Genomic DNA, 57,671 nt, shown 5'->3' with positions numbered 1-57,671 from the left:
TCTGGCCGAATTATTACAAGTTCAGAGGATGTAAGATCAGGTGATATCCTAGTGACTCGCCTCAATGATGGTGAGATTCGATCGACAGTCTCATAAACATTATGTCTTAACGAGTACGAACCGCACTTTAGATTTGGACTTTAGCTCGTTACACTGGTTGCAAAAATAATTACTTGCACCGCAAGCCAAAAGCTTTTCAAGCTGAGATTGGCAATCTGGGCAATATGCCTGTTTGTCAAACTCCATTTGACACTGCTCACAGTGATATTTCCCCTTCCATTTTAGCTCAACATCACAATCAGGACATTGAATCATAGATACACCTTTAATCTTGTCTAATCACCATTGTCCATCTTAACCTCAAAGATTAATCTACCGAATGATCCATATCACGCAAGGACAGGATCCTTATCCGATCGTAGGCTAAATCCATTTTGATCAGCGATCTGGCCATAAAAGAATATTTATATCACCACACACCGAAAGCATAAGTTACATATCCTGTTTTTGGATTTAAAATAGAATAAAAAACCAAAATTTAATATTTAAATGGCTATTATTAGAATATTAAAAAATGATCTAATAATTACTAAGTGGAAGTTACGTGTGTGAGCATTTCAATATTTTGTTCGTCTACCTGGGTTAAAGACACTTGAATCTGCTTATATTCCTGCAAGTTTCGCACATGTGTTCCTCCACAAGGTATCTCGGCAATACTACTCTCACCTAGATCGCATTGCCAATAACGAGAGTCTGTCAAAGTGTCACCACAGCATTTCATGCTGATATCAGCCTTAAAATTTAGCCATTGTGCTATTTGGTGGTTTACTGCTGCTTCAATATCTTTAAGATTGTCGAGAAGCTCTGCACTATTTAGCCCTCTTTTACGTAACGTCTTGCCCAAACGATACGTATCATGGCACTGCTCTGGTGTAACAAAACTTGACTGCTGAGCGTAACTATTAAAATCACAATATCCATGAGTATCTTTACGTTCTGCATCTTTACGCCAATATCTTTGCACAGCGAGAGCTTTATTAAGAGCAAGAGAGGCAAGATGACCCGCACTGTGTCCGCGGCTAAGCGCTTGCTGATACGCTTTATCCACCTTTAACGACACTGGCTGACCTATGGATAAATCCACCTTTTTCTTCTCCAAGCAATGAACCACAACAAAACTCCAACCATCTTCGTCACGTCGTACAGGTATCTCAGTGCCTACAAATAATTCTCCGCTCAATGAATCAACCGCTCCAACAAGACAATCAACAACCGGATATTCTTCTAACCACCCTCTGTCTGCTGGGTGATCAGGCCAAATATGGCTAACTGGATGGAAAGGCGTTGCTTGGGTTACGACATAGCAATAGTTTTCATCACTTTCTATCATCTGAACCGCTGAGCTCAAACTCCAAATATCATGGCAAAAGTGAATGACTGTGGGTGTGACTGACATAGGGTCTCCTAAATAAAAAAAGCGCCTCTTGTATTAGGCGCTTCTCACTATTTCTTTCGATTTTTCATCATGCCCACTAGGCGTTTGCGTTTACGCTCTTGAGATAATGTCATCTTATTCGATTTACCCTCGAAAGGGTTTTCACTGCTTTGGAACTGGATGCGAATTGGCGTACCCATGATCTCGAGTGACTTACGGTAATAATTCATCAGATAACGTTTGTAAGAGTCTGGAAGCTCGTTCACTTGGTTACCATGAATCACAACTATCGGTGGGTTGTATCCGCCTGCGTGGGCATACTTAAGTTTTACTCGACGGCCACGAACTAAAGGCGGCTGATGATCTTCAGTCGCCATCTTCATGATACGCGTCAATACTGAAGTTCCGACACGTGTCGTTGCTGATTTGTAGGCTTCTTGAACCGACTCAAATAAATGCCCAACGCCCGTACCATGAAGTGCAGAAATAAAATGAATACGCGCAAAATCAACAAAACCTAAACGGCGATCAAGCTCTTTTTTCACATGCTCTTTCACATCCGATTCTAAGCCATCCCATTTGTTTACCGCGATAACGATTGAGCGCCCGGCATTTAACGCAAAGCCCAATAAACTTAAGTCTTGGTCAGAGATGTTTTCACGCGCATCGATAATTAATAAAACGACGTTCGCATCTTCAACGGCTTTCAGGGTTTTAACCACAGAGAATTTTTCCACCGTTTCATTGATACGTTTGCGACGACGAACACCTGCCGTGTCAATTAAAACGTATTCACGATCATCACGCTCCATAGGGATATAAATCGAATCACGAGTCGTTCCCGGCATATCGTAAACAACCACACGTTCTTCACCCAAAATACGGTTAGTAAGAGTCGACTTACCTACATTGGGGCGGCCAATAATCGCTAACTTTATGGGCTGATCTTGAAGGCGTTTAAACTCTTCTTCTGCTTCTTCTTCGGTATAATCCAGCTTCTCTTCATCTTCGTCGATAAAGTCAGTCAGATCCTCGATTTCCCCGTTTACTTCCTCTGCCATTTTTTCTGCAAATGGATTTAGAGCACGGTCGATCAAAGCCCCAACACCGCGACCATGAGCTGCTGCAATTTGATACATTTGTTCTACACCGAGTTGCCAAAAATCAGCCGAAGCAGCATCAGCATCGATACCATCGACCTTATTGACTACTAGCATTGATGGCTTTTCAATTTTTCGCAAATGGTTTGAAATAGCAATGTCAGCTGGGGTTAAACCAGCTCTACCATCAACCATAAACAGCACTACATCAGCTTCATCAATGGCCGCTAGTGACTGCTCAGCCATCTTAGTTTCCACGCCTTCTTCAGTGCCATCGATACCACCAGTATCGATCACAATAAATTCGTGTTCACCAAGCTTGGCTTGCCCATATTTACGGTCACGAGTTAAACCAGGGAAATCCGCAACCAAAGCATCGCGAGTACGTGTTAGTCGGTTAAACAACGTTGATTTACCAACGTTTGGACGCCCTACTAGAGCAACTACAGGTACCATAACAACCTCTACAATATTCTTTTCTTTATGTAGTTATAGGTAACAACTCAAGGCCAACACCTTCAATGAGACTGTTACCTATAACCACATTAATCTACCAATCTCTAAAACAAACAAACGGCTCCAAACTGTCGCCAGAAAGGAGCCGAATGTGAATTGTATCACATGATCACTTGGTCAGGGTTAGTTTCTTTACTTGACCATTTCTAGTCACAACAAGATACCCGTCATCAACCTTAATCGGTGCCACAGCAAAGCCACTACTATTGATTTTCTGCTGCGCAACAAATTCTCCAGATTCTCTATCTAACCAGTGCAAGTACCCTTCGGTATCACCCACAACTAAGTAGTTTTCTATGATAACAGGAGCCGTTAACAGACGGTTTTCCAATTGTTCATTGGTCCACAACTCAGTACCGCTTCTTGCATCCACAGCAACAAGATGATCTTTGGCCGTGACTAAGTAAATACGCCTTGTGTCACTCGCTAAATCAGTTGATGAAGAGTACTTACGTTTCCATACTGGTTTACCCGAGCGTAAATCCAAAGCCGTCAATTGGCCGTTATAACCCACAATATATAAGGTACTACCCAAAATAAGTGGTGATGCATCCACATCCACTAAGCGATCAATTTCTGTCGCACCTAAAGGCGTGCCTATCGGTTGCTGCCAAATCAACTGACCTCGCTCTACAATGGCAGCGGCTAAACGCCCACCAGCTGTACCCCAAAAAACACCACCGGACACAGTCACAGGCTTACTATTGCCACGCAAAGTCAAATTCGGCACTTCGGTACTTATCGTCCACTTTACATCACCAGTTGATTGTTCGAGGGCGATCAGCATACCTGTCGTAGTATGGACCATAACTAGGTTGTCATCCGTTGCAGGAGCCGCTAATACTTCCCCTTCTACATCGACTCGCCAGTTTACTGCACCGGTTTCTTCATCAAGCGCGATAACTTGACCATTTTCACTACCGATGAAAATTTGGCTGTAACCAGCAGTAATTCCACCCGATAAGCGAGATGGTACATCTTGCTCGAGATCTTGCTGCCACAGAGTACGACCATTTTCAGGGTTAAGTGCTTTTACCAAGCCCTCTCGACTGGCAACGAACACCTTGTCATAAGCGTATTCAGGAGTAAGTTTAGAAAAGTAGTGTTCAACGCCATCACCAATACTGGCACTCCAAAGGCTTTTAGGAGTAAACTCACTATTTACCTTGGGCACTGGCGCCATTATGACAGTATCTTCTTCACTAGCACAACCAGCGAGGATGCCGACAATTGCTGCAGATGCGATTGCCCGCTTAAGCATTTTTTTCATGCATTGATCCTTATTTCGCCAGATCGTCCAGTTTCATTTGTAATGTCTGGCTAACATCTTCAGCCTGCTGAGCTTCTACATAGGCCGTATAAGCGCCCTCTGAATCACCTTTACGAAGCAGGATATCTCCTTTTAATTCAGCCACTCTTCCAGACCAACTATCATCGGTAATGGAAGAAAGCTCAGCCAAAGCAGCATCAAAATCACTTTGTTCCAACTTTAAACGAGCAAGGCGGAAGGTAATCACAGAAGATAAAGCTTGGTCTTCAGTCGCCGATTTAGCCCACTCTAGTTGAGCCAAAGCCTCATCGAATTCTCCCGCTTCTACTTGGACTTTAGCCAGTTGAAGCGCTGCTAGAACTGCGTATTGGCTGTCGTTATTGGCATCAATAAAAGTTTGTAAAGCAGCTTCACCTTGAGTATTGTTCTCTGTTAACTGCTGAACAGCTTTGGTATAACTCTCAGAAGCAGTCTCTTGTGCAGTTGTCACTGAGTCTTGATAATAGCGCCAACCAAATAGGCCGCCCAGACCAATGACTGCGCCTAAAATGACTGATTTTCCATTCTCTTTCCACCAGTCTTTAATCGCTTCAACCTGTTGTTCTTCAGTATCGTAGAGTTCCACTTCCTGCCCTCATAAATCTAAAAAATGGCGACATCAGCCGCCACTTTTAATGTGAAATTGTATTTAAATTAGCTCTGCCAATTTAGCAGCGACATCACTTTGCTTGCATGTCTCTTGAGTGCCGCCAAGTAAATCTTTGAGAACGACTGTGTCTTCTGCTACCTCATTCTCACCCAGAACTAAAGCAACCACAGCACCGACTTTATCAGCCCGTTTAAACTGCTTCTTAAAATTACCGCCGCCAAAATGGGTCATCACTCGAAGACCATCAATACGTTCGCGAAGATCTTCAGCAAGCTTCAAACCAGCTATCATGGTTCCTTCACCCGCAGTGACCATATAGACATCGACAGCACGACGTACATCCGTAAGCTCAAGTGTCTCTAGCATTAGAACCAATCGCTCTAACCCCATAGCAAAACCAACGGCTGGAGTCGACTTACCGCCTAACTGCTCAACAAGGCCATCATAACGGCCACCGGCACATACTGTTCCTTGAGCACCCAGATTCTCGGTTACCCATTCAAATACGGTACGGTTGTAATAATCCAGTCCACGAACCAAACGTTCATTGACTCTGTATTCGATGCCTGCTGCGTCAAGAAGTTCACACACACCTAAAAAGTGTTGTTTGGATTCATCACTTAGATAGTCAGACAGTCTTGGAGCATCCGCCAACATCGCTTGTACTGCCGAGTTCTTACTATCCAGCACTCGAAGTGGGTTAGTATGCATGCGGCGCTTACAATCGTCATCTAAAACATCGATGTTTTGCTCCAAAAACGCGACCAAAGCCGTACGGTAATTTGCGCGATCTTCTAATGAGCCAATTGAGTTAAGTTCTAAACGTACATGCTTATCAATACCTAACTCTCGCCATAAGCGGGCAGTCATCATAATGAGTTCAGCATCGACATCAGGGCCGTCTAAGCCAAAAATTTCCACACCACACTGGTGAAACTGACGATAGCGCCCTTTCTGCGGTCTCTCATGGCGGAACATTGGCCCCATATACCAAAGGCGCTGTTCTGAGCGGTCAATCAAACTATTTTCAATACAAGCTCTCACACAACCCGCAGTCCCTTCTGGACGAAGAGTCAGGCTGTCACCATTGCGGTCATCAAAGGTATACATTTCTTTTTCAACTACATCGGTCACTTCACCGATTGCTCTACTAAAGAGATGCGTCATCTCAACAATTGGCATACGTATTTCAGTACACCCGTAAGAGCTAACGACTTTCTTGACTGCGTTTTCTAATTTTTGCCACAACGCAGACTGGGTCGGAAGGCAGTCATTCATGCCTCGAATTGCTTGGATTTTTTTTACCACAATATTTACCGTAATTTAGGTGATCTGAGATTAATCTTTGACTTTCACATCAATGCGATTTTGTGTATCCATAACAGAAGCTTTTGCACGAATTTTTGCTTCCAATTGATTAACTAAATCATCGTTATCAAAGCGCTCTTTTTGACGTTTACCGTCTTCGTAAAAGGCACTCTTTTTGTTACTGCCAGCAAGGCCGAGATGGGAAACTTCTGCTTCACCTGGTCCGTTAACCACGCACCCAATAATGGAGACATCCATAGGGGTAATTATGTCCTCAAGTCGCTCTTCTAATGCATTCACCGTGTTAATAACATCGAACTCCTGACGAGAACAACTTGGGCAAGCGATAAAGTTAATACCTCTGGAGCGAATTCGCAGCGATTTAAGTATATCGAATCCAACTTTGATCTCTTCAACAGGATCAGCTGCAAGAGAAATACGTAACGTATCGCCGATGCCTTCAGCCAACAACATCCCTAGTCCAACAGAAGATTTTACTGCTCCCGCTCTAGCACCACCCGCTTCTGTAATCCCTAGATGAAGCGGCTGATCGATTTTTTTCGCTAACAAGCGATATGAATCGACTGCAAGAAAAACATCCGATGCCTTCACACTGACTTTAAATTGGTCAAAGTTAAGACGATCTAAAATATCCACATGACGCATGGCTGACTCCACCAATGCTTCTGGCGTTGGTTCTCCATATTTCATTTGGATATCTTTTTCTAACGAGCCGCCATTGACACCAATTCGAATCGGAATATTTTTATCACGTGCACAGTCTACAACAGCTCTGATGCGGTCTTCCTTACCAATATTACCCGGGTTAATGCGTAAACAATCCACACCATATTCTGCAACTTGCAAGGCAATGCGGTAATCAAAGTGAATATCGGCGACTAATGGAACAGATACTTGCTGCTTTATTTGTTTAAATGCTTCCGCCGCTTCCATGGTAGGAACCGAAACGCGTACAATATCTGCACCCACATTTTCTAAAGATTTAATTTGGGCAACAGTCGCTTCAACATCTGTTGTTCTTGTGTTTGTCATCGACTGCACAGCGATTGGAGCGCCATCACCGATGGGTACATCGCCCACATAAACACGGGTGGACGGGCGACGTTTGATAGGAGATTGGTATTGCATAGTTACTTCTAGGGTAAGGTGAACCTTGCTACTTTACCAGAAGTATACCCAGAGAGGTCAATAGGTTCACTTGATAAAGTTATTGATACATTTTCCGGCGCTCCCAAAATGACTTTATAAGGAGGATTGCCGCTGAGCTGGATACCTTGGCCTGCTTTTTTAATACCAGTTGCCAGCGTCTTGCCAGTTGAGTCTTTGACTTGAATCCAGCAGTCATCACTAAAAGACATTTCCAGTAAGTTAGCGACTATGTCAGCTGCTGCTTGCTCAGGCTGGGGCTGCTTTTCTTGTTCCTTCGAGGAAGTTTTTGCCGTTTCCAAGGTATTAGTTTCAGGTTTAGAAGATGTCTCTACTGGTGTGTTAGAAACGACTGGCTCAACTGGTGTGTTAGAAACGACTGGCTCAACTTTGCTTTGTTCTACAGGAGTTTGCTCCTTCGAGCTTTTGATTGCCTTGACGACTTTCTCGGGCTCCACTTGCGAGGCAACTTGAGTGGTCACCTCTTCTAAGGGCTGCTCGACAAGCTTTGACTCTTGCGGTTGAATTTCACTTGAAGGTTGTGATTCAACCACAGTAAAGTCCAACTCATTTTTTTCCGCCAGCTCTTTCTCTATTTTTTGTTCTTGTTCAGTAGTCGAGGTCAACTCAACTGCCGTATTTTCTTGATTTTGCCACCACCAGACACAGGAAATACCAACAATAATTGCAGAAATACCCCATGTCAGTATCATTATTCGATTATCGTGCTTCTCTTGACTAGTTTTTTGAGAAAAACTTTGCATTTCATGCTCTTGATGTTGGGCTTCTCCATTATCATCAAGAGCACATAATACAACAGATTCTTCTATGCCAACGACACGCGCATAAGAACGTAAATACCCGCGAGTAAAGGTCGCAACCTGCTCACTTTCAAACTGATTCGATTCAATATTTTCAATAATTGAACGTCGAAGACGTAATCGACTGGCAACCTGTTCCAAGGTTAAACCAAGTTCTTCCCGTTTTTGCTTTAAAATGGTACCCGCTTCAAGCTTTGTCTCTTCTTCCATTTGGGGTGTATGTTCAGCACTCATTGTATAAACGTCTCTTTTTGCAGGATTCCACGCCAAACGCACATTTATTATTTTTCGTTAGTTGCACAGTCTTTAATGAAAATCTTATATTCAGAGGAAAATCCCTCACCAAAATGTGTAAAGCACTTCACCTAGCTCTTAGAAATATTATCTCTAAAGCACTAAAGTTTAATTCTAATAGATATCAGAGATGAAACAACATCGAAAACACGTATAATTCACAACCAGCTCAAGGTTTTTCCATATTTTGACATTATTTAGCTCAATCAGTTTAAAAAAAACCAGAGCTGAGCTCTGGTTTACCATCGACAAAAATCGCATTTAAACCGCTTTAATCGCTATTGTATCACCTTTTGCAGCGCGAATAGCCGCAGTACGCTTAGTTCGGTCAATCACATCTCCAACTAACTGACCACATGCCGCGTCAATATCATCGCCACGTGTTTTGCGCACGGTTACCGTATGTTCATACTGCATTAACGTCTTTTGAAAACGGTCAATGCGCGAATTGCTTGGCTTTTTGTACGGAGAACCAGGATAAGGGTTAAATGGAATCAGGTTAATTTTACATGGTGTATCTTTAAGTAACTCAGCAAGCTCGCGAGCATGATCCATGTCATCATTAACATGATCCAGCAATACATACTCAACTGTGACTTTGCCTCTATTGGCATTAGAAGAAGCAATATAACAGCGCACTGAAGCAAGAAAATCTTCAATATCCCAACGGTCGTTGATCGGCATAATTTCACTGCGCAACTTATCATTCGGTGCATGCAGTGAGATAGCAAGCGCAACATCTATCTGGCCAGTCATTTGATCCAAGCCGGAAACAACACCAGAAGTTGAGACAGTAACTCGACGTTTTGACAAGCCAAAACCAAGATCATCCAACATAAGTTCAAGAGCAGGGATCAGGTTTTTCATGTTGAGTAAAGGCTCGCCCATACCCATCATGACGACGTTTGTAATTGGACGACGACCCGTTTCTTTTTCTAATCCGACTTCCCGTGCAGCGCGCCAAACCTGGCCAATAATTTCAGACACTTTGAGGTTACGATTGAAACCTTGCTGCGCAGTTGAGCAAAATTTACATTCAAGAGCACAGCCCACTTGGGAAGAGACACACAATGTTGCCCTATCATCTTCAGGAATATAAACCGTCTCAACATCCTGATCGCCTACCTTCATTGCCCATTTGATTGTGCCATCAGAAGAGTGCTGAGCTTCAGCCACAACAGGGGCTTTAATTTCGCAACGCTGCATGAGCTTTTCACGCAACTTTTTATTAATGTTGCTCATGTTTTCGAAGTTATCGACACCAAAATGGTAGATCCACTTCATCACTTGATCGGCACGAAATGCTTTTTCACCAAGTTCTTCAGCAAAAAATTTACGCATTCCTTTACGATCAAAATCGAGTAGATTAATTTTTTCAGTGCTCATGGTGCCTCACGAAACGACGTAACATTATTTAAGGGCGCGAATTGTACAGCCTTTACTCAGCAACAACAAGGGCTCTAAGACCCTGTATTTTATAAGGCATTAATATCATTATGATTAAAAATTAACCAAAATTAATTTTCTCGAGTGATCTGCTTAATTTGCTCTACGATAGCTTTTAGACCATTACCGCGAGAAGGACTAAGGTGAGAAATGAGGCCCAAACTGTCAAAGTAATCCTCAAGATCAAAATTTTGGATCTGCTGCGAAGTTTTGCCATCAAAAGGAGTTAAAACAAGCGCAATAAGCCCTCTGACAATACGAGCATCAGAATCAGCACTGAAATGCCAAACATCATCAACCTTTTCGCTCACTAACCATACTTGGCTTTCACAACCCGAGACTTTTACTTGTTCGGACTTAAGATATTCAGGCATGACAGGAAGCTGTTTTCCCCACAGAATCACTTGACGATAACGCTCTTCCCAGCCTTTTAAATTCTGCATTATCGCAACTATGTCCGCGACCGTTATTTCGCTACCGAATGGTGATTTGGGGAAAGAAGACATAACAGGCTCCAAAATTAACACTTACTGGCTGTATTTTTGTATCAGCTTTTCAACAATACGTGAAACGGCAACAAAACCAAATGTCGCAGTAACAACTGTCGCCGCCCCAAAGCCTGTTGCACAATCCATACGTTTGGGTCCCTCAGCAGTCGCTTTCACGCTACACACTGAGCCATCTGGCTGTGGATACTTCAACTGCTCTGTGGAAAAAACACATTCTATACCAAACTTTCGTTGAGGATTTTTAGGAAAGTTATGATGACGTCTCAGCGTATCTTTGATTTTCTTTGCCAAAGGGTCCTGAATCGTTTTGGTTAAATCGGCAACTTGTATTTGGGTCGGGTCAACTTGCCCACCAGCACCACCTGTAGTAATGACTTTAATCTTGTTGCTGCGGCAATAAGCCAGAAGTGACGCTTTTGCTTTCACACTATCGATGGCATCAAGCACATAATCAAAGTCTTTAGTCAAATACTCATGCTGGTTATCAGGCGTAATAAAGTCATCAATTACATTAACCTGACAATCAGGGTTGATGAGTTTGACTCTCTCGGCCATCACATCGACTTTGCTTTGACCAATATTTCCGCTCAAAGCATGAATTTGACGATTAACGTTGGTCACACATATGTCATCCATATCAATCAATGTTAATTGACCAATACCTGTTCGAGCCAAAGCTTCAACCGCCCATGAACCCACCCCACCAATACCGATCACACACACATGTGCCGCGCGGAGAACTTCAACTTGTGAATGGCCATAAAGGCGCCGAGTTCCACCAAAACGTTGGTCGTAGCTGTCTGAAGCTGGTGCATCAAGTTCACGCATGATGTTTTGTTCCGCTAAATGAGGGTTAAACGCAAAGAGTGCGTTTTATACGCACTCTTTGTTAAAAAGTCTAGCCAACAATGACTATTCTAATTTTTCTGGCGGCAGTGCCCACGGAGCCTGAGTTGCCGAGTTCTCGAGTCCTAACTTCCATACACGGCCGAAATGCTTGTAATGGCCTGCTTCGGTTCCTGCTCTAGGGCCCATTCCATGATACAAATCTAAATGGTTCTGCTTAACCGCGCCCCCGGTATCAAGGACTATCAATAGACGCAGTTGATGCGCACCACTCCAGCTACCATCTGCATTGAGTAATGGCACCTCAGCAAGGATTGGTGTTCCCATTGGAAAGAGTGCAGGATCGCCAGCTACCGAAGCCATTGGCAACAATGGGATACCTGCGGTGCCTGTAACAGGAGCATCAGCTCTTGGCTCAAAAAAAACATAAGATGGATTTTGCTCTAATAGCTCACGCACAGTTTCGTCATCATTGGCCATAACCCAATCTTTAATCGCTTTCAGTGACATTTTCTTCCGAGCGACAAGACCTCTTTCAATCAGTACCTTACCTATGCTGACGTAAGCTTTGTTATTTTTACCCCCATAAGCAAAGTATTCCAGCGTATCGTCATCCTCAAAATGAACAAAGCCACTGCCTTGCACTTCCATCATAAATGGATCGATCATATTGGCTGAATAACCAAGTTCCAGCCCTAAGCCATTTAATGCTCCATCATAAATTTGCGCGCGAGTTGGACATTCTGCTTCACAATCAGGTTTGGCATACACTGGGTAGCGATACTTATCATCGGGCTCATGGCGCAGTTCCATCACAGGAGAAAAGTACCCGGTAAATAAGACATTGCCCTTTTTATCCCCTCCACCCAATTGAGCAGCTTGAATACCAAAATTCGCCAGTTGAGCAGGATCTCCACTTTGTAACGCCCATTCATTTAATTGATCGTATAGTGGCTGATACAAACCTGCCATTGAAGGCGAGTTTTCAATAACTTGCTGCGATTGCTTAGCAAACTCTGTGAAGTCCTTAGGTTTATTGGAGGCAATCGTCGTACTTTTATTAAGAGTTGCTGCAAATTCACCATCAAGGTATTGCTGGGCACGATCGGTAGGCTGTGCGCAACCAAACAAAACACTGGCGGCAACAAGAGGAAGATATTTTTTAAACACGAGAAGAATTCCTTATTGAACTGTGACTAAGGATGACAAACTCCAACGACAAGCGCAATCAAGTATGTGTGTAGAAAACGTGATTTTTAATCGCTTCTGACAACTGGACCTGTGTGCTTGAAAAATCAGTAAGGATTCAAGCAATAAAAACCTTGAACAAAAAAGAATATAAATGCAATATTAAAACATATAAATTCACCGCTATATAAGATATGAAAATACGCAACACAGATTTGGTCAAAGGCTTTCGGCAATCTGCTACATATGTAAACGCCCATAGGGGTAAAACTATGGTCATTATGCTTGGTGGTGAAGTCGGTGCAGATGAGAACTTTTCAAACATTATCAATGATATTGCTCTACTTCATAGCTTAGGGGTCAATATTGTTGTGGTCCATGGAGCCAGACCGCAGATAAATCACATGCTGGATCAAGTAAGGCATATCAGCCCATACCACAAAGGCATTCGAATAACTGATCAACAAAGTCTGAATATTGTTATGCAGGCATCAGGTCAACTTCAACTGACTATTACCGCTCAATTGTCGATGAGTCTTGCCAATACGCCGATGGCAGGCACTCAACTCAATGTAGTGAGTGGTAATTTTGTCACTGCGCAACCATTAGGTATCGACGAAGGGGTTGATTACTGTCACAGCGGCCGCATTCGGCGCATAGATACACAGGGAATCAACCGAGCCCTAGAACAAGGTTCCATTGTTCTACTTGGCCCAATTGCTAGCTCAGTGACAGGGGAATCGTTCAATTTGCTCTCTGAAGAAGTGGCAACTCAGGTTGCGATAAAACTCGGTGCAGATAAGCTGATTTGTTTTTGCTCTGAACAAGGAGTAATCGACGCCAATGGACGTGCTGTTGCTGAATTGTTTCCGCGTGATGCAGAGCAGATCCTCGAGCAATTAGAACAAGCAGGCGAAGATAGCTCAGGGACACAACGTTTTTTAAGAGCAGCAACAACCGCATGCCGTGCTGGAGTACCTCGTAGCCACTTAATCAGTTATAAGCTTGATGGCGCATTAATTCAGGAACTCTTTTCTATCGATGGGATTGGTACCCAGATATCGAAAGCAAGCACAGAACAAGTTCGTCAGGCTCAAATCGACGATATTGGTGGTATTTTGGATTTAATTCGCCCTCTTGAACAACAAGGTGTGCTTGTCAGGCGATCGCGAGAACAACTGGAGCAAGAAATCCACCAATTCACCATTATTGAAAAAGACGGTTTAATTATCGGCTGTGCTGCTCTCTATCCTTATACCAATGAGAAAATGGCTGAAATGGCTTGTGTCGCCATTCACCCAGAGTACAGAGATGGCAATCGAGGCATTTTATTGCTTAAACACATTAAGCTGCAATCTAAAACGCGAGGAATAAAACATATTTTTGTCCTTACCACGCGCAGTATTCACTGGTTTCGTGAACAGGGCTTTGAGGAAATGCCCGTTGAATGTTTACCTTCACAAAAGCAAAACCTATATAATTTCCAACGTAAATCGAAGATTTTATCTATCGAGATATAAGCCTGATTTTTGATAATGCCCAGTAAAATGGGCATTATTCGGTAAGCCTATCAACTAAACCACTGGCTCTTTGAGTGCGAACTTTTATACCCCGAGCTATCACTCTATCATCAACAAATAAACTCAATTTCTTCTTAGCTCGAGTTACACCAGTGTAGATTAGCTCACGAGTCAAAATAGGGCTGGGATCTGGCGGTAACACCATCAAGGTATGTTCAAACTCGCTGCCTTGGGATTTGTGAATCGTCATCGCATAAGCAGTTTCATGCTCAGGTACTCGGCTTGGCAACACTGCTTTGATTGAACCATCTGCAAGCTCAAAAAATACTTTCAGTCTCGCCTCACCTTCAGAGCTATCAAGCAAGCACAAACCAATATCACCATTGTAGAGGCCTAGTGCATAATCATTACGCACTATCATCACAGGTCGGCCATGGTACCAAAGCTCATCTTGTACCTTGATGAGTTTACGCGCCTTAAGAGCTCGTTCCACACTATGATTGAGTCCAGTAATACCAAAGTCGCCTTCTCTAACGGCACAAAGCAAGCGACAGTGAGAGAAAAGCTGTAAAGCTTCTCTTGCAACAGCATAAATTGGCTCGTCATCAATCTCCTGCATGGCTGGCTTAATACGATTTAAGTAGTGGCTATATTCTGCCACTAAGGTGTGTATCATCTGCCGATAGTGAAGGGCATCAACGGGAAAGTGAGCGATATCATCGAAGTCTTTTTGCCAAACAAGGTCAACCTTGGTCTTAGAGCCAGAGTTGATTGCCTTAGCTAATTGACCTATTCCTGAACGGGCGTCAAAACGATAGCTTTTTTGTAACATACATAAACTGTCAGCAATACTAGCAGACTGACTATTATGGTTGTTCATGGATGCAAAACCCGTTAACTGACTTATGAGCTTGGCTTGCTCAAAGCTATAGCCATGTTGATTAAAAGAGCAAATATCACCAAGCACAGCGCCCGCCTCAACAGAAGCAAGTTGGTCCTTATCACCTAGTAATATTAATCTTGCATGTCTGGGGAGAGCATCCACCAGTTTATACATCATAGGCAGATCAACCATAGAGGCTTCATCAACTACAAGTATGTCCAGATGAAGAGGGTTTTGTTGGTTATGACGAAACTCCGCACTGTTTGGTATTGCGCCAAGCAAGCGATGTAGCGTACTCGCGCTGCTTGGTATTAAAGCTTTGATACTCGGTTCAACAGGAAGCTTAGCAACCGCTTTTCCTATAGACTCAGTTAAGCGTGCAGCAGCTTTTCCCGTTGGTGCCACCAATTTAATCACTGGTGATTGACCAGCTTGTTGAGCCTGCACATTTAACGCTGCAAGCAACTTAGTTACCGTGGTTGTTTTTCCGGTTCCTGGCCCACCGGAAATCACGGCAAAGCGTCTTGTTAAAGCCACTGCCGCTGCCACCTTTTGCCAATTCACACATACAGATAAAGGTACTAGTTCATCTAACCCATCAAGGTGCGAAACTTTTGTAGCACTCACGAGCTTTTGGTCTATGGTATCCCAATCAAGCCCTTCGCTATTAACCACATCAAGATGGTCGCAGACAAGTTGTTGCCGAGCAACCTGTGGTGACGAGTCAGATTGCGATGAGGCTAAAGCGCTGAAAAGGTAACAGTAGTCTCTAGCAAACAGATGATTTAACCATTGAGCAAGCTTTTGACCATCAGCAAGCTTTATGACCATTGGTGCCCCTAAGCTCTTCAATCGCTTCGCCAACACTGATTCATAATGCCAATAGCGATGAAGATAGAGCCTTTCGCCATCGAAAGTCATAGGTAGATTCTGGTCAGTCGCTCCAACAAAAGAAGAATTCCGTAACTCGCATGACCAATCAATTTTGCGCAAAACATGATGAAGCTGGTCAGCGAAATCACCAAATACACCCAGTTTGACTACCAAATCAGATGGCTGACCAAATTTGTCGATTAAAGGCAGGCAAATATGACCATGTCCTAACTCACAGCTAACAATTGCAGCAATAAAGGCAATATTATCATTGCTACTTTGTTCACGAGCAAATCGAGCAAATTGGTAGTCGATCTGCCTTATTACGCCTTTATCTACCAGTGGTTTTAGGTATGAAAACAGACTTTGCATAACTAGGGTCCTATATTAACTCCATCTGTCCTGAGTCGGTTTGTTTTGGCTCTATCGAATGCCCATCAATTAAACTGTCTAGATCATTCAAAAGAGCCAACGAAGGGCGAGCATAAAAAACCCCATGTTCGCTTTGACCATCCATACCACGTAAAAACAAGTAATAAACACCGCCAAAATGAGCATGATAATCATAATCGGGCAAACGAGAGCACAAGAATCGATGCAATGCCAAAGCATAAATTTGGTATTGTAAATCATATCTATGCTCAGCCATCGCGTTGTTTAACGCATCCCCATGATAGTCACTGACGCTGTCACCAAGATAATTTGATTTCCAATCGAGAATAAAATATTGGCCTTGGTGCTCGAACACTAAATCGATGAAACCTTTAAGCATGCCTTGTACTGAGTGAAAGCCCAGATCGCCCGCTTTGGCTGATAAAGGATCATACCGCTGAATAACACGGTTTAAAGCTGGCGCGGTAAGCACCTCAATTGGTAGTAAAAACTCCATTTCAACAAGGCGCGAAGATGCGCTTTTTTGATTGAGTTTCAGCTTTTTACCATCGAGAGGGGTGGTTAATACTGTGTCCACTAAGCACTGCAATACGGGGAGCCATCCAGAGTCTAATTGCTCACCTTCCATTAAATCAATAATGACTTTAGTGTTTGTAGCACTTGTCGCTAGCTCGGTAAACTCGATATCTTCAAATACAGTATGTAAAAAAGTACCGGCTCTCGCTCCTTTAGGAAAGGTAAAAATATTTTTTTGAGGTTCGAGTTCGCTCTCAACCTCTTTGTCATCAAAAGAGTCCAGATCCAAGGTCAATATGTCTGTTGCAGCCTCATTAAATGCGTGACTAGCCCCTTGTTTAACCAGCCCAGAATAACTGGTAATTCGCCAGTTTCGGTCAATGCTTGCTTGTAATTCTTTGGCTGTTAATTTTACTTGCTCAGCTTGCTCAGGGGTTAACTTTTCGCTATTAAATTCAGGTAAAGAGACAAGCTTGATACAAGGCTGTGTATTGGCTTGTTGATCCAATGCTGCCGTCAACTCAGCCACACCTGCTTGCTGACCATTTTGCAATAGATGACCTATGGCGCTGTGATGAACGCCTGTAGGCTCTTTACTGGAACGACCATCTCGAATTGGTGCCGCGCCAACAAAACAGCCAAAGACAGCTCGCGTCAGCGCAACATAAAGGAGACGTAGATCTTCTGCTAACCGCTCTTTATCAGCTTGTTGAAGTGACGCCTCCTGCGCCCTGATATCGAGTATGGTTTGATCCAGTTGACTATCATAATACTTGGCTTCACTGGCTTGACGATAAGAAAACACAAATGGCAAAAAGACTAGGTCATATTCCAACCCTTTAGATTTGTGGATAGTAATGATTTGTACCAAGTTACGCTCAGATTCCAAACGCTGAATCTGTTCTTCACTACCGCCAAAGCCTGCTTCGGCATCAGTGATGGATTGGGCTAACCAACGTAAGAGCGCATGGTCACTATCTAACTCAATACTCGCTTGTTGCAGTAACTCGCCAATATGCATCAAATCAGTTAGAAAACGCTCGCCACTGTCTTCCTCTAATAAACGCTCCGCAATATGCCGTTTATTGATTACACTGCGAAGCATGGGCAACACACCACGCTGCATCCATAAATGCCGATATTCTCTAAACTCATTGATGATGGTATCCCATTCAATTTCATCATTATTGAGTTTATCTAGCGATCCTGCGTCTAGTGCAAATAACTCCGAAGCAATGCTAGCTCGTAGCGCTCGTTCATTCTCCGGTGTCAGTACGGCTTGCAATAAACGTTGAATATCTTGCGCAACTGGTGAAGTAAACACATTATCACGGTTTGATAGATAGACGCTGGAAATGCCCTTGGCCGCTAATGCTTGCTTGATAAGACGTCCTTCACTACCCGTTCTTACCAATACAGCAATATCTCCAGCTTGAATACCATACTGAGATTTTCCATCATCAAATACCGCGTGTGATTGCTGAGCCAAGGCTAAAATATGATGAATTTCTTGCGCGCATGCTTGCGCCATTGCTTGTTGGTATTCGCCCTTAGTAATAGGGGTGTTTTCGGTTTCTTGTAGCCAAAAAGTCAAAGCAGGTTGCGTCTTACCATTTAACAGCCACTGGCGTTTATCTGCCTTTGGGCTAGCATCAACGGGCAAAAAAGGAATGTCATCATCGTATATAAATGGGCAATCTGGCGTATCAAATAACTGGTTCACCGCAGTGACCATATCTTTACTTGAGCGCCAGTTAGTTCCCAAAGTAAAATGAGACGACACCTGATTACGGGCCTTGATATAAGTAAAAATATCGGCCCCTCGAAAGCCATATATTGCCTGTTTAGGATCGCCAATCACAAACAAACCACATTGTGGTTCATTCAGATAAATACGACTGAAAATACTATACTGCAGCGGGTCTGTATCTTGAAACTCATCGATCATCGCAACCGGATATAATGCTCGTATCCGCGAAGCAAGCTGTTCAGTTTCGTCATCATCTATCGCGGCAGAAAGCTGAGTAAGTAGATCATCAAACGACAACCACTGTTTCTGCTGCTTGGCTTTACTCAGCATTTCGCCGCATTGGTCTATTGCATGAGCCAATATCGGCGCTTCTAAACTGATGGGGTTGGCGAGAAATTGCTCTATCGCAACAAATACGGGGTGGCAAGGCGCATCACTCGGCGTTTTTTGTTGCAAAACATTTTGAGCAAACTTTTCCAGCTTATCGGGATAATCGTAGCCAGTTGTGTCTGTAGATGCCCAAGCATCGACCGCTTCAAGCCATGCAGGCAAAGATTTTTTACTGTAGCTGCGCTTATTAATTCCTGAGTCACTAATTAGAGTGAGGTAATCGTCCTTACCCGACAACCAAAGCGCTTTAAGCTTGTTAAGCTTATTAATATTTTCAGTATGGAGTTCAGCTAAACTGCCTTGCATAACAGGGACAGAAATTCGCAGTGGAGAACCAGTCAAATATGGGCTGATTTTCCTTAATAACTCACTAGGATTGCCCCAAAGACGGCGAACCTCTCCGGCTAAATTCAGCGGTAATGGATAAAAGTTGCGTCGCCAATAATCCGCGACTACCTGAGCTTTGAGCCGGCTTTCATCGGTAATAAATTCGTTGTCAAAACGACTGCCCGATTCAAATGCATTTTGAGTGAGCATTCTCTGACAAAAACCGTGAATCGTAAAAACTGCCGCTTCATCCATTTGTCGTTCGGCTTGTAAAAGAATCTCTGATGCTTGGCGATGGTCGTCTACTTGATTCAATAAGGGTGCGATAACAGGGTCGGTGCTTTTTCCTCTCGAAAACGCGAGCCTAGCATCATGAATACGAGCTCGAATACGATCGCGCAGCTCAGCCGTTGCCGCTTCGGTAAAAGTGACCACCAATATTTGGTCCACCGTCAATGGCTGCTGATGTTTGGTCTCTGCGCTACCATGACCAAGAAGTAGCCTTAGGTATAAGCCAGCAATAGTAAAAGTTTTTCCGGTTCCTGCAGATGCCTCAATTAAGCGAGCGCCATGGAGTGGAAAAATCATGGTATTAAGCGATGTTGCTACCGGTCTAGATGTCACTATTTTCCGCCCTTAACTTGAACATAAAAGAGCCGAGCAGGCTCGTGATAATTGACATTGTTAAACACCTTCACCGGTTACTTCTCGTCATCGGCCTGTACAGCCAATCTCGGAGCTTGGATAACCAAAGCCGCTAACGTCCACACTTGACTTGCAAGCTCATCACTCCACTGGGGCCAAATCCTATTAATATAAGTATTCGCGCCTTCACCTTTGTTGAAGTAGCCATCGTTGAACACCTCAGCCATCTTCTTAAACGACTTTTCTTGGTTTTCAGACCAATTTCCTCGACTAAAGCCTGCTTCGACACAAGCTAAGGCGGTATTTGGAAAATAAGCTAAGGGCGTGGTCATTCCTTGATAATACAGTCGAATCAACTCACCAAGATGAGATTGAGCCAATGACGTGTCAGCGATTGAAGGAAAGTTTAAGTGAACAACACCCTCTTTACGATCATAACCAAGCAGATGGGTGGGCTGGTTTTGGCCCATGGCATTGATGGCTAGATGATCTATCCAAGCGGATAAGTAATCTTGAGCTCTTATGCGGCCGCTGCGAAAGCGTACCAAACCTGAACGATAGTTTTGTGTTAACCAACCACTAAGTTCAATAACTCGTCCCTCACCTAATACGTCAAACGACAATTTTACTTCAAGATCTTCTTTTTCATCACAACAAAGCCAAGCTAGCTTTTCAACTAACTCCTGCGCTTGGACCCGATTGGTTTCAAACTCAATATCTCCAAAAGCGCCCACTGGTAATTTTCCTTTAGCTCTTTGCGCTGCAATAAAATCGTCGATAATAACTTGTTGCTCAAGATCCCCTTTATGTTGCGCCTCGAGTAAAACTTCAAGCAAACTGTCTCGCATTTGATAGCTTTCTAGACCATTAAGGGCAAAAGGTTCTTCGTCTTGGGTTACAGGTAAAGGGGGTTCAAACACCACTTTTAAACGCCGGTTAAAGAAGTATTGCACCGGCAATCGCCAAAAGCGTTGTAATTCAACTAGATCCAAATCTAGCGGATAGACAGCATCAAGCAAATAATCATTTAACTGGCGATTAAACTGACCGCTACTATGGCCTTGACGATTAACAGCCGGAAGCCACTCTTTGGCATAGCTAACATTACCATTGGTAAACGCATTGACGCTAAAAGGCACCATAGGATGTAAACGCCGTATCCATGCCAGCAATTGTTGGCCAGATTGATCGGAGTCCAAGCCTTCATCTCCCGCCAAACAATAATTGTGTTGGCAATATTCCATAAGCTCGGAGACCAAAACTGAGGGAACTCGTTCAGTATTATCTTGAATTGAGCGACCAACATAACTGATGTAAAGCTTTTGTTGTGCAGACAACAAAGCCTCTAAAAAAAGATACCTATCATCATCACGGCGTGAACGGTCACCGGGTCGAGCCCTACCATTCATAAGATCAAAACCTTCTGGCGCGACGGTCCGCGGATATACGCCATCATTCATCCCTAATAGGCATACGATGTGAAACGGAATTGATCGCATTGGCATCAATGTACAAAAATTGACCTGCCCTGCAAGAAAACGCTGGCTGACTCGAGTCGTTGAAAGCTTCTTTTTGAGGTACTGTGAGACAATATTTGGCGTCAAGTCTTGCTGATAGGCAGCCTCTTTAATCTGCTCATGTAACCCAGATAAGGTATCACGAATTGACTTAAGTGCCGCTTCTCCCTCTATATCTACCGCAAAGAAATCATCCAAGGCTAAGGTCAATACTTCACGCCATTTATCAATCGGCTGATATACAGACAACTTGCTGCGATAATCACTAACAGTTTGAATAAAGTGAGCCAATTTTCCCGCAAGCTCGGCATTCATGCCTTGAACTTGATTGTAAGGGGCAAGCAAACCACTTTGAGTTTCTAGTAATCCAGCGGAGTCAGGCATTGCATACCCAAGTAACATACGCTGGATACCGAACTGCCATGTATTTTTTGCCGTTTGAGGCAAATCGAATTCTTCTCCAGTACTGAGGTCTAGCCCCCAGCGAATACCCGACTCCTCTACCCAGAGTTTAGCTTGCACAAACTCCTCAGCACTGAGGCCGAACCGAGCAAGTATGGCGGGTGTTTCCAAAAGCTCGAGTAACTCCGAGGCAAGACAACGGGTATTGGGTAAGTTCACTACTTGCATGAAAGAGTGCAAAATAGGACTTTCTTGATCTGCGGTTCTATCTGAGATCGAATAAGGAATAAATCGCTCTCCCGGCACATTACCAAATACAGCTTGAATCGCTGGACTATAGGCATTGATATCCGCCACCATAACGATAATGTCGCGTGGTTTTAAACTCGGCTGTCGATCAAACATAGACAGTAATTGATCATGCAACACCTCGACTTCTCGCATTGCACTGTGGCAAACATGTAAACTGATAGAGTCATCTTGAGGCTCAACCCTGTGCTTGTGGGCACTAGAATCAATCAATTGATCATTTTGCTGCTCTTCAAGATTGAGAATGTCCGCCTGCACATTATGTAGCAGAGAATCTCTATCGATATCCACAAAGGCTTCAATTTCATGGGAGTCGAGCTGTGATAGCAAAAACATATTGTCTCTGCCAAGTTTCCCCATAGAGGCAAGCAAGCTATTGCCAATAGCATTGGTGTGAAGCTCGTCATCTAAGTTCTGATCAATATCCCCTTTAAGCTGATGCGTTTCACCTTCAAGTTCAGAATGATCCTCTTTCCATACCAAATGTTGGCGGTGCCTAGCAGCAAGGCGAGCAAGATACTTTCGATCACGAACTTCGCCCCAGTAGTAACGACAAGGATTAGTAAACATTAAATGCACATCAATGTGCTTACCCATGGCTTTGAGCGCGTCCATATAGCGCGGTGGCAAAGACGTGATACCAAAGACAAACAAACGCTTAGGTAGCTGTTCAAAATCATGAGTACTATTTTCTAACTTAGAAATAAAATCTTGATAGAGATTCGCTCTATGATAGGGAGATTGACCTAAAGAAGTGGTGTGCTCATATAAAGCTCGCCATAAAATAGGCTGCCAATTATGCTCTCCTTGTAACTCCAGCACCTCGTGTTCCAATTCCCAACTGGCAATCCATTCAGGTCGGTAGACAAGGTAGCCATCATAAATATCTGCAATTTTCTCCGCGAGCTGATAAAGCTTGCTCTGATCGTCATCACCTTGCAGATAGTGTTTTAAGGCAGAAAACTCTGCATTATTTAGCAAACAAGGAAGCGTTTGCATTAACTTCCAAGTCATCGCCTCTTTGTTAAATGCGCTGCGCTGAGGGACATCAGTAAGAGCTTGGGTAAACATATCCCATATAAACGTTGCGGGGAGTGGAAAAGTAATATTTGCCGCAACACCAAATTCTTTAGCTAACTCTATTTTCAACCACTGGGACATACCAGGGCTCTGAACCAAAATCTGTTCTTGTTCAAAGGGATTATCTAAAGGGTTCAGACGAATCAATTCGACAAGTAAGGACTTTAAGACATCAACTTGGTTGGAATGGTAGACAGTAAACAAAGCGCACTCACACTATCATTGCCGCAATTGGCTTCAGATTAGCATAAGTGCATTACTTTCTAGAGCATTAAACACAAATCAATCCACCAAAAGGTTATGCATTACGCACTATCACTTTATGAGGTTGATAAAAGTTAAAGTACCTGATTGCCACATAAGCAATAACACCGGTTGCAACAATCAACTCAAACCCTGCTAGCGTGTGAATTTGATGCACATAGTGACTATCTAATCCAGATGTTTGTATCCAATTGGCAAGCTTAAACAGTGCTGTTGATCCTATTGCCATAGGGAAAGTAAAAGCGGCATAACCAGGGCTAAAAGGCAATCTCAATAGTTTAAAGAAAGCGAGGTAAATAATGGCAGTCATCAGTACCCCAATACCAAATAGCAGCCCTACAATCACGGGCGAGGGTTGAGACACAACCGTTAAATAACCCGCTAATGAAAGACTGGCAGGAGCCGCCATAATCGCAAGCGTTGGTTTAGCAGCATCAGGCACTTGATGAGTAAACATAAAGCGATAAATCATCATAGGCAACATGACAGCATAGGCAAGCATACCAAATAGTAAAGTGCCATTAGCAATGAACAATAAATCTGGGTTACCCGAAAAAGAAACATCAGCAACAATAATGCCTACAGGTGGAACGAACCAACTGGGCACCATATGATGTAGCTCAAACTCTTTTGCTCTGTGGTACACAAAACTGACAAGGAAAATAATATGTAAACCGACAGCGGCAAGCCAGAGCATATCACCAAGCATGGGGGAAAAGTGGCTAAGAGAGTTCGACACCACCATGGTGGCCATTGCAAAGGTAGGTAACACACTGCCAACGACTGGGTGCGCAAGATCTTGCCCAAGCAAATGACCGTGAAAAAGAAATTTCACTGCCAATACCACCAGTAATACAGTTGCGATAACAGCACCAAGTAGCTGACCATAACCATGCAAAGGAGCGAAATTCTCCCAACACCATCCTAAACTGGCAATCCCTAGCGCTAATCCTGCCATTGGTGTGGGTGCTCCCATCACTTTTGCTTTTGTCGCTTTAATCATCATTGCCTCACAATCTTTTTCTGTTTCCTAATAGAAATAATACGCTTGATATTCGTTCGAATATATCTGATTATTTAAAACATACGTTCAGATTAAATTAACAAAAGTCTTATGGCCGCCAATATTTCTCTTAAGCAACTGAAAGTATTTATATCAATTACTCAGCACGACACGCTTACCGCAGCCTCGGAGGCGCTGTTTTTGTCAAAAGCGGCGGTAAGTATGGCGCTTTCCGAGCTTGAAAAGCAGATTGGCCATTCTTTATTTGATCGTGTTAATAACCGCCTTATTCTCAACCAAGAAGGACAAAAACTCTTGCCTCTCGCTGATGAGTTACTGCATCGTGCTCAGGATATTAATCAGCTATTTGATGGAGGTAAAACTCTAACTGGAGTACTGCGTATTGGAGCTAGCGATACGGTCGGTAATCAAGTCGCTCCTTATTTACTAAGTGATTTTCGCAATCAAACCATGCACAAATCTCAGAGCCTTTTTATATCTAACTCTGCTTTGATTTGTGAAAAACTCATCGATTATGAACTCGATATTGCGCTCATCGAGGGAAAAACCAATCATCCTTTATTGATTTCGAATCAATTTAGCCAAGATGAAATGTGTGTCATTTGCTCTCCAGACTCACCTCTGGTAAAGAAAAAGCAAATCTCTCTGGATACATTGGAAGGAAGTGAATGGGCTTTACGAGAACCGGGCTCTGGCTCGCGAGAGTTTTTTCTTCGCATCATAGCGCCAAGACTCGAACAATGGCAGGAAAGCTTTCAACTCAATACAACGGAAGCACTGATTAATAGTGTTGCAGCAGGCTTAGGCTTAAGCTGTCTATCCCGCCTTTCTGCACAGCCCGCCATACAAGATGGTCGAGTCGTTGAGTTAACACTTCCTCTGGATATGAAAAGACGTTTCTGGCTTTTGCTGCACAAAGAAAAATATCAAAGCCCTCTACTTAAGTCCTTTATTGATTTTTGTCATTCATGGCAGAAAAGTAGATAGTTTTAAGCTTTAAACTCATATCCAATCTGGACTTAATAGAGTAAAGGCTGTATAAAAAGACAGTAAACAATTCAACTAATTTTTTTGAGCTAGAGGACCAACCATGGCTGTAATCGTCAAGTACGTGGTAGAACGTAATGGAGAAGAAAAAATGACTTTTACCTCTAAAGCGGAAGCTGATGCCTATGACAAAATGCTTGATATGGCTGATGAGCTTTTTGAGCTATTAGGTAAAAGCGAATTGCTAGAAGATGAAGCTAAGCAAGAAGACTTGGCCATGTTCTTGGCACAACACAAAGAAGATCTGCTATTCGCCCTTGGTGCTAAACGCAAACCAGCGGCAAAGAAAAAAGCGGTAGAGTCGGTCGAAGAAATCAATGAGGCTCCAGCTCAAGACGACGCAGCCTAAGTATTCTTACTTCTCTATCATATGGCCGTGTTGACTTAAGTCATTGATACTTTGAGTTAACACGTCCTCTCCTCATAACTAAATCTGCTTTGGGGAAAACGCGTTTCGCTATTTTTACCCTAATAAATTCCTTGCGCTTCATTTATCATGGTGACTCAATTTTGAGTTTGAGTCAGTAACCATGAGCTATGTTGTTGAAGTTTGTATCGATAATCTTGAATCTCTCCACAATGCAATAGAAGGCGGCGCAACACGCATCGAGCTATGTTCTTCTTTGGCTCTTGGTGGATTAACCCCAAGCTATGGCATGATGAAGCAAGCAGCTAAATTATCCAATATTCCTGTTTTTGCCATGATACGCCCTCGTCAAGGAGACTTTCTCTACGACCAAGCTGATATTGAAAGTATGCTGATGGATATAGAAGCTGCCGCACATGCCGGAATGAACGGCGTGGTATTTGGCGTCTTAAACTCTGAAGGACATGTAAACATGGAACATAGCCGTCGACTGTTCAATAAGGCCAAGCATTACGAGTTAGAGGTTACTTTTCATCGCGCTATAGATCAGTGCGTAGATTATCGACAAGCGATCAATGATATTGCTGAACTTGGCTGCGAACGAGTGCTAACATCAGGTTTAAGCGCCAACGTTGAACAAGGTCTTGATACCTTATGCGACATGGCAAAGCTCGCCAAAGGAAGACTAACCATTATTGCAGGTTCGGGACTCAACGCAGACAATGTCAACACGATCGTCGACAAAGCTCAAATAACCGAAGTTCATTTATCAGGAAAATCCACCCGTGACAGTAAAATGCAAAATTTCTCAAGTAACGCCAGAATGGGTCAGCAAAGCTTGAATGATTTTGTTGTTCCTATCACTAACTCGCTCGCGATTGAAAAGGTAGTAAAAGCTCTCAATTCTTAGTTTCTATTCTCTTGCGCCCATGCTCTAAGTGATAGCCTTTACTGAAAATGTAAACTCATGGACGAAGATAAAATGAATAAAAAACTCTATAAAAAAGAGCTCGCTAGGCTTCAAACAGAATTGGTTAAACTTCAGGAATGGGTCAAACAAGAAGGACTAAAAGTTGTTGTTATTTTTGAAGGTCGCGACGCTGCTGGCAAAGGCGGCGTGATAAAACGTATCACTGAAAAGCTAAACCCACGTGTATGCCGTATCGCCGCCCTACCTACACCGACGGAAAAAGAAAAAACACAATGGTACTTCCAGCGTTACGTTGCTCATTTACCCTCGGCAGGAGAAATCGTCCTCTTTGACCGAAGTTGGTATAATAGAGCTGGAGTTGAGCGTGTAATGAATTTTTGCACTGAAGATCAGTATACGGAATTTCTGCGATCTTGCCCTGAATTTGAGCATATGTTGCAGCGTTCTGGGATTATCTTAATCAAATATTGGTTTTCGGTTTCTGATCAAGAACAAGAAAAACGCTTCCTTGAAAGAATTCATACTCCCATCAAACGTTGGAAATTTAGTCCGATGGATCTTGAATCACGCCAGCGCTGGGCAGAATATTCACAAGCCAAAGATCAAATGTTTGCTCACACAGATACTGAACATTGTCCATGGTGGGTAGTTCCGTCAGACAGTAAGAAACAAGCCAGATTAAATTGTATTAGCCATCTGCTTAATCAGATTGACTATCAGGGTATTCACTATCCCGAAATTCTATTACCAGAGTTAAAAAAAGCTGGGTATGACCGCGCTCCCATAGACGCACAAACCTTAGTTCCACAAACATACTAGCGCGTTGAGTCATCTAACGCAGGGCATCATCAATGCTTTGATCACCCAAGTGGCGTACATCTTTACCCTTAACAAAGTAAATAATGTACTCACAAATATTTTGGCAGCGGTCGCCCACACGTTCGATCGCACGAGCAGACCACATGACTTGCAGTATATGAGGAATATTTTTCGGATCTTCCATCATATAAGTCATTAACTGACGGATCACAGCTTCGTATTCAGCATCAATTTTATCATCCAATTTATGTACCTCAGCAGCCGACTCAACATCCATGCGCGCAAAGGCATCAAGAGCCTGATGCAACATCGCGATTGCCTGGCGACAAAGAGGTTCCAAGGATATTTGAAACTGGCGCTCTTTCGATGACGGGCTTTCAATTGCAACATAAGCCATGCGAGTTGCCACATCACCAATGCGCTCAAGGTCAGTGATGGTTTTGATGATAGCCATGATTAAACGTAAGTCTTTTGCTGTCGGCTGACGCTTGGCAATAATGCGCGTACATGCCTCATCAATCGATACTTCCATTGCGTTAACTTTGTGATCATCTCGCACAACTTTTCGCGCAAGCTCAACATCTTCTTTGTGCAACGCTTGCATCGCAAATGAAAGTTGCTGTTCAACCAATCCCCCCATAGTGAGAACATGGGTACGAATAGATTCTAGCTCGACATTAAATTGACCGGATATGTGACGTCCAAAGTTCATAGCAATCATTTCACTCCAATACTACCCGTAACGACCAGTAATATAATCTTCCGTTTGTTTTTGGCGAGGTGAGGTAAAAATTGAGTCTGTATCAGCATACTCGACCAACTTTCCCATATGAATAAAAGCAGTATGATCACTCACCCTAGCTGCTTGCTGCATGTTGTGAGTGACAATCACCACCGTATATCTTGTTTTAAGTTCACTGATCAATTCTTCAATAGTCAATGTTGATATGGGGTCCAATGCCGATGTCGGTTCATCAAGAAGTAACACTTCTGGCTCAATGGCTATCGCTCTTGCAATAACCAAACGTTGTTGCTGACCACCTGATAAACCAAATGCATTCTCATGGAGACGATCTTTAACTTCATCCCACAAGGCAGCAGCGCGAAGGGATGCTTCCGCCGCATCATCCAGAGTGCGACTATTTTTTATTCCTTGTAGGCGTAAACCGTATACCACATTTTCATAGATGGATTTTGGGAAAGGATTCGGCCGCTGAAATACCATACCAACTCGTCTGCGCAAAGTAGGCACATCCACTTGGGAATGATAAATATTACTGCCATTCAGTTCCACCTTGCCTTCGACACGGCACCCTTCCACTAAATCGTTCATTCGGTTAATACAACGTAATAAGGTCGACTTACCGCACCCAGAAGGACCAATAAATGCGGTAACATGTCCTTTCGGGATCCGCATAGAAATATCCATAAGCGTCTGCGTGTTATGGTAAAAAAGATTTAGCTTTTCAATACTAATTGCGGTCTGCTCATCAGTGAGGTTGTTCACATCAAGTGGCACCGGATAGCCTAAAGTCTGATCAACTGAAAACATAGTTTAATCTTGCCCTAACGTTCGATATTTCTCGCGCAAATTATTACGAATACTGATCGCGGTTAAATTCAATCCAACGATCACACACACCAGCAAAAACGACGTGGCATAAACCAAGGGTCTTGCACTTTCTATGTTAGTCGTTTGGAACCCTATATCATAGATATGGAAACCTAAATGCATGAACTTTCGATCCAAATGCAAAAATGGGAACTGACTATCAAGGGGCAAACTCGAAGCCAACTTAACAACACCTACCAACATTAAAGGTGCCACTTCGCCTGCCGCTCGAGCTACGGCTAGAATCAGCCCTGTGAGAATCGCAGGGCTCGCCATGGGCAATACAATTCTCCACATAGTTTCGAACTGGGTTGCACCCAAAGCAAGTGATCCATTACGCACAGAGTTGGGGATTCTAGTCAGTCCCTCTTCAGTTGACACAATAACAACCGGAAGTGTCAGTACAGCGAGAGTCAATGCCGACCATAGCAAACCTGGCGTACCAAATGTTGGAGCAGGTAGCTTTTCAGAATAAAACAACTCATCAATCGAGCCCCCAAGGGTGTAAACGAAAAATCCTAAACCAAATACCCCATAAACAATCGACGGCACCCCCGCAAGATTAATCACAGCAACTCGTATTAATCGTGTTAAAGTATTGTTCTTGGCGTACTCATGCAAATATATTGCTGCAATGACACCTAACGGCATGACGATCATCGACATGATTAAAACCAACAAAACAGTACCAAATATAGCGGGAAACACGCCTCCCTCGGAGTTAGATTCTCTTGGTTCAGTAGTTAAAAACTTCCACACCTGATTAAGCCAATGGTGAACTTTTTGCCAGATAGACATTTGATTGGGATACCAAACATCTAAAATCTCACTCAGTGAAGTTTGGTATTTTTTACCCTTCATGTCCTCTATAAGCAGGCCTTGCTGTTCTAGCTCTTGCCTAAGCGCATCTAACTCTGCTTCCATTTCTATGAGTTGTTGGCCAAATATTCGAGACTGATTGTCGTAACGTCTAATAAACTCTTCATCAAGCTGACCACTTATTTGACGCTTTTTCTTCTCCAGCTTGAGCTTAGAGTACTGAGCGCTGATCACTCTGATTTGTTTTTCAACCAAGCGATCAATTTTCAATCGCTGATCTTTGGCAAAAAACAGGGCTTGCTCGATCGTTTCTTCAACATTTGAAGTCACCATGTTCTGATTGGCTAAAGTGAAGTAACCTTTGGGCTTGCCGTAAAAATCTCCTCCTTGAGTACGCTCAACCACGGCCCACATTTTAGGCATTGATGGTTCAAGTAGGTCTTTGGTCATAACAGAAATAAAATCGGCGGGATAAATATCGCGGTTGGCAATCTTAATATCCAACCTCTCGATATCACTTTCCTTTTCCATATCAAGCGGCAAATCTGCGTTCATCTGCTTTAAATGGTTAATCGATATTGATTCACGAGCGTAAAGCTGGCCGACAATCATCTCGCCTTGCTGATTGGTCCATTGGTATAGTGGAGAAGGCCAGAAATAAGATAAGCCTTTCCAGCCAATAAAGAGCAGTAAGCCAAGTACTGATAGCAAACTTACACTAACAGCACCACCTGTCAGCCATATCCATGGGGATCCAGATCTGAACCACTTAAATTCCATCAAATATCCCTAACTGAAAGCATTTATAACGCACGGTATTTTTCTCTCAACCGTTGGCGAACCCATTCAGCTAATGAGTTCACAATAAAGGTAAATACCAATAAAATCAGAGCAGCTAAAAATAGAATTCTAAAATGAGAACTGCCCACCTCGGACTCTGGCATTTCAACGGCTATAGTGGCTGACAAAGTGCGCATGCCCTCAAGAATATTCCAGTCAATGAGCGGAGTATTACCTGTTGCCATAAGTACAATCATAGTTTCGCCTACAGCCCTACCCAGTCCCATCATAACCGCAGAAAAAATGCCTGGACTCGCCGTTAATAACACGACATGAATTAAGGTTTGCCAAGAGGTCGCCCCCAATGCCAAAGAACCATCAGACAAATGCTTGGGAACAGAGAAAATAGCGTCCTCTGCAATCGTAAAAATCGTTGGTATAACCGCAAAACCCATAGCAAAACCGACCACCAGAGCATTGCGCTGATCAAAACCAATTCCCTTCTCTGCAAGGTAAACTCGAATATCGCCATCAAATAACAACCACTCAATATTGGTGCTCTGACTCCATATCAAAACGGTAAGTAACACCATTAACGGCATTAAAATCACTACATGTAACCCATTGGATAATCTTGAAGTCCAAACATTAGGAAGCCTGTTCCATAACCCACCGACCATTATGATTGATATGGGGAGTACAAGGATCAGTGCAATGACGGCAGATAGGTGGCTTTCCACCATGGGAGCAAACCAAAGGCCTGCAATAAAACCAATAATAACTGTGGGCAGAGCTTCCATTAACTCTATCGAAGGCTTAACGACTCGGCGCATTGTCGGCGTCATAAAATAAGCGGTATAAATAGCTCCTAAAACGGCTATAGGCACTGCAAACATCATAGCAAAGGCAGCAGCTTTAAGAGTACCAAATGCAATAGGGACTAAACTATACTTGGCTTCAAATTCATCGTCAGCAGATGACGTTTGCCAAACATACTCTGGCTCAGGGTAACTCTCATACCACACTTTTTGCCAAAGCGAAGACCATGACACCTCTGGAAATGCATTATCAACATAGGCTAAACGCAATTCGTTGCCAGACAGCGTTAATAAATAGGTTTCATTATTAGACATGGCGGCTAATTGCGGCGATTTATCATAAATCCGCTGGAAAATAGCCAGTTTCTCACTTGTCGTATAATGGCTTTTTACCGTTCCATTGGTGTAAAAACTGTAGAAACCTTTACGGTACGTGTCAGGAAGCAAGAAAGTCAGTTGAGAAGCTAACTGAAAGTCTCGAACATGAGTCAAGCCCCGCAGGCCATTGGTCACAGTATCAAACCATTGCGCCACCAAGCCATCTTGATAAGTCACAAGCAAAGAGTAACCACCAGCAAGAAGGTTGATGTTTGTAACCACAGCTTTATCTTGGCCAAAGCTCAAATCTACAATTTCTCGAATACTAAAATCCAAGGCTCCTTTTTTAGCTACCACCAACTCAGAACCGGAACGAAGATAAAGTGTGTTCCCATCAGGTGTCATAATGAGTTGATCTAAGTGTTCAAATGGTTGAGGAAACTGATAGGAATGCACAACTTGGTTACTCTCCTGCCAACGCACTCGTACTCGGCGGTCATCATAATAACCTGCTAAGGTGATACTCGAGCCAACCGCATAATCAAAGCTCTTCAGAGAATGCTCGGCGGAAAACTTTAGGTCGAAAGGCTGAGAAATACGGTCAATTTTAGGCGAAAATACACGTTCTTCGTTTTTAATAACATGGCGTAACTGAGGTTTGTACAAAAGCACATCACCAGATGAACTTGCAGCACCTACCCAACCATGAGTAAAACGATTTGAGCGATGTAAACGGTAACGACTGCCTAGTTCATCGGTTTTAAACGGTGTTATCGAGTGACTGCCTAAAGCCCAAAAATCCACATAACCTAACTTTGATACGACGTAAACATGCTCTCCATTATCAGCAACACCAAGAATTACTGGTTTTTCGGTTGTTATCGACTCAATCGATACATTTGGCGTTATTTTCGCATCAGAAAATAACGGAATAACAACGGATAGAAGATAAATAAATAGTAAAACCAGAGCCGCTAATACAGTAATTCCGCCAGCCGATACCAGCCAACGAGCAAATCTGTCTTTCATTAGTCGCTTGCGATCACGTTCTCGCAATGAAAAATCGGCTTTGGCCATTTCACTCACTTATCTAGAAGTCCCCAGATGTATAATATTTCGATTAGGTGACAATTATATTACATAGCGGATTAAACAACTGAAAACAATGTATTAACTCAATTAAGGCAGATCCCTTATCTCCTTAAGTTGCACTTCTTCAGAGTATGACTCGATAAGTCAACTTCGTCAGTCGGTCAATAGGAAAAATCATGAGCACAGAAAAGCTGTATATTGAAAAGGAACTCAGTTGGCTTTCTTTCAATGAACGTGTTTTACAAGAAGCCGGAGATAAAAAAGTACCACTCATCGAACGGATTCGATTTCTAGGTATATTTTCCAACAACTTGGATGAGTTTTACAAAGTACGCTTTGCCGATGTTAAGAGGCGCATCTTAATCAACCAAGAGCGCGGGAGCAATGGCAACTCCAAACATTTGCTAACTAAAATGCAAAGCAAAGCCCTTAAACTCAATGACAAGTTTGATGATTTGTACTCCGAGCTTATCCGAGAGATGGCAAGGCGAAAAATTTTCCTTATTAACGAAGCTCAGCTAAACGCATCACAACAGATATGGGTACGAAATTACTTTCGAAAACAGGTCCAGCCTCATATTACTCCACTTCTTTTAAGAGATGACATCGATGTACTGGAGTTTCTCAAAGACGAATACACCTACCTTACGGTTGAACTTAAAAAAGCCGAGCTTAGTCAATATGCTTTGATAGAAATTCCCACCGGTCACTTACCTCGCTTCGTCATGGTACCTGAAGACAAAGGTAGAGGTCGAAAAACCATTATTCTATTGGACAATATCATCAGATATTGTCTGGATGAGCTTTTCTACGGTTTCTTTGAATACGACCAACTCAAAGGCTACGCGATGAAAATGACCCGAGACGCCGAGTATGATTTAAGCCATGAGGTAGAACATAGTTTGCTCGAACAGATGTCTGAAGGAGTCAGTCAACGCCTAACGGCAATGCCTGTACGTTTTATTTACGAGATGGGAATGCCCCAAGCAATGTTAGTCTTTCTGTGCGACAAGCTCAGAATTTCCAATTACGACAGTCTGATTCCTGGGGGGCGTTACCATAACTTTAAAGACTTTATCGACTTTCCAAATGTAGGCCGAGACTACCTCGAAAACCGACCATTACCCCCATTACAATGTTCTGATTTCGATGGATATGCCAACAAGTTTGACGCCATCAAGCAGCGGGATATTTTACTTTACTACCCCTACCACACATTTGAACACATTACAGAGCTTGTGCGTCAGGCTTCGTTTGATCCTAAAGTGTTGAGTATTAAAATTAATATTTACCGAGTAGCCAAAGATTCCCGCTTAATGAACTCACTCATCGATGCTGTGCATAATGGAAAACAGGTATCAGTCGTTGTCGAGCTACAAGCTCGCTTTGACGAAGAGGCCAATATTGAGTGGTCAAAAGTACTCACAGAGGCTGGCGTTCAAGTGCTTTTTGGCACGCCGGGGTTAAAAATTCACTCTAAGTTGCTTCTCATCAGCCGCAGAGAAAATAATAGTGTGGTTCGGTATGCGCACATTGGCACTGGCAATTTTCACGAAAAAACCGCTCGAATCTATACTGACTTCTCTTTGTTAACTGCGGATCCTGAAATCACCCATGAAGTACAAAATGTGTTTGCTTACATCGAAAATCCGTATCGGCCAGTAAAATTTGAGCATCTTATCGTCTCACCTCGAAACTCACGGATAAAGCTTTATCATCATATAGACGAAGAAATCACCAATGCCAAAGCAGGTAAACGAGCAGCCATCACACTTAAAGTGAACAACTTGGTCGATAAAGCCCTTATTAATAAGCTTTATGAAGCGAGTAATGCTGGGGTCAAAATCAAAATGGTGATTCGAGGTATGTGTTCATTGGTTCCCGGCGTAAAAGGTGTAAGTGAAAATATTCGCATCATCAGCATAGTAGACCGTTTTTTAGAACATCCTAGGGTGCTGATATTCCATAATAACGGGGCTCATAAAGTCTACATATCTTCAGCAGACTGGATGACTCGAAACATAGATTACAGAATTGAAGTTGCCGCTCCTGTTCGCGATCCAAGGCTCAAGCGACGCATTATTGATATAATAAACATTCACTTCACCGACACTGTAAAAGCACGACTCATAGACAAAGAAATGAGCAATAAATATGTACCACGGGGTAATCGCAAGAAAATCCGTTCGCAAATCGCCATATACGACTATCTTAAAGAAGTAGAAAAACAGACCAGAAAACGTAGGGAGCAAGTCCTTATTCATGAAGAAGTCCTCACAGAACCGTGATATTGCCGCTATCGACCTTGGCTCAAACAGCTTCCATATGGTGGTCGCTCGCGTAGTCGAACAGGGACTACAGCTTATTAGTCGCCACAGACAAAGAGTAAGATTAGGTGCTGGCTTAAAAGGGCAAAAATACCTCGAGAATGATGCCATTGAAAGAGGGCTTGATTGTCTCGCTATGTTTGCTGAGAGGCTACATGGCTTTGACCAAGAGAACGTGCGCATTGCAGCAACCCATACATTACGTCAAGCAAGTAATGCTCATCTTTTTCTGCTGCGGGCACGCGAAGTGCTGCCATTTCCCATTGAAATTATTCCTGGGGTCGAAGAAGCAAGATTAATTTACCTTGGCGTCGCCCACACCCAACCCGAATCAGATTCAAAACTTGTGGTCGATATTGGTGGAGGAAGCACAGAAATGATTATCGGCCGAGGTTTTGAGCCTGAGTTAGTCAACAGTAAACAAATGGGGTGTGTCAGCTATACCAAGCAATACTTTTCCAAGGGTAAGCTATCACCGAAAAACTTCGCCAAAGCCATATTGGGCGCTGAGCAAAAGATGGAATCCATAGCCTACCACTATAAGAAAAAAGGTTGGGATATCGCTTTTGGATCATCAGGAACGATTAAAGCAATACGAGAAGTATTAATCGGTATGGGCTTTGAGGATGGGCTGATCACTTCAAGACGATTGGATAAATTGATCGACACTTTGTGCCAGTGGAGCCGAATCGATGACATCAAACTCACCGGGCTCACAGCAGAGCGCCAATCTGTCTTTCCAGCGGGTGTAGCCATTCTAGCGGCGGTACTCGCGAGTCTTAGAGTCAGCGAATTACACGTCTCAGAAGGCGCTTTGCGAGAAGGCCTTTTGTTTCAAATGGAAGACAGCTTCCAGCGCTCAGATATTCGTATGAGGACAACTGAAAACCTCGCCAGTAAGCATGCGGTAGATTTGGAACATGCAGATAGAGTAAAAAAGCAGGCCACTTTGTTTTTACAGCAGATACATCAAAATCTCGGCATCAAGAAACATTCTGAGCTCTTCGATTTACTCCAATGGGGAGCCTTGCTGCACGAGGTAGGGCTGAGTATCAGCCTACAAGCTTTTCATCGCCATTCCGCTTATATTCTTCGCCACACCTATATGCCTGGTTTCAACCGAGAGCAACAATCCGTGATCGCCACTTTAGTACGCTTTCAGAGAAAGGCTCTCAAGTTACATGAGATGGAAGAACTTACCCTGTTTAAGAAGAATCATGTAGTTAGCTTGATTCGCATCTTACGACTTGCCATCTTACTCAATGGCCAACGCAGTAACGATCCCCTTCCTTTATTGCAACTGTCTACCGATGGCCCGATTTGGACCTTAAGTTCACAAGACAGGAGCTGGGTGAGTAACAATAAATTATTACATGCAGACCTGACAACAGAGCAAAAACATTGGCGGAATGCAGGTTGGGATCTTCATTTCTAGAAGAGAGGTCGAATAGTTAGTTAATGCTCAAAACATCAACTTTATTCAATTCAGCACTAGCCATTTCAGCTGATACTGGAACATAACCCGCTTTTTTGACTATGCTCTGCCCTTGTTCAGAGTAGATAAAAAGAATGAACTCTTTCATGATGTTAGACAAAGGCTTCGATGGATTCTTATTAACGTAAAGATAGAGATAACGCGATAGAGGGTATCGACCAGACACTATATTGCTCTCACTGGGATAAACATAATCTTGGCCTTGTCTCGCGATAGGAACAAGCTTGGCTCCAGAGACTTGATAACCGACCCCCGAATAACCGATCGTATTGATGGCGGAAGAGGTCGCTTGAACAACCGAAGCAGATCCTGGTTGTTCATTGACATTATTTCTAAAATCACCGCCACATAAGGCCACTTTTTTAAAGTAACCATAGGTACCTGACACAGAGTTTCGGCCAAACAGCAGCATGCTACGCTTTGCCCACTGATAATTGAGTCCTAAATCGGCCCATGTTGAAGCTGACTGAGTAGAGCCGCAGCGCAGAGTCGAAGAAAATATACTGTCTAGTTGCTCAAAATTAAGCCCTGTTATTGGGTTGTCTCGGTGAACAAACACACCAACTGCGTCAATCGCAATCCGCAGTTCTGTTGGTTTATAACCATGTGTACGTTCGAAGGCTTCGATTTCTCGTTGGCGCATTGGCCGACTCATAGGTCCGAACTGCGCTGTCCCCTCTGTCAAAGCAGGAGGTGCTGTCGAAGAGCCTGATGCCTGCACTTCCCCATTAACGCTAGGATATAAGTGTTTAAACGCTTCGACCCACAAAGTGGTGATTCCCGCTAACGTATCTGAACCAACCGTAGTCAAGCTACCACTCAAGCTTGCTACTTTGTGATAGTGCTGATGACGCGCGTTAGTTTCTTGAGCCGATACAGAAAATGTAAGCAGAAAGCAAACACTGGCAGCGACAAACCTCATCTATCCACCACTAGACGCTGAGGCAAAATAAACGAAAATTTACTCCCCACTCCGACTGCAGACTGAACTTCTAAATGAGAATCGTGATGGGTCAGAGCATGTTTGACAATCGCTAACCCAAGTCCACTTCCTCCGGTATCTCTTGAACGTGCTTTATCCACTCGATAAAAACGCTCAGTCAACCTGTGCAGATGTTGAGGCTCAATGCCTTCACCGCTGTCTTCAACTTCTAGACACGCGCCTTGAGCAGATAAATACCAGCGAACTTTTACATCAGCACCAGCAGGCGTGTATTTCACAGCGTTATAAACCAGATTAGAAATCGCACTACGCAATTGGTCTTCATCACCTAAAACCAATAAGTCACCTTCAATGTCAAAACTAAGCTTATGCTGCTGCTCACCACTCAGGCTCTGAGCTTCTTTTTCAAGCACATCCAACATAGCAGGAACATTCACCACATCTTCCAGCTCATGCATTGGTGCTGCTTCAATCTTGGACAAGGTCAATAACTGATTAACTAAGCCATTCATACGATTAAGCTGCTCAGTCATGACGCCATGTGCTTTGGTCCACATGGGGCCAACGACCATATCAGGGTCTTCGGTCATTTCTAGGTACCCTTGCAACACAGTCATTGGCGTGCGAAGTTCATGGGATACATTGGCAAAGAAGTTACGCCTCATTCCCTCCAATTGTTTTAATTGAGAAACATCACGAACCACCATCAAGTGCTCTCCTTCGGTATAAGGCACAATACGAAGTTCAAGCATACGTTCGACGTTGAGTGGAGAGCGTATTTCTAAAGGCTGAGAAAAGTCGTTTTTACTGAGGTATTTAATAAAATCTGGCGTGCGAAGGAGATTTGAAATAGGCTGTCCAGAATCATCTGGCCAGCGAAAACCAAGTAGGTGCTGAGCTAACTTGTTGCACCATACGATATTCCCCTCCCCGCGAAAAACAACCACGGCATCAGGAAGTGATTCTGCACCATTACGGAAACGGCGGATCAAGCTACTCAGTTCTTTGCGTTTACTGCGATGACGTTGCTGCAAACGATAAATACCATTAAACAGAAACTCCCAATGACCCGTGCCAGAAGGAGGAGTGAGACGCTTTTCATCCCATAGCCAAGCTGAAAGACGCATTTGATTGTGCAGATGCCATATGAGCTGCAATACGGTTGCAGCCAATAAAAGCCATGGCATGTAGCCAAAGATCCATCCGACAATTACCCAAGGGGTGTAAAAAAAAACTAGCTCTTTGGCTAGCTTTTTCCATGTTAACCGTTCAACCACTTACCTCTCCTGATGGTAAACTTGAATCAGGCTTTAGTCGAAAAGCGATAGCCTGCACCGCGCACCGTTTGAACCAACCTATCATGCCCAGCACCTTCAAGCGCTTTTCTCAGACGGCGGATATGAACATCCACAGTTCTGTCCTCGACGTAAACATTGGTGCCCCAAACGTTATTCAGCAGCTGCTCTCGGCTATAGACGCGCTCTTGATGGGTCATAAAAAAGTGCAGCATTTTAAACTCTGTTGGCCCCATGTCGAGTGCTTGGCCGTTGGCCGTCACTCGATGAGACACAGGATCAAGCCTCAACCCTTGCACGTCAATCACATCTTCCAAAGCGGTTGGAGTCACTCTTCGAATGACAGCTTTAAGACGCGCAACCAATTCTTTGGGAGAAAATGGTTTTGTGATGTAGTCATCAGCACCAACTTCCAAACCGCGCACCTTATCTTCTTCTTCACCACGAGCGGTAAGCATCACAACGGGAATATTGCGAGTCAACTCTTCTCGCTTCATATGCTTAATAAAGTTAATCCCACTTCCTCCAGGCAGCATCCAGTCTAGAAGAACCAAATCTGGGAAAGGTTCGGAAAGCTTGGTTACCGCGCTATCATAATCTTCAGCTTCAACCGCATGATAACCTTTCTGTTCAAGGACAAAGCAAAGCATTTCGCGAATTGGCGCTTCATCTTCAACAACAAGAATCCTTCTCGACATAATTGAATCACCTTTGAATAAGTGGAACTTAATCGTGCATTGACCAAGGCATTATCACTATAAATTATGACACTTTTGTGACCCTTGAAAACAAATTTTAATATAAGTTTCATCTTAATGATGAGTTGTTGCAATGGGACAATCTCACTAAAAGTCTTTATGATGAGCAACCAAAGTTTAAGATCAACAGACCCTAGGTATAGAGAAAGCGTATGTGGTTTAAAAACTGTCTAGTTTACCGTTTTAATCGAGATATTAAATTCCAAGCAGATGAATTGGAAAAACAACTTACTGAATTCCGTTTTACTCCTTGTGGCAGCCAGGACAAACAAAAATTCGGCTGGGTAACAGCAATGGGCAAGCATGGTGACATGATGACTCATGTTAGTGAGAACCGCATCCTAATCTGCGCAAGGAAAGAAGAAAAAATGCTACCCGCATCTGTGATCAAAGATTCACTGAGCGCCAAAGTAGAAGCCATGGAAGCACAGGAAGGAAGACCTCTTAAGAAAAAAGAGAAAGATACCCTAAAAGAAGATATTGTCATGGATCTGCTGCCAAGAGCCTTTAGCCGCAGCAGTCATACTCATGTCCTTATCCTGCCCAAAGAAGGCTTTATATTGGTCGATGCCAGTAGCTATAAAAAGGCGGAAGAGGTATTGGCACTCCTGCGTAAAACCATGGGCAGTTTACCCGTAGTACCTGCAATTCCCGAAAAAGCATTGGAAACGACATTGACTGAATGGGTCAAAACCGGCGATACCCCCGTGGGGATGGAGATGCTTGATGAAGCAGAACTCAAGTCAGTTCTTGAAGAAGGTGGCGTGATTCGCTGTAAAAAGCAAGAGCTTACTGCTGATGAAATCCGCAGCCATATCGAGGCTAATAAAGTCGTCACCAAACTTGCTTTATGGTGGCAAGAGCGAATCGAATTTCTTCTTGGCGAGGATGGCAGTATCAAGCGCCTCAAGTTTTCTGATGAGCTGAAAGATCAAAATGATGATATTCCAAGAGAAGACCAAGCAGCTCGATTTGACGCCGATTTCTCGCTAATGTGCGGCGAACTCAGCGCTTTCCTTCCAAACTTGTACCAATCCCTTGGCGGCTTGCCTCACGCAAACGCATAAACTTTCCTCGGGTGCTTAACCTAGTTAAGTACCCGCTGGTCATTACCACATTTATTTCATGGACTTTTTCCTAGTCACAACTCACGTTTTAGCGTAGAATTTTCGCCCCAATTCCATTAGGTGGAATGGACCTGACTTGAGATCAGACTGAGAGAATGAAAACATGACAACTGAGAAAGCATTTGTACCTGAGCTATTGTCCCCTGCAGGCAGTTTAAAAAACATGCGTTACGCTTTTGCCTATGGAGCAGATGCCGTATATGCAGGGCAACCTCGTTATAGCTTGCGTGTACGCAACAACGAGTTCAATCACGAGAACCTGAAAATAGGTATTGATGAAGCTCATGCTCTGGGTAAAAAACTGTATGTAGTATGCAATATCCAACCGCATAACTCTAAGCTCAAGACTTTTATCCGAGATCTCAAGCCGGTCGTTGAAATGGGGCCTGATGCTTTGATAATGTCAGATCCAGGTTTGATCATGATGGTGCGTGAGTCCTTTCCTGACATGCCAATTCATCTTTCAGTGCAAGCTAACGCTGTAAACTGGGCAACGGTTAAGTTCTGGGCTGCGAATGGGGTTGAACGCGTCATTGTCTCTCGCGAGCTTTCTCTAGAAGAAATCGAAGAAATTCGCCAACATTGCCCTGAAACCGAGCTAGAAGTGTTTGTTCATGGTGCACTTTGCATGGCCTACTCAGGACGCTGCTTACTATCAGGCTACATGAATAAGAGAGATCCTAACCAAGGCACCTGCACAAATGCCTGCCGATGGGAATACAAAGTCGAAAAAGGCAAAGAAGACGATTCTGGACAAATTGTCGAAGAGTTCGATCCGGCGCAAGCACAAACGATCGAGGTTCAAAATGAAGCACCTCAAGCAACCTTAGGTCTGGGTCAACCAACCGATGAGGTGGTGCTTCTCTCAGAAAGCCACAAACCTGAAGAGAAAATGGCCGCATTCGAAGACGAGCATGGTACCTATATCATGAATTCAAAAGATCTGCGTGCCGTTCAACATGTCGAGCGTTTGACTAAAATGGGCGTACATTCGCTTAAAATTGAAGGCCGTACTAAATCTTTCTACTACTGTGCGCGCACCGCTCAAGTCTATCGCAAAGCCATTGATGATGCTGTTGCAGGGAAACCATTTGATCAAAGTCTGATGGGAACCCTAGAAAGTCTGGCTCATCGCGGTTATACCGAAGGCTTCCTACGTCGTCATACACACGATACCTATCAGAACTACGACTACGGCTATTCTGTCTCCGACGCTCAACAATTTGTCGGCGAGTTCACGGGGAAACGCCGCGGCGACCTTGCTGAAGTTGAAGTGAAGAATAAATTCCTCTTAGGCGACAGCCTTGAACTAATGACGCCAAAAGGCAATGTTGTTTTTACTCTTGAAGCAATGGAAAACAGAAAATCCCAACCTGTTGACGATGCAAAAGGCAATGGCCACTTTGTGTTTATCCCTGTACCACAAGATATGGACTTAGAATACGGACTTCTGATGCGTAATCTCAATAGTGGTCAGGACACACGCAACCCAACAGGCAAATAACAATGGCACTGTTAATTACAGACAAGTGTATTAACTGTGATATGTGCGATCCCGAATGCCCTAATGGGGCAATTTCCATGGGAGACAGTATCTTTGAGATCGACCCCGATCTTTGCACTGAATGTAAAGGCCATTATGAAAAGCCAACTTGTCAGTCTGTATGTCCAATAACAAAATGTATTATTACAGACCCTAATCATGTGGAAACAGACGAGCAGCTATTGGAAAAGTTCGTCATCATTCAAGGGCTAGCCTAGCCTGATTGGATTAATATAAGCCGCTGACTAATCAAGCGGCTTCCTCTTATCTAGATATTGTTTAGCATTTTCCGGCATTGCGCAGGCATCACTTTGGGCTTTTTTTTGCTCGCTTTTTGCGATGTTTTAGGCTTAGGTTGAAGACGCCAACTGATTAACTCGGCCCCACATCCATCGCCCTCAGGCGGCGCTGCTTGAGGACGGCAAAAGGTATTCTCGTAAGGGCATTTTAATCTGACATGCATGTGGTAATGATGTCCCCACCATGGTCTAACCTTCCTTAACCATTCACGCTGCTCTTGAATTTCGTCGGCGCAGAGTTTCTCTTTAATCACAGGGTGAACAAAAATACGCTCTACTGCGGGATCATAAGCGGCCATCTTGATCAATTCAAAATGCCTCGTATCCCAATTTTTCTTTAACACTTGATACTGCTTTATATTAACCACACTAATCGGCACAGGTTTTTGTAGCTGGCGCTCTGTGAGTCTTTCTCGAGTCAGCCTAAGCCAAATGTCGATGTCCAATCCCGTTTGATGGCTAGTATGGCCAGAAGAAAAGCGCCCACCTTGCGGCAAAGACAAATCACCGACCAGTATATGCGTATTAAGATATTGCTCTGACATTTTGCCCAAGCGCTGAACAAAACTGACAGCGCTCGGGTGGCCATAATATCTCTGACGATCGCTTCTAAGAACTTGATACCCTGCTCCCTCAAGTGGTAATGCAGAGCCACCTGCTAAACAGCCATTTGCATAGCTGCCGATGGCTTGGGGAGAATGGGTTGAAGGTGTATTAACTTTCTCCCAAGGGCTTGCTGTTACAGAGAAGGTTGGGCAGAATGAAACAGCCAAGAATAATATGTGCCATTTCCAACAATCTAGCATCTCCCACACTCCTATCAGTAATCACATCATGTGTTTACCTTTATGAGAGAGGCTTAACACATATTAGTAATGCTCACCATTATCATAGTAGGTGTTCGCTTCAAGAGCGGTAAAGATAACCGCAACATCTACATCCGCTTCCAAGATATGACGAACTTGCTTAGTGATAAGATCAGCTACTGCGTCCTGAGTCTCTTGCCCACGATCAAACCACAGCACCTCGACGAAAGGATAGGCTTGGCTTACTTGCCCCTCATGATAAAAGGTCGTGTAGACGTACTCGAATGTGAAATCTTCTCTTGGACAGTCCATATGAGGCTGCAGAGCATCAATTAAAGACTTAGATAAAGACTGAACACTTTGTGGTTCCATGGCGCGAAAACGTAAATGTGGCATTAATGGCTTCCTAATAATTATGTTTTCACCATAATACCAAGTTAGTGAATAATATCTCGATTATTTCTGCTTCAAGCTTTTAAAGGTGGATTAAAGAAAAAGCCGCTGAGTTATCAGCGGCTTGTATTTTATTGAGGTATTTCGTCAAACTCAGCACCTTCTTTTTCCACCTGAGGTGGCATAAGATGCTCTTTGGTTATCCCTAGCTTGAGAGCGAGTGCAGAGGCAACATAAATAGACGAATAAGTACCAACAGTGATACCCAATAGCAGCGCCGTAGCAAAACCATGGATCATGGCACCGCCCTGAACAAATAAAGCGATGACAACAAACAAGGTTGTACCTGAAGTGATAAGGGTACGGCTCAAGGTTTGAGTAATAGAGCTATCCATAATTTCCGCCGGCTCACCTTTACGCATCTTGCGGAAATTCTCTCGAATTCGGTCAAAAACCACTATGGTATCGTTAAGTGAATAACCCACAACCGTAAGAAGCGCCGCGACGATAGTCAAGTCGACTTCGATTTGCATAAACGAGAACACACCAAGTGTAATAATGACGTCATGAGCAAGAGCAAGCACTGCACCTGCCGCGAGACGCCATTCAAAACGAATGGATACGTATATCAAGATACAAATCAAAGAAACAATGATAGCAAGCCCGCCAGCTTCTGTTAGCTCATCACCAACATTAGGCCCAACAAACTCAATACGGCGCATTTCAACGCTTTCACCTGTGCCAGCTTTAATAGCACTGATAATTTCATTGCCGAGCGTCTCTCCGGCAACGTCCTCACGAGGACGTAACCGAACCATGACATCGCGTGAGCTACCAAAGTTTTGTACCGTAGCATCGCCAAAGCCTTTTGCATCGAGCGCGGTACGAATTTCCTCTAAGTTGGCAGGCTGTTCAAAGCCGACTTCAATTAGGGTTCCTCCGGTAAAATCCAGTCCCCAATTCAGCCACTTAGTCGATAGAGTAAAGATCGAGGCACCAATCATCAAAATCGATAAAAGGAAGGCGAATTTTGACCAACGCATAAAGTCGATCATTTTGTCTGCTTTTAGAATCTGAAACATAATCATCTCCAGCCTTAGATCGACAATTTATTGATGCGCTTTCCGCCATACATCAAGTTAACAACGCAGCGTGTCCCTATGATGGCAGTAAACATGGAGGTCAAAATACCAATAGAAAGCGTCACGGCAAAACCCTTGATCGCTCCTGTACCGACGGCAAAGAGAATAATCGCCGTGATAAGTGTTGTAATATTGGCATCGGCAATGGTACTAAATGCATTGGCATAACCTTGATGAATCGCTTGCTGTGGATTTCGACCGTCACGAAGTTCTTCACGTATCCGTTCAAAAATCAGCACATTGGCATCCACCGCCATACCAACAGTAAGAACGATACCTGCAATACCCGGAAGCGTCATGGTCGCACCCGGTATCATAGACATCACCCCTATGATAAGAACAAGGTTCACCATCAACGCCATATTAGCGATAAAGCCAAACTTGCGGTAGTAGAGCAAAGTAAACAGCATCACAGCAACCATACCCCAGATACACGCCATTACACCCATATCTATGTTTTGTTGTCCCATAGAAGGGCCAATGGTACGTTCTTCAACAATTGATATTGGAGCAATCAAAGCACCAGCACGAAGCAATAGAGCAAGGTTGTGCGCTTCAGCGGCAGTATCGATACCAGTAATACGGAAATTACGACCAAGCGCTGACTGAATAGTAGCTTGATTGATGACTTCCTCATGTTTACTCAGAATCACTTTACCTTCAGGCGTACGTCGACCGCTGTCTTTGTACTCAGCAAATACGGTTGCCATAAGCTTGCCAATATTCTTTTTCGAGAAAGAAGACATCTTACTGCCACCCTCACTATCCAGTGAGATATTGACCTGGGGTCGACCATATTCATCAGTACCAGAGCTTGCATCGGTAATACTTGAACCACCCAAGATCACGCGCTTTTTCAAAACGACAGGGCGTCCATCGCGATCTTGTTTGATCTCACTACCTGCTGGCGCTCTGCCACTTGCAGCAGCAGCTAAGTCCGCTCTGTCATCCACTTCACGAAACTCAAGCGTTGCAGTGGCACCCAAGATTTCCTTGGCACGAGCGGTATCTTGAACACCTGGTAATTCAACGACAATGCGGCTTGCACCCTGACGCTGAACTAGAGGCTCAGCAACACCAAGCTCATTGACTCGGTTACGTAAAATGGTAATGTTCTGCTCTACCGCATAGTTGCGGATTTCAGCCAGACGTTGCTCAGTAAATGTCGCCGTAAGAGTAAATCGCCCACCAGCGTCTGAGTCCACAAACGTCATATCAGGATGATTTTGGGTGAAGAGACGCTTAGCATCGGCAAGTTGCTCTTCATTACGGAGTAAGACTTCAACCGAATCTTGCTCTGAGGGGCGAATTGCTCGATAGCGGATCTTAGCTTCACGCAGCTCGCTACGAAATGCTTCTTCCTGCTGACTGACTAATTTCTCCATCGCAGCGTCCATATCAACTTCCATCAGGAAGTGAACACCACCACGAAGGTCCAGACCTAATTTCATTGGTGCAGCACCAATAGCATCAAGCCAATCCGGTGTCGCGGGAGCAAGGTTTAAAGCAACAATCTTGTCTTTACCCAAGGATTCATTGATAACATCTCTGGCACTTAGCTGAGTATCTGTATCATTGAAACGTACAAGAATGGAGCCATCTTCGAGGGAAATGGATTTTTGAGATAAGCCCTTTTCATTCAGAGCTTGAGTGATGGAGTCCAGCGTCGACATATCGACAGAGGCGCCACGCGCCCCTGTAATTTGAATAGCTGGATCTTCACCATAGATGTTTGGAAGTGCGTATAAAGCAGCAATGGCAATGGTTAGCACCACCATCAAATACTTCCATAATGGATAGCGGTTAAGCACAGCGAGGATCCTTTAGCTGTTTATAGAGATTTAAGCGTACCTTTTGGCAGCACTGCAGTTACAAAATCTTTCTTGATAACGATTTCGTTGTTAGCATTAAGTTCAACAGAAATATAGTCGTTGTCTTCTGCGATTTTGGTAATTTTTCCTACCAAGCCACCACTCGTCAGTACTTCATCACCTTTGCCCATCGATGCCATTAGGCTCTTATGCTCTTTGACACGCTTAGCTTGTGGGCGGTAAATCATGAAGTAAAAGATAACCGCAAACATACCTAGCATGATCAGCATTTCAAAACCACCACCTGCGGGTGCGCCTTCTGCGGCATAAGCTGGAGTAATCAACATTAAAACAATCCTCTATTTACTTTTATTAAATATCCAAGTTGGGCTTGAGCATCAAGGTTTCAAGAGACACTCAAACATTTAGGGAGCCTAGTCTCAAAATTCCCAAGAATTTGCCTAACTAATTCACAAAAGCCTTTGGCGAAATGCCAAAGGCTGTTCATCTTTACTGCTCTTTTGCCAAAGGTGGCACTTCACGATTTCGGCGAGCATAAAACTCTTTAACAAACTCATCAAAGCGATCTTCATCGATTGCTTGACGAATACCTTCCATCACTCGTTGATAGTAACGAAGGTTATGGATGGTATTGAGGCGAGCACCCAAAATTTCATTACAGCGATCAAGATGGTGCAGATACGCTTTTGAATAATTCTGGCAAGTGTAACAGTCACACTCAGGATCCAGAGGTGTTGTATCGGTTTTATGTTTAGCATTACGGATCTTGATCACACCGCCAGTAACAAACAGATGTCCGTTACGGGCATTACGTGTCGGCATCACACAATCAAACATATCGATACCACGGCGAACACCTTCAACTAAATCTTCCGGCTTGCCAACGCCCATAAGGTAACGAGGTTTGTCTTCTGGAAGTTGTGGGCAAGTGTGCTCAAGTACACGATGCATATCTTCTTTTGGCTCACCAACCGCAAGTCCACCAACGGCATAACCGTCAAAGCCGATGTCAGTCAAACCTTTGACCGATACGTCACGTAAATCTTCGTAAACACCGCCCTGTACAATACCAAATAGGCTGTTGGGGTTTTCTAGTTTGTCAAAATGATCACGTGAGCGCTGCGCCCATCGCAGTGACATTTCCATCGACTTCTTAGCTTGATCGTGAGTCGCAGGATATGGCGTACATTCATCGAAAATCATCACGACGTCTGAACCGAGATCTTGCTGAATTTCCATCGACTTTTCTGCGTCCATGAAAATTTTATCTCCGTTTACTGGATTACGGAAATGTACCCCTTGCTCGGTAATTTTGCGGATATCACCCAGACTAAAGACCTGAAAGCCCCCTGAATCGGTTAAGATGGGCCCCTGCCAATTCATAAAATCATGCAGGTCACCATGCATTTTCATGACTTCTTGTCCTGGGCGCAGCCAAAGGTGGAAAGTATTACCAAGCAAAATCTCTGCTCCAGTCCCTTTTACCTCTTCTGGCGTCATGCCTTTCACCGTGCCATAAGTACCAACCGGCATAAAAGCAGGGGTTTGCACGCCACCACGTTCAAAAGTCAGCTGACCTCGGCGCGCCGTGCCATCTTTCTTTTTCAGATCAAATTTTAATTTCACTAAGCCTCCCAATGTCAGAAATACAGTCTGACCAAAAGTGCCGAGTATTCGCATCAAAACCAGCGATTACACTAGCTAAAAACGGCTTAGTATCGGCTGCTTCATGCACCGCGAACACTCTTAAATTTTTATTTAACGCTCAAGCGTTCTCTTACTAATAAACATGGAATCACCATAAGAGAAAAAGCGATACTTTTTCTCTACTGCATGTTTATAAGCGTTCATCGTATGCTCAAAACCAGCAAACGCACTCACCAACATAATCAAGGTTGATTCTGGAAGATGAAAATTTGTGATCAAGCAGTCGACCAATTGATATTCATAACCCGGATAGATAAATATTTCTGTATCCCCAAAGAAAGAGGCCAGTTCTGTGCCTTTTTTGAGCGCATCTTGTGCGGCACTTTCTAAAGAACGAACCGAGGTCGTACCCACGGCGATAATTTTACCACCTCGAGATTTGGTTTGGTTGATCGCATCGACCACCTGCTGAGGAACTTCCACATACTCGGCATGCATATGATGATCGTGAATATTATCGACTTTAAGTGGCTGGAAAGTTCCTGCTCCGACATGCAGTGTCACATAAGCAAGCTCCGCGCCTTTCGCCTGAATCTTAGCAAGTAAAGCATCATCAAAGTGCAGTCCTGCGGTCGGTGCAGCCACAGCACCTGGCTTTTGGTTGTAAACCGTTTGATAACGCTCTTTATCCGAGTCTTCGTCAGGTCTATCAATATAAGGCGGTAAAGGCATGTGACCAATATGCTCTAAAATCTCTAATACCGTTTTATCCGACTCAAACTTCAACTCAAACAAGGCTTCATGCCGAGCCATCATCTTGGCTGAGTATTCATCGTTTTCGCCCAGAACGATTGTCGAGCCTGGTTTAGGAGATTTAGAACAACGAACATGAGCCAGTATACGCTGCTCATCTAACATTCTTTCTACCAAGACTTCTAATTTACCACCTGACTCCTTGCGGCCAAACATACGTGCAGGAATAACGCGCGTATTATTGAACACGACCAAGTCTCCTGCTTGAATCTGGTCTAAGACATCAGTAAATGTGCCATCGCAAACTTGACCTGCATTGCCATCTAACTGAAGTAGTCGGCTAGCAGTACGCTCTGGTTGAGGATAACGAGCAATAAGCTCATCAGGTAAATCAAAGTGAAAATCGGATACTTGCATCTTACTAATCTTTTGTCGTGGTTTCTCTTGCTGTGATCAAAGCCGAACTGATTCTGTCACAAACAGACGACGAGTTTTTCGCAGCCGACTAGTATATGCTGGACGTACTCAATAGCAAGGATTGAGGTGTGAATATTTGTAATCCATGTTGATTTGATTGATAGCTGTAAAGTTGAACCCTATAACTGTACACAATTTACCACATCGATTCTATTGAGATAAAACCAAAAACCTTGCCACCTCTCAAACGCTCTGACTGAAAGCGTCTATAGTAGAAAAGATAAAACAACAACTCAGGAGGCAGCCATGATAAAAGTCGAAGACATGATGACACGTAACCCACATACTCTGTTACGCTCGCACCAACTTTCAGACGCCAAACATACCATGGACGCACTGGATATTCGCCACATTCCTATTGTCGATGCTCATAAGCAGCTGCTGGGTGTAGTATCACAACGTGATGTGTTAGCCGCGCAAGAATCCAGTCTACAAAACATACCGGAAAACCAAGCCTTTACTCTGAATACTCCGCTGTATGAAGTCATGAAAACCGATTTAATGACGGTTGCACCACAAGCGGGATTAAAACAAAGTGCGCTCTACATGCAAAAGCACAAAGTTGGCTGTTTGCCTGTGGTCGAAAAAGGGCAACTCGTGGGTATCATTACCGATACTGATTTTGTGGCCATCGCAATTAACTTGCTGGAGCTACAAGAAGAAATGGAACCTGAGGAAATCGATTAAAACAGCGCACTTTTAATCTTTTGAACAGTAGCGAGTCACCAATCAAACAGTGACTCGCTGTCATGGTCTAGAACTGATCTTCTTCGGTCGAGCCTGTCAAAGCGGTGACAGAAGAGTTTCCTCCCTGAATCGTATTGGTCATTTTATCAAAATAACCCGTACCGACCTCTTGCTGGTGCGCAACAAAGGTATACCCTTTTTCTGCGGCTTTAAACTCTGGGCGCTGAACTTTCTCAACATAATGACGCATTCCCTCACCTTGGGCATAATCGTGCGCGAGTTCAAACATGTTGAACCACATATTGTGGATCCCTGCTAAGGTAATAAATTGGTATTTGTACCCCATATCCGACAGTTCTTGCTGGAACTTAGCAATAGTCTCAGCGTCAAGGTTTTTCTCCCAGTTAAACGATGGAGAGCAGTTGTAGGCAAGCAGCTGCTCTGGATACAGAGCATGGATTGCCTTAGCAAACTTGCGCGCTTCTTCTAGACAAGGCGTAGCGGTTTCACACCAAATAAGGTCGGCATGAGGGGCATAAGCAAGGCCTCGGGAGATCGCTTGGTCAATACCAGCACGCACACGATAAAACCCTTCTTGAGTACGCTCACCTTGGATAAAGTCTTTATCATACGGATCGCAGTCTGAGGTCAAAAGATCCGCCGCATTAGCATCGGTACGAGCAATAACCAAGGTTCTTATCCCCGCGACATCGGCAGCCAAACGCGCCGCAACCAGCTTTTGCACTGCTTCTTGAGTTGGAACCAGCACCTTACCGCCCATATGACCACACTTTTTCACTGAAGCAAGCTGGTCTTCAAAATGCACTCCTGCTGCGCCAGCATCGATCATGGACTTCATTAACTCGTAGGCGTTTAGTACTCCGCCAAACCCAGCTTCAGCATCGGCAACAATTGGCAGGAAATAATCAATCCCACCTTCATCATTTGGTGACTTGCCGTTTGACCATTGAATTTGGTCGGCGCGGCGAAAAGAGTTGTTGATCCTTTTCACCACAGCAGGCACAGAATCAACTGGGTATAAGGATTGATCAGGGTACATAGACGATGCGGTATTGTTATCGGCAGCAACCTGCCAACCAGATAGATAAACCGCCTCAATGCCCGCTTTGGCCTGCTGCACCGCTTGCCCTCCAGTGAGCGCGCCAAGACAATTGACATAACCCTTCTTAGCATCGCCATTGACCAAGGCCCAGAGCTTGTCTGCACCACGCTGAGCTATGGTATTTTCCGGTACCATGGATCCACGTAAAGTGACCACCTCTTCTGCACTATAGGGGCGTTTGACATTTTTCCAACGCGGATTGGTTGCCCAGTCTTTTTCGATTGCCTCAATTTGTTGGCGGCGAGTTAAGTTTGTCATCGTTATTTCCTTCTATTGATGAACCAATATTGCTGTTGTTATATCAGCGGTACTTCCTTCTCCGCTGTTTACGATCGATGTTGCTGACGATGTTGGTGATTAATCTAGGTAGTCATATCCTGGAATAGTGAGAAAGTCGCTTAGCTCTTCACTGGTCGTGAGTTTGGCCATCAAAGTCGCCGCTTCTTCAAAACGTCCAGCTTGATAACGCTCATCACCGAGTTCTGCTTTAACGACATTTATCTCTTCATTCAAGTACTGTTCAAACAGTGCTTTGGTGACAACTTGCCCGTTATCTAGAGATTTACCATGCTTGATCCACTGCCAAATGGATGCTCTTGAAATTTCGGCTGTCGCAGCATCTTCCATGAGTCCATATATAGGCACACAGCCATTGCCTGAAATCCAAGCTTCAATGTATTGCAGCGCCACCCTGATGTTGTGTCTCATACCTTGCTCAGTTCGTGCTCCTTGGCAAGGTTTAAGTAAATCTTGGGCCAGGATGGGAGCATCATCTTCACGAGTAACATCAAGTTGGTTGCTTCGCTCAGCCAACACATGGTTAAAGACCTTGATTGCAGTCTCTGCCAACCCGGGGTGCGCGACCCAAGTGCCATCATGACCATTTTGCGCTTCCAATGATTTATCGGTTTGGATCTTATTAAGTACTTGCTGATTCTGCTCTGGATCCTTTGAAGGAATAAATGCGGCCATTCCTCCCATAGCAAATGCGCCACGCCGATGACAGGTTCGAATGAGCAAACGAGAATAGGCATTGAGAAAGGGCTGATCCATAGTCACGCTCTGCCTGTCAGGCAAGATACGATCGGGATGATTCTTTAGTGTCTTGATGTAGCTAAAGATATAATCCCAGCGGCCACAATTAAGACCAACGATATGCTCTTTAAGGGCAAACAAAATCTCATCCATCGCAAATACCGCAGGGATGGTTTCAATCAAAACCGTCGCTTTTATCCTTCCTGTCTCTAAGCCGTAATATTGCTCAGTAAAGTGAAATATTTGACTCCACCACTGAGCTTCTTGGTAGGATTGAAGCTTAGGCAAATAGAAATAAGGGCCACTGCCTTTTTTAATTAAGCTCTGGTAGTTGTTATAAAAATAAAGTGCGAAGTCAAACAAAGCACCCGGAATCGGTTTGCCATTAAAAAGCACATGTTTTTCTTTGAGATGAATGCCTCTAACGCGACAAATCAGCACCGCAGGATCGTCTTTCAGTCGATATTGCTTTTCACTTTTCGGGTCCTGGTAGGATATAGTGCCATTTATTGCATCACGTAAATTTATCTGACCATCTAATAATTGCGTCCAATCTGGCGACATTGAATCCTCAAAGTCCGCCATAAACACTTTTACATCTGCGTTTAGTGCATTGATGACCATTTTTCGATCCGTTGGTCCCGTGATCTCAACTCGGCGATCCTGAAGGTCATTTGGAATTTTGCTTATCTTCCAATCACTGGCTCTGATTTCTTGGGTATCCGGATCAAAGTCAGGTAAAGAGCCAGCATCAATACGAGCCTGATATTGTTCACGAGCCGTGAGTAATACGTGGTTTTGACCGGCAAATTTCTCACATAAGAGAGACAAAAAGCCCTGACACTCATCAGAAAAAATCTCTTGATGCTCTGATGAAAGATGAGTAGTAATTTCTAAGCTGCCTTTACTCACACCATTTTCTTGTGTGTGCTTAAGCGTATTTTCTGTAGCTGAAGTCTTCAAAAGCATTTCCTTTACCTTCTCCGGTCAACAATCCCAGTATGGTATTAATTACGCATACCAAGGCAGTTAATAAAAATTACATCTGTAACTATAAAACAACAAAGACGCTGTGCTATCTATACTGTGATCTGGACCAAATACAGCCCGAGACATGACTAACACGTAGCATCAAAAAAACCTATCAAATTCTAATTAAACTATAACAATTAAAGATTAAATAAAAAGCTCTCAAGAGCGTAAAAAACAAAATTCAACATTTTATCTTTTTGACTTTAAGTTGTTGATCTTTCACCATTGTTGTAATTAAATTTCGTAATTAAATAACCAAAAGACAACCAACCAGAAGAGCTTTAAAACAAGTGTTTAATTTATTTCAACAAGGAGTGGCACCTTATGCTTTGATGTACAAGCACAGCGGATAAAGTCACTTTAAACAAGCAGGATGAAAGGGATTGTAAAATTGACACTGTTAAGTTTCATTATTTAATGAAACCTTCGCCAAGGAAAAGCTGTGAAATTTTACAAGTTAAACTTCACCAACAGAATAAAAAACCATTAAAAAAAGACAAACCAGTCAGTAAAACTGGTTACAACAGAGAATGAACCATGATCACTACACCTAAAGTAGCTCAGAAACGACTTGTGCTAGCTGATTAAAGGTGTTGACTCTTGAAGAACTGGGTCTCCAGACCAAACCTATATGTCGGTGAGCTTGTTGCTCTGGCGGATCGACAACCACCAAATTTTGGTTTTCAATCAACCCATGGTCAATCGCCATCTGAGGGATAAAAGTGGTGCCCATGCCATTCGCGACCATTTGAACCAAAGTATGCAAACTTGTGGCAGAAAATGGGTTAATCTTTTCTTTTCTGGTTAGCTGACAGGCTGACACAGCGTGCTCAGTCAAACAGTGCTCTTTTTCAAGCAGAAATACAGATTCATCGGGAAGGTCGTCGTATTTAATTGGAGTGCGAATGGTATTCGCCTGATGGCGACTAATGATCATTTTAAACGGATCATTGCCAACAATTTTGCTCTCCATTCCATCGAGTTCAACGGGCAAGGCTAAGATCAATATATCCAATTCACCATGGCGAAGCGCGGCCAACAAATTATTTGTGGTATCTTCTCTTAGCAAGAGATTAAGCAAAGGAAAGCGCTGATTCACTTCTTGGACAAGATCACAGAGCAAAAATGGCGCTATGGTTGGGATACAACCAACTCGCAATTGCCCTTGCATTTCTCCTCCCTGACATTGCCGGCCTAACTCAACCAAATCTTGGCCTTTGGCCAGTAACTCACGACCTTGTTTTACTACCTGCTCTCCCGCTAAAGTAAAAACAAGCGGCCCCTTTTTGTCTTTCTTTTCGTAAAGCGGGCAACCAATCAAATCTTCAAGATTTTGAATCCCCTTACTTAAGGTCGATTGACTAACAAAGCACTTTTTGGCGGCCTCGCTAAAGTGGCGAGTTTCATGTAGCGTGATTAGATAATGTAACTGTTTAAGATTCGGCCATTTAGTCATAGTTTTGTTGTTTAAATATCTCAATTTGGTGAACGGCGCATAGATTTTGACCTATCGTTTTTTTCGATTAACTTAATCTATTTATTTCGCTTTTTTCAATACTACAATCTGTACTATAGTTTGTCTCGCACAAACACGGACCAAACCAAAATTACTCAAGATGGTTTGGAACTAACCATACTTTTTAGGAGCAAAAAAATGGTACTAGTAGGTCGTCAAGCCCCTGACTTTACTGCGGCAGCTGTTCTAGGTAACGGTGAAATCGTTGACAACTTCAACTTTGCAGAATTCACTAAAGGTAAGAAAGCGGTTGTTTTCTTCTACCCACTAGATTTCACGTTCGTTTGCCCATCAGAGCTTATTGCATTCGACAATCGTCTAGCTGACTTCCAAGAAAAAGGCGTTGAAGTAATCGGTGTTTCTATCGATTCTCAATTCTCGCACAACGCATGGCGTAATACTGCTATCGAAGATGGCGGCATCGGTGAAGTAAAATACCCATTGGTTGCAGATGTTAAACACGAAATCTGCAAAGCTTACGACGTTGAGCACCCAGAAGCAGGCGTTGCATTCCGTGGTTCTTTCCTAATCGATGAAGAAGGTGTTGTTCGTCACCAAGTGGTTAACGACCTTCCACTAGGCCGTAACATTGACGAAATGCTACGCATGGTTGACGCACTAAACTTCCACCAAAAGCACGGCGAAGTATGTCCTGCACAATGGGAAGAAGGTAAAGCAGGTATGGATGCATCTCCAAAAGGTGTTGCGGCATTCCTATCTGAGCACGCTAGCGACCTAAGCAAATAATAGACTTGGTCGCAACTGACGAATAGTCAGTTAATGCCAAAGATACTTTGCAAAGAGCTCAAACTATGTTTGGGCTCTTTTTGATTTTCATCGACGCTATATTGAGCTTACCAATATAGATAAAAAGACAGAGTGTCGGTAAAAAGACAAAAAGTATCGACCTTCAGACGTTATCCATCGCGGTGCTTTAAAGACGAAAACACTCTACTTATGATGAACACAAACCAAGCTTAGAAGGGAAACTCGTTTTCCTTGACCCAACGGAGATTCAAAACATGGCTACTTTCTCTCTCGCTTTCGGCACGGCAACGAAAAACCGTGATGGAAAAATCATCGAAGCCTTTTTCCCCCATCCTGTACTAGCACCCACTGATGCACTGGTCGACTCACTAGCGGAAGTAACGGGTTATCAAGAAGGCAACCAAGTTATAGAGGTGACTGCGAGCCAAAGTGCCCAGCTTGCTAAAGCATTCGAAACCAACGGTGATAGCAATAACGCCGCATTGGCAGCTAAAGCCACCGAGTCTGAGCAGCCGCTAGTGCTTGTTATTCTCAAAACAGATGAAAAGCCCTCTTCTGTTGCAGAAGGCTTTCTGAAACTGCAACTTATCTCTAACCGATTAGTTCTGCCTCACGGCACAGTGCTCGATGGCATTTTTGGCCTACTGCACAATATTGCTTGGACTAACGAAGGTCCAATTGATCTGCCAGAGCTTTCTGAGCGTCAAATTGAAGCTCGCTTAGCAGGACGTCATTTGTCGGTTGATTGCGTTGATAAATTCCCGAAAATGGTCGATTACGTGGTACCTGCTGGCGTTCGTATTGCGGATACTGCTCGTGTTCGCCTTGGCGCACATGTGGGGGAAGGTACAACGGTAATGCATGAAGGCTTCATCAACTTCAATGCGGGAACTACAGGCACAAGTATGGTTGAAGGCCGTATTTCCGCTGGTGTTGTGGTCGGCAATGGCTCTGATATTGGCGGCGGCGCTTCAATTATGGGCACGCTATCTGGCGGCGGCTCCGTTGTAGTGTCTATTGGCGAAAGCTCTCTTCTTGGCGCTAATGCTGGTCTTGGTTTCCCACTTGGCGATCGCTGCACTGTTGAGTCTGGCTTGTATGTGACTGCTGGCTCCAAAGTTCTTATGCTAGATTCACAAGGCAATGAAGTTGAGACGGTTAAAGCGCGCGATCTTACTGGCGTATCCGATTTACTCTTCCGTCGCAACTCAGTCACAGGTCAGATTGAGTGTCTGGCTAACAAAACCGCGGTAGAACTTAACTCAGAGCTACATAGTAACAACTAAATTTTGTCGCTGCTTACGATTGAAAGGCTGATGATCGACCATCTAATGCCGATCGGTTTAGAGACTTGAACGATCCTGGGATCGTATGATAATCCCCACTAACTTTGTTAGTGGGGATTTTTCTATGTTGGCTGAAGAGTTAGTTCTAGCTCATGATACTATTGAAGATGGCAAAAATTATGAGTCTGTAATTAATGCCATTCAACTTGAATGGATAGAGCAAGCTCTCTATGAAACATCTAAAGCGAGTATCAGAAGGCGTCGGCTACCGGCCCAACAAGCAGTATGGCTCGTCATTTGGATGGGATTGCAGAGAAATAAATCCATTAAAGAGGTTTGCAG

At 43.6% G+C, this 57,671-nt stretch carries 48 protein-coding genes (1 of these 48 running past the window's edge); 15 read left to right on the top strand and 33 right to left on the bottom strand.

Features of this window, described 5'->3' with window-relative positions:
• Positions 1-96, top strand: partial view of an exodeoxyribonuclease VII large subunit gene (gene xseA / locus DPF90_RS11500; RefSeq protein WP_420855754.1) — the end only. It extends 1,248 nt beyond the left edge of the window; only the last 96 of its 1,344 coding nucleotides appear in the window; its start codon lies beyond the left edge, outside the window; the stop codon is at positions 94-96.
• A gap of 3 nt (positions 97-99) precedes the next feature.
• On the opposite strand, the gene DPF90_RS11495 is transcribed toward xseA, so the two are convergent.
• The 12 genes from DPF90_RS11495 to mltA form a co-directional block, all read right to left on the bottom strand.
• Positions 100-315: a zinc ribbon domain-containing protein gene (locus tag DPF90_RS11495; protein ID WP_114786488.1), complete on the bottom strand. Its 216-nt coding sequence runs from the start codon at positions 313-315 to the stop codon at positions 100-102.
• 274 nt (positions 316-589) lie between these two features.
• On the bottom strand, positions 590-1,456 hold the full coding sequence (locus DPF90_RS11490) for an alanyl-tRNA editing protein (protein ID WP_114786487.1): 867 nt from the start codon (positions 1,454-1,456) through the stop codon (positions 590-592).
• 47 nt (positions 1,457-1,503) lie between these two features.
• Entirely contained in the window at positions 1,504-2,991 is a 1,488-nt protein-coding gene (der, locus tag DPF90_RS11485) for a ribosome biogenesis GTPase Der (protein WP_114786486.1), read from the bottom strand.
• Between the two features lie 169 nt (positions 2,992-3,160).
• Entirely contained in the window at positions 3,161-4,321 is a 1,161-nt protein-coding gene (gene bamB / locus DPF90_RS11480) for an outer membrane protein assembly factor BamB (RefSeq protein WP_114786485.1), read from the bottom strand.
• A gap of 10 nt (positions 4,322-4,331) precedes the next feature.
• The gene (locus DPF90_RS11475) at positions 4,332-4,946 is read right to left on the bottom strand and encodes a YfgM family protein (protein ID WP_114786484.1); all 615 of its coding nucleotides are present in this window, start codon (positions 4,944-4,946) and stop codon (positions 4,332-4,334) included.
• 63 nt (positions 4,947-5,009) lie between these two features.
• A complete protein-coding gene (gene hisS, locus DPF90_RS11470; protein WP_114786483.1) occupies positions 5,010-6,278 on the bottom strand; it encodes a histidine--tRNA ligase in 1,269 nt (422 codons plus the stop codon).
• A gap of 30 nt (positions 6,279-6,308) precedes the next feature.
• Positions 6,309-7,427 carry a flavodoxin-dependent (E)-4-hydroxy-3-methylbut-2-enyl-diphosphate synthase gene (ispG, locus tag DPF90_RS11465; protein ID WP_114786482.1) on the bottom strand — a complete coding sequence of 373 codons (1,119 nt, stop codon included), beginning with the start codon at positions 7,425-7,427 and terminating at the stop codon, positions 6,309-6,311.
• Positions 7,428-7,435: 8 nt separating this feature from the next.
• A complete protein-coding gene (gene rodZ / locus DPF90_RS11460) occupies positions 7,436-8,500 on the bottom strand; it encodes a cytoskeleton protein RodZ (protein ID WP_114786481.1) in 1,065 nt (354 codons plus the stop codon).
• Positions 8,501-8,821: 321 nt separating this feature from the next.
• Positions 8,822-9,946: a dual-specificity RNA methyltransferase RlmN gene (rlmN, locus tag DPF90_RS11455; RefSeq protein ID WP_114786480.1), complete on the bottom strand. Its 1,125-nt coding sequence runs from the start codon at positions 9,944-9,946 to the stop codon at positions 8,822-8,824.
• Between the two features lie 131 nt (positions 9,947-10,077).
• On the bottom strand, positions 10,078-10,512 hold the full coding sequence (gene csdE / locus DPF90_RS11450; protein ID WP_114786479.1) for a cysteine desulfurase sulfur acceptor subunit CsdE: 435 nt from the start codon (positions 10,510-10,512) through the stop codon (positions 10,078-10,080).
• Between the two features lie 21 nt (positions 10,513-10,533).
• Positions 10,534-11,343 (bottom strand): tRNA cyclic N6-threonylcarbamoyladenosine(37) synthase TcdA, encoded by an 810-nt coding sequence (gene tcdA / locus DPF90_RS11445; protein WP_114786478.1) that lies wholly within the window; start codon positions 11,341-11,343, stop codon positions 10,534-10,536.
• Positions 11,344-11,427: 84 nt separating this feature from the next.
• Positions 11,428-12,531, bottom strand: a complete 1,104-nt coding sequence (gene mltA / locus DPF90_RS11440) for a murein transglycosylase A (protein ID WP_114786477.1) — start codon at positions 12,529-12,531, stop codon at positions 11,428-11,430.
• A 212-nt stretch (positions 12,532-12,743) separates the two neighbouring features.
• Here mltA and argA point away from each other — a divergent pair, with 212 nt between their 5' ends.
• The gene (gene argA, locus DPF90_RS11435) at positions 12,744-14,069 is read left to right on the top strand and encodes an amino-acid N-acetyltransferase (protein ID WP_114786476.1); all 1,326 of its coding nucleotides are present in this window, start codon (positions 12,744-12,746) and stop codon (positions 14,067-14,069) included.
• Positions 14,070-14,103: 34 nt separating this feature from the next.
• On the opposite strand, the gene recD is transcribed toward argA, so the two are convergent.
• The 4 genes from recD to DPF90_RS11415 form a co-directional block, all read right to left on the bottom strand.
• On the bottom strand, positions 14,104-16,197 hold the full coding sequence (recD, locus tag DPF90_RS11430) for an exodeoxyribonuclease V subunit alpha (RefSeq protein WP_114786475.1): 2,094 nt from the start codon (positions 16,195-16,197) through the stop codon (positions 14,104-14,106).
• A 10-nt stretch (positions 16,198-16,207) separates the two neighbouring features.
• Positions 16,208-19,789 carry an exodeoxyribonuclease V subunit beta gene (recB, locus tag DPF90_RS11425; RefSeq protein ID WP_162814026.1) on the bottom strand — a complete coding sequence of 1,194 codons (3,582 nt, stop codon included), beginning with the start codon at positions 19,787-19,789 and terminating at the stop codon, positions 16,208-16,210.
• A 113-nt stretch (positions 19,790-19,902) separates the two neighbouring features.
• Positions 19,903-23,358 (bottom strand): exodeoxyribonuclease V subunit gamma, encoded by a 3,456-nt coding sequence (gene recC, locus DPF90_RS11420; protein ID WP_114786473.1) that lies wholly within the window; start codon positions 23,356-23,358, stop codon positions 19,903-19,905.
• A 94-nt stretch (positions 23,359-23,452) separates the two neighbouring features.
• Positions 23,453-24,421, bottom strand: a complete 969-nt coding sequence (locus DPF90_RS11415) for a TDT family transporter (protein WP_114786472.1) — start codon at positions 24,419-24,421, stop codon at positions 23,453-23,455.
• A 111-nt stretch (positions 24,422-24,532) separates the two neighbouring features.
• On the opposite strand from DPF90_RS11415, the gene DPF90_RS11410 reads away from it, so the two are divergent.
• The 4 genes from DPF90_RS11410 (at position 24,533) to ppk2 (ending at position 27,606) form a co-directional block, all read left to right on the top strand.
• Complete coding sequence (locus DPF90_RS11410) at positions 24,533-25,429, top strand: LysR substrate-binding domain-containing protein (RefSeq protein WP_114786471.1); 897 nt, start codon at positions 24,533-24,535, stop codon at positions 25,427-25,429.
• A gap of 103 nt (positions 25,430-25,532) precedes the next feature.
• On the top strand, positions 25,533-25,838 hold the full coding sequence (locus DPF90_RS11405) for a YebG family protein (protein WP_114786470.1): 306 nt from the start codon (positions 25,533-25,535) through the stop codon (positions 25,836-25,838).
• Positions 25,839-26,019: 181 nt separating this feature from the next.
• Entirely contained in the window at positions 26,020-26,766 is a 747-nt protein-coding gene (locus tag DPF90_RS11400) for a copper homeostasis protein CutC (RefSeq protein ID WP_114786469.1), read from the top strand.
• A gap of 57 nt (positions 26,767-26,823) precedes the next feature.
• On the top strand, positions 26,824-27,606 hold the full coding sequence (gene ppk2, locus DPF90_RS11395) for a polyphosphate kinase 2 (protein WP_114786468.1): 783 nt from the start codon (positions 26,824-26,826) through the stop codon (positions 27,604-27,606).
• A 13-nt stretch (positions 27,607-27,619) separates the two neighbouring features.
• Here ppk2 and phoU read toward each other — a convergent pair whose 3' ends face one another.
• The 4 genes from phoU to DPF90_RS11375 are packed head-to-tail and all read right to left on the bottom strand — an operon-like array spanning position 27,620 to position 33,030.
• Positions 27,620-28,318: a phosphate signaling complex protein PhoU gene (gene phoU, locus DPF90_RS11390; RefSeq protein ID WP_114786588.1), complete on the bottom strand. Its 699-nt coding sequence runs from the start codon at positions 28,316-28,318 to the stop codon at positions 27,620-27,622.
• 21 nt (positions 28,319-28,339) lie between these two features.
• Complete coding sequence (gene pstB / locus DPF90_RS11385; protein ID WP_114786467.1) at positions 28,340-29,158, bottom strand: phosphate ABC transporter ATP-binding protein PstB; 819 nt, start codon at positions 29,156-29,158, stop codon at positions 28,340-28,342.
• A 3-nt stretch (positions 29,159-29,161) separates the two neighbouring features.
• The gene (pstA, locus tag DPF90_RS11380) at positions 29,162-30,817 is read right to left on the bottom strand and encodes a phosphate ABC transporter permease PstA (protein ID WP_114786466.1); all 1,656 of its coding nucleotides are present in this window, start codon (positions 30,815-30,817) and stop codon (positions 29,162-29,164) included.
• Positions 30,818-30,840: 23 nt separating this feature from the next.
• Complete coding sequence (locus DPF90_RS11375) at positions 30,841-33,030, bottom strand: ABC transporter permease subunit (RefSeq protein WP_114786465.1); 2,190 nt, start codon at positions 33,028-33,030, stop codon at positions 30,841-30,843.
• A gap of 191 nt (positions 33,031-33,221) precedes the next feature.
• Between DPF90_RS11375 and ppk1 the strand changes: the two genes are divergently transcribed.
• Together ppk1 and ppx are read left to right on the top strand one after the other, a co-directional pair.
• Positions 33,222-35,333 (top strand): polyphosphate kinase 1, encoded by a 2,112-nt coding sequence (gene ppk1 / locus DPF90_RS11370; protein ID WP_114786464.1) that lies wholly within the window; start codon positions 33,222-33,224, stop codon positions 35,331-35,333.
• On the top strand, positions 35,308-36,807 hold the full coding sequence (gene ppx, locus DPF90_RS11365; RefSeq protein ID WP_114786463.1) for an exopolyphosphatase: 1,500 nt from the start codon (positions 35,308-35,310) through the stop codon (positions 36,805-36,807). Before ppk1 ends, ppx begins: the two co-directional genes overlap by 26 nt.
• A 16-nt stretch (positions 36,808-36,823) precedes the next feature.
• On the opposite strand, the gene DPF90_RS11360 is transcribed toward ppx, so the two are convergent.
• Genes DPF90_RS11360 through phoB form a run of 3 tightly spaced genes read right to left on the bottom strand, consistent with a single transcriptional unit; the run spans position 36,824 to position 39,803 of the window.
• The gene (locus tag DPF90_RS11360; protein WP_114786462.1) at positions 36,824-37,789 is read right to left on the bottom strand and encodes a PstS family phosphate ABC transporter substrate-binding protein; all 966 of its coding nucleotides are present in this window, start codon (positions 37,787-37,789) and stop codon (positions 36,824-36,826) included.
• The gene (phoR, locus tag DPF90_RS11355; RefSeq protein WP_114786461.1) at positions 37,786-39,087 is read right to left on the bottom strand and encodes a phosphate regulon sensor histidine kinase PhoR; all 1,302 of its coding nucleotides are present in this window, start codon (positions 39,085-39,087) and stop codon (positions 37,786-37,788) included. Before phoR ends, DPF90_RS11360 begins: the two co-directional genes overlap by 4 nt.
• Positions 39,088-39,113: 26 nt before the next feature.
• Positions 39,114-39,803, bottom strand: a complete 690-nt coding sequence (phoB, locus tag DPF90_RS11350) for a phosphate regulon transcriptional regulator PhoB (RefSeq protein ID WP_114786460.1) — start codon at positions 39,801-39,803, stop codon at positions 39,114-39,116.
• A gap of 212 nt (positions 39,804-40,015) precedes the next feature.
• Between phoB and rdgC the strand changes: the two genes are divergently transcribed.
• From rdgC to DPF90_RS11335, 3 genes are all read left to right on the top strand, one after another.
• Positions 40,016-40,930, top strand: a complete 915-nt coding sequence (gene rdgC, locus DPF90_RS11345; protein WP_114786459.1) for a recombination-associated protein RdgC — start codon at positions 40,016-40,018, stop codon at positions 40,928-40,930.
• A 163-nt stretch (positions 40,931-41,093) separates the two neighbouring features.
• The gene (trhP, locus tag DPF90_RS11340) at positions 41,094-42,494 is read left to right on the top strand and encodes a prephenate-dependent tRNA uridine(34) hydroxylase TrhP (RefSeq protein WP_114786458.1); all 1,401 of its coding nucleotides are present in this window, start codon (positions 41,094-41,096) and stop codon (positions 42,492-42,494) included.
• A 2-nt stretch (positions 42,495-42,496) separates the two neighbouring features.
• Entirely contained in the window at positions 42,497-42,751 is a 255-nt protein-coding gene (locus tag DPF90_RS11335) for a YfhL family 4Fe-4S dicluster ferredoxin (RefSeq protein WP_114786457.1), read from the top strand.
• A 50-nt stretch (positions 42,752-42,801) separates the two neighbouring features.
• Here the strand turns inward: DPF90_RS11335 and mepA are convergent, their stop codons facing one another.
• The 7 genes from mepA to queA all read right to left on the bottom strand — a co-directional run bounded on the left by mepA (position 42,802) and on the right by queA (position 49,822).
• Entirely contained in the window at positions 42,802-43,638 is an 837-nt protein-coding gene (mepA, locus tag DPF90_RS11330; protein WP_114786456.1) for a penicillin-insensitive murein endopeptidase, read from the bottom strand.
• Positions 43,639-43,701: 63 nt separating this feature from the next.
• Positions 43,702-44,034 carry a DUF1904 domain-containing protein gene (locus DPF90_RS11325; RefSeq protein WP_114786455.1) on the bottom strand — a complete coding sequence of 111 codons (333 nt, stop codon included), beginning with the start codon at positions 44,032-44,034 and terminating at the stop codon, positions 43,702-43,704.
• 128 nt (positions 44,035-44,162) lie between these two features.
• The gene (gene secF, locus DPF90_RS11320) at positions 44,163-45,113 is read right to left on the bottom strand and encodes a protein translocase subunit SecF (protein ID WP_114786454.1); all 951 of its coding nucleotides are present in this window, start codon (positions 45,111-45,113) and stop codon (positions 44,163-44,165) included.
• A gap of 14 nt (positions 45,114-45,127) precedes the next feature.
• Positions 45,128-46,984 carry a protein translocase subunit SecD gene (secD, locus tag DPF90_RS11315; protein ID WP_114786453.1) on the bottom strand — a complete coding sequence of 619 codons (1,857 nt, stop codon included), beginning with the start codon at positions 46,982-46,984 and terminating at the stop codon, positions 45,128-45,130.
• Positions 46,985-47,004: 20 nt separating this feature from the next.
• The gene (gene yajC, locus DPF90_RS11310) at positions 47,005-47,331 is read right to left on the bottom strand and encodes a preprotein translocase subunit YajC (protein WP_114786452.1); all 327 of its coding nucleotides are present in this window, start codon (positions 47,329-47,331) and stop codon (positions 47,005-47,007) included.
• Between the two features lie 163 nt (positions 47,332-47,494).
• Positions 47,495-48,631 (bottom strand): tRNA guanosine(34) transglycosylase Tgt, encoded by a 1,137-nt coding sequence (gene tgt, locus DPF90_RS11305; RefSeq protein WP_114786451.1) that lies wholly within the window; start codon positions 48,629-48,631, stop codon positions 47,495-47,497.
• 132 nt (positions 48,632-48,763) lie between these two features.
• Positions 48,764-49,822, bottom strand: coding sequence for a tRNA preQ1(34) S-adenosylmethionine ribosyltransferase-isomerase QueA (gene queA / locus DPF90_RS11300; RefSeq protein WP_114786450.1), 1,059 nt, complete (start codon positions 49,820-49,822; stop codon positions 48,764-48,766).
• Between the two features lie 306 nt (positions 49,823-50,128).
• Here queA and DPF90_RS11295 point away from each other — a divergent pair, with 306 nt between their 5' ends.
• Positions 50,129-50,569 carry a CBS domain-containing protein gene (locus tag DPF90_RS11295; RefSeq protein WP_114786449.1) on the top strand — a complete coding sequence of 147 codons (441 nt, stop codon included), beginning with the start codon at positions 50,129-50,131 and terminating at the stop codon, positions 50,567-50,569.
• Positions 50,570-50,636: 67 nt separating this feature from the next.
• On the opposite strand, the gene aceA is transcribed toward DPF90_RS11295, so the two are convergent.
• From aceA to DPF90_RS11280, 3 genes are all read right to left on the bottom strand, one after another.
• Positions 50,637-51,950, bottom strand: a complete 1,314-nt coding sequence (gene aceA / locus DPF90_RS11290; RefSeq protein ID WP_114786448.1) for an isocitrate lyase — start codon at positions 51,948-51,950, stop codon at positions 50,637-50,639.
• Between the two features lie 99 nt (positions 51,951-52,049).
• Positions 52,050-53,696 carry a malate synthase A gene (aceB, locus tag DPF90_RS11285; protein WP_114786447.1) on the bottom strand — a complete coding sequence of 549 codons (1,647 nt, stop codon included), beginning with the start codon at positions 53,694-53,696 and terminating at the stop codon, positions 52,050-52,052.
• A gap of 613 nt (positions 53,697-54,309) precedes the next feature.
• Positions 54,310-55,215 (bottom strand): hydrogen peroxide-inducible genes activator, encoded by a 906-nt coding sequence (locus DPF90_RS11280; RefSeq protein ID WP_114786446.1) that lies wholly within the window; start codon positions 55,213-55,215, stop codon positions 54,310-54,312.
• A 198-nt stretch (positions 55,216-55,413) separates the two neighbouring features.
• Between DPF90_RS11280 and DPF90_RS11275 the strand changes: the two genes are divergently transcribed.
• The 3 genes from DPF90_RS11275 to DPF90_RS11265 form a co-directional block, all read left to right on the top strand.
• Entirely contained in the window at positions 55,414-56,022 is a 609-nt protein-coding gene (locus DPF90_RS11275; protein ID WP_114786445.1) for a peroxiredoxin, read from the top strand.
• Positions 56,023-56,297: 275 nt separating this feature from the next.
• Positions 56,298-57,329 carry a 2,3,4,5-tetrahydropyridine-2,6-dicarboxylate N-succinyltransferase gene (gene dapD / locus DPF90_RS11270; protein ID WP_114786444.1) on the top strand — a complete coding sequence of 344 codons (1,032 nt, stop codon included), beginning with the start codon at positions 56,298-56,300 and terminating at the stop codon, positions 57,327-57,329.
• A gap of 124 nt (positions 57,330-57,453) precedes the next feature.
• Positions 57,454-57,671 (top strand): transposase domain-containing protein (locus DPF90_RS11265; RefSeq protein ID WP_205395164.1); only part of this gene is annotated, 218 nt, incomplete at its 3' end.

The sequence above is a fragment of the Vibrio tetraodonis genome, assembly GCF_003350295.1.
Lineage (GTDB): Bacteria > Pseudomonadota > Gammaproteobacteria > Enterobacterales > Vibrionaceae > Vibrio > Vibrio tetraodonis.
The sequence above is the reverse complement of the archived record's forward strand: the minus strand, read 5'-3'. Positions and strand labels throughout refer to the sequence as shown.

What these genes read in the sequence shown, in the direction of transcription:
- recB (WP_162814026.1), bottom strand. Translation starts at nt 19,789, where the DNA reads ATGATTTTTCCACTCCATGGCGCTCGCTTAATTGAGGCATCTGCAGGA.
- pstA (WP_114786466.1), bottom strand. Translation starts at nt 30,817, where the DNA reads ATGGAATTTAAGTGGTTCAGATCTGGATCCCCATGGATATGGCTGACA.
- mepA (WP_114786456.1), bottom strand. Translation starts at nt 43,638, where the DNA reads ATGCTAGATTGTTGGAAATGGCACATATTATTCTTGGCTGTTTCATTC.
- dapD (WP_114786444.1), top strand. Translation starts at nt 56,298, where the DNA reads ATGGCTACTTTCTCTCTCGCTTTCGGCACGGCAACGAAAAACCGTGAT.
- bamB (WP_114786485.1), bottom strand. Translation starts at nt 4,321, where the DNA reads ATGAAAAAAATGCTTAAGCGGGCAATCGCATCTGCAGCAATTGTCGGC.
- phoB (WP_114786460.1), bottom strand. Translation starts at nt 39,803, where the DNA reads ATGTCGAGAAGGATTCTTGTTGTTGAAGATGAAGCGCCAATTCGCGAA.
- DPF90_RS11415 (WP_114786472.1), bottom strand. Translation starts at nt 24,421, where the DNA reads ATGATTAAAGCGACAAAAGCAAAAGTGATGGGAGCACCCACACCAATG.
- ppk2 (WP_114786468.1), top strand. Translation starts at nt 26,824, where the DNA reads ATGGACGAAGATAAAATGAATAAAAAACTCTATAAAAAAGAGCTCGCT.
- rodZ (WP_114786481.1), bottom strand. Translation starts at nt 8,500, where the DNA reads ATGAGTGCTGAACATACACCCCAAATGGAAGAAGAGACAAAGCTTGAA.
- DPF90_RS11410 (WP_114786471.1), top strand. Translation starts at nt 24,533, where the DNA reads ATGGCCGCCAATATTTCTCTTAAGCAACTGAAAGTATTTATATCAATT.
- argA (WP_114786476.1), top strand. Translation starts at nt 12,744, where the DNA reads ATGAAAATACGCAACACAGATTTGGTCAAAGGCTTTCGGCAATCTGCT.
- DPF90_RS11325 (WP_114786455.1), bottom strand. Translation starts at nt 44,034, where the DNA reads ATGCCACATTTACGTTTTCGCGCCATGGAACCACAAAGTGTTCAGTCT.
- DPF90_RS11280 (WP_114786446.1), bottom strand. Translation starts at nt 55,215, where the DNA reads ATGACTAAATGGCCGAATCTTAAACAGTTACATTATCTAATCACGCTA.
- rdgC (WP_114786459.1), top strand. Translation starts at nt 40,016, where the DNA reads ATGTGGTTTAAAAACTGTCTAGTTTACCGTTTTAATCGAGATATTAAA.
- secF (WP_114786454.1), bottom strand. Translation starts at nt 45,113, where the DNA reads ATGTTTCAGATTCTAAAAGCAGACAAAATGATCGACTTTATGCGTTGG.
- yajC (WP_114786452.1), bottom strand. Translation starts at nt 47,331, where the DNA reads ATGTTGATTACTCCAGCTTATGCCGCAGAAGGCGCACCCGCAGGTGGT.
- DPF90_RS11360 (WP_114786462.1), bottom strand. Translation starts at nt 37,789, where the DNA reads ATGAGGTTTGTCGCTGCCAGTGTTTGCTTTCTGCTTACATTTTCTGTA.
- der (WP_114786486.1), bottom strand. Translation starts at nt 2,991, where the DNA reads ATGGTACCTGTAGTTGCTCTAGTAGGGCGTCCAAACGTTGGTAAATCA.
- recD (WP_114786475.1), bottom strand. Translation starts at nt 16,197, where the DNA reads ATGCAAAGTCTGTTTTCATACCTAAAACCACTGGTAGATAAAGGCGTA.
- phoU (WP_114786588.1), bottom strand. Translation starts at nt 28,318, where the DNA reads ATGAACTTTGGACGTCACATATCCGGTCAATTTAATGTCGAGCTAGAA.
- queA (WP_114786450.1), bottom strand. Translation starts at nt 49,822, where the DNA reads ATGCAAGTATCCGATTTTCACTTTGATTTACCTGATGAGCTTATTGCT.
- DPF90_RS11490 (WP_114786487.1), bottom strand. Translation starts at nt 1,456, where the DNA reads ATGTCAGTCACACCCACAGTCATTCACTTTTGCCATGATATTTGGAGT.
- ppx (WP_114786463.1), top strand. Translation starts at nt 35,308, where the DNA reads ATGAAGAAGTCCTCACAGAACCGTGATATTGCCGCTATCGACCTTGGC.
- aceB (WP_114786447.1), bottom strand. Translation starts at nt 53,696, where the DNA reads ATGCTTTTGAAGACTTCAGCTACAGAAAATACGCTTAAGCACACACAA.
- trhP (WP_114786458.1), top strand. Translation starts at nt 41,094, where the DNA reads ATGACAACTGAGAAAGCATTTGTACCTGAGCTATTGTCCCCTGCAGGC.
- DPF90_RS11495 (WP_114786488.1), bottom strand. Translation starts at nt 315, where the DNA reads ATGATTCAATGTCCTGATTGTGATGTTGAGCTAAAATGGAAGGGGAAA.
- pstB (WP_114786467.1), bottom strand. Translation starts at nt 29,158, where the DNA reads ATGTTTTCAGTTGATCAGACTTTAGGCTATCCGGTGCCACTTGATGTG.
- tcdA (WP_114786478.1), bottom strand. Translation starts at nt 11,343, where the DNA reads ATGCGTGAACTTGATGCACCAGCTTCAGACAGCTACGACCAACGTTTT.
- rlmN (WP_114786480.1), bottom strand. Translation starts at nt 9,946, where the DNA reads ATGAGCACTGAAAAAATTAATCTACTCGATTTTGATCGTAAAGGAATG.
- aceA (WP_114786448.1), bottom strand. Translation starts at nt 51,950, where the DNA reads ATGACAAACTTAACTCGCCGCCAACAAATTGAGGCAATCGAAAAAGAC.
- DPF90_RS11405 (WP_114786470.1), top strand. Translation starts at nt 25,533, where the DNA reads ATGGCTGTAATCGTCAAGTACGTGGTAGAACGTAATGGAGAAGAAAAA.
- DPF90_RS11400 (WP_114786469.1), top strand. Translation starts at nt 26,020, where the DNA reads ATGAGCTATGTTGTTGAAGTTTGTATCGATAATCTTGAATCTCTCCAC.
- DPF90_RS11375 (WP_114786465.1), bottom strand. Translation starts at nt 33,030, where the DNA reads ATGGCCAAAGCCGATTTTTCATTGCGAGAACGTGATCGCAAGCGACTA.
- DPF90_RS11335 (WP_114786457.1), top strand. Translation starts at nt 42,497, where the DNA reads ATGGCACTGTTAATTACAGACAAGTGTATTAACTGTGATATGTGCGAT.
- DPF90_RS11295 (WP_114786449.1), top strand. Translation starts at nt 50,129, where the DNA reads ATGATAAAAGTCGAAGACATGATGACACGTAACCCACATACTCTGTTA.
- csdE (WP_114786479.1), bottom strand. Translation starts at nt 10,512, where the DNA reads ATGTCTTCTTTCCCCAAATCACCATTCGGTAGCGAAATAACGGTCGCG.
- ppk1 (WP_114786464.1), top strand. Translation starts at nt 33,222, where the DNA reads ATGAGCACAGAAAAGCTGTATATTGAAAAGGAACTCAGTTGGCTTTCT.
- ispG (WP_114786482.1), bottom strand. Translation starts at nt 7,427, where the DNA reads ATGCAATACCAATCTCCTATCAAACGTCGCCCGTCCACCCGTGTTTAT.
- DPF90_RS11275 (WP_114786445.1), top strand. Translation starts at nt 55,414, where the DNA reads ATGGTACTAGTAGGTCGTCAAGCCCCTGACTTTACTGCGGCAGCTGTT.